Annotated in this window: 52 protein-coding genes, 2 pseudogenes and 1 riboswitch (1 of these 55 running past the window's edge); of the genes and pseudogenes, 26 read left to right on the top strand and 28 right to left on the bottom strand. The window is 71.1% G+C overall.

The genetic code is table 11. The annotated features are described in order from the left end of the window. Positions 1 to 518, top strand: the 3' portion of a protein-coding gene (locus tag AB0L95_RS29240) for a glycosyltransferase 87 family protein (RefSeq protein WP_365166455.1). 715 nt of this gene lie to the left of the window's left edge; the window shows 518 of its 1,233 coding nt (coding positions 716-1,233); its start codon lies off the left edge, out of view; the stop codon is at positions 516 to 518. Here AB0L95_RS29240 and AB0L95_RS29235 read toward each other — a convergent pair. After that, positions 479 to 1,786, bottom strand: a complete 1,308-nt coding sequence (locus AB0L95_RS29235) for an MATE family efflux transporter (protein WP_365166453.1) — start codon at positions 1,784 to 1,786, stop codon at positions 479 to 481. The two genes, AB0L95_RS29240 and AB0L95_RS29235, sit on opposite strands and share 40 nt — an antisense overlap. Positions 1,787 to 1,795: 9 nt before the next feature. Between AB0L95_RS29235 and AB0L95_RS29230 the strand changes: the two genes are divergently transcribed. Next, positions 1,796 to 2,263, top strand: coding sequence for a PadR family transcriptional regulator (locus tag AB0L95_RS29230; RefSeq protein ID WP_365166451.1), 468 nt, complete (start codon positions 1,796 to 1,798; stop codon positions 2,261 to 2,263). Between the two features lie 4 nt (positions 2,264 to 2,267). Here the strand turns inward: AB0L95_RS29230 and AB0L95_RS29225 are convergent, their stop codons facing one another. From AB0L95_RS29225 to AB0L95_RS29205, 5 genes are all read right to left on the bottom strand, one after another. Further along, entirely contained in the window at positions 2,268 to 3,464 is a 1,197-nt protein-coding gene (locus AB0L95_RS29225; protein ID WP_365166449.1) for a hypothetical protein, read from the bottom strand. Positions 3,465 to 3,508: 44 nt separating this feature from the next. Beyond that, positions 3,509 to 4,546, bottom strand: a complete 1,038-nt coding sequence (locus AB0L95_RS29220; protein WP_365166446.1) for an NlpC/P60 family protein — start codon at positions 4,544 to 4,546, stop codon at positions 3,509 to 3,511. A gap of 285 nt (positions 4,547 to 4,831) precedes the next feature. Beyond that, positions 4,832 to 5,872: an NlpC/P60 family protein gene (locus AB0L95_RS29215; RefSeq protein ID WP_365166444.1), complete on the bottom strand. Its 1,041-nt coding sequence runs from the start codon at positions 5,870 to 5,872 to the stop codon at positions 4,832 to 4,834. Between the two features lie 328 nt (positions 5,873 to 6,200). Next, entirely contained in the window at positions 6,201 to 7,550 is a 1,350-nt protein-coding gene (locus AB0L95_RS29210) for an NYN domain-containing protein (protein ID WP_365166442.1), read from the bottom strand. A 34-nt stretch (positions 7,551 to 7,584) separates the two neighbouring features. After that, positions 7,585 to 7,824, bottom strand: a complete 240-nt coding sequence (locus tag AB0L95_RS29205) for a hypothetical protein (protein ID WP_365166440.1) — start codon at positions 7,822 to 7,824, stop codon at positions 7,585 to 7,587. Positions 7,825 to 7,980: 156 nt separating this feature from the next. Here AB0L95_RS29205 and AB0L95_RS29200 point away from each other — a divergent pair, with 156 nt between their 5' ends. Beyond that, on the top strand, positions 7,981 to 8,676 hold the full coding sequence (locus AB0L95_RS29200) for a rhomboid family intramembrane serine protease (protein ID WP_365166438.1): 696 nt from the start codon (positions 7,981 to 7,983) through the stop codon (positions 8,674 to 8,676). A 173-nt stretch (positions 8,677 to 8,849) separates the two neighbouring features. Here the strand turns inward: AB0L95_RS29200 and AB0L95_RS29195 are convergent. Continuing rightward, a pseudogene (locus AB0L95_RS29195) lies at positions 8,850 to 10,002 on the bottom strand (acyl-CoA dehydrogenase family protein). A gap of 424 nt (positions 10,003 to 10,426) precedes the next feature. On the opposite strand from AB0L95_RS29195, the gene AB0L95_RS29190 reads away from it, so the two are divergent. Next, positions 10,427 to 10,678: a hypothetical protein gene (locus AB0L95_RS29190; protein ID WP_365166436.1), complete on the top strand. Its 252-nt coding sequence runs from the start codon at positions 10,427 to 10,429 to the stop codon at positions 10,676 to 10,678. Positions 10,679 to 10,685: 7 nt separating this feature from the next. Further along, complete coding sequence (locus AB0L95_RS29185; RefSeq protein WP_365166555.1) at positions 10,686 to 10,952, top strand: hypothetical protein; 267 nt, start codon at positions 10,686 to 10,688, stop codon at positions 10,950 to 10,952. Between the two features lie 324 nt (positions 10,953 to 11,276). Here AB0L95_RS29185 and AB0L95_RS29180 read toward each other — a convergent pair. Then, a pseudogene (locus tag AB0L95_RS29180) lies at positions 11,277 to 11,645 on the bottom strand (cytochrome P450); the annotation flags it as partial. 740 nt (positions 11,646 to 12,385) lie between these two features. On the opposite strand from AB0L95_RS29180, the gene AB0L95_RS29175 reads away from it, so the two are divergent. From AB0L95_RS29175 to AB0L95_RS29160, 4 genes are all read left to right on the top strand, one after another. Then, complete coding sequence (locus AB0L95_RS29175) at positions 12,386 to 13,093, top strand: helix-turn-helix domain-containing protein (RefSeq protein ID WP_365166434.1); 708 nt, start codon at positions 12,386 to 12,388, stop codon at positions 13,091 to 13,093. Continuing rightward, the gene (locus AB0L95_RS29170; protein ID WP_365166432.1) at positions 13,090 to 13,809 is read left to right on the top strand and encodes a hypothetical protein; all 720 of its coding nucleotides are present in this window, start codon (positions 13,090 to 13,092) and stop codon (positions 13,807 to 13,809) included. Before AB0L95_RS29175 ends, AB0L95_RS29170 begins: the two co-directional genes overlap by 4 nt. Next, a complete protein-coding gene (locus tag AB0L95_RS29165) occupies positions 13,806 to 14,372 on the top strand; it encodes a hypothetical protein (RefSeq protein ID WP_365166429.1) in 567 nt (188 codons plus the stop codon). Before AB0L95_RS29170 ends, AB0L95_RS29165 begins: the two co-directional genes overlap by 4 nt. A 120-nt stretch (positions 14,373 to 14,492) precedes the next feature. Continuing rightward, on the top strand, positions 14,493 to 14,774 hold the full coding sequence (locus AB0L95_RS29160; RefSeq protein ID WP_365166427.1) for an Lrp/AsnC ligand binding domain-containing protein: 282 nt from the start codon (positions 14,493 to 14,495) through the stop codon (positions 14,772 to 14,774). A gap of 47 nt (positions 14,775 to 14,821) precedes the next feature. Here the strand turns inward: AB0L95_RS29160 and AB0L95_RS29155 are convergent, their stop codons facing one another. From AB0L95_RS29155 to AB0L95_RS29130, 6 genes are all read right to left on the bottom strand, one after another. Continuing rightward, the gene (locus AB0L95_RS29155; RefSeq protein ID WP_365166425.1) at positions 14,822 to 16,183 is read right to left on the bottom strand and encodes an aminotransferase class V-fold PLP-dependent enzyme; all 1,362 of its coding nucleotides are present in this window, start codon (positions 16,181 to 16,183) and stop codon (positions 14,822 to 14,824) included. A gap of 204 nt (positions 16,184 to 16,387) precedes the next feature. After that, a riboswitch (SAM riboswitch) is annotated at positions 16,388 to 16,504 on the bottom strand. A 142-nt stretch (positions 16,505 to 16,646) separates the two neighbouring features. Next, on the bottom strand, positions 16,647 to 17,711 hold the full coding sequence (gene trpD / locus AB0L95_RS29150) for an anthranilate phosphoribosyltransferase (protein ID WP_365166423.1): 1,065 nt from the start codon (positions 17,709 to 17,711) through the stop codon (positions 16,647 to 16,649). A 135-nt stretch (positions 17,712 to 17,846) separates the two neighbouring features. Then, the gene (locus tag AB0L95_RS29145) at positions 17,847 to 19,484 is read right to left on the bottom strand and encodes a ubiquinol-cytochrome c reductase cytochrome b subunit (protein ID WP_365166421.1); all 1,638 of its coding nucleotides are present in this window, start codon (positions 19,482 to 19,484) and stop codon (positions 17,847 to 17,849) included. Beyond that, a complete protein-coding gene (locus AB0L95_RS29140) occupies positions 19,481 to 20,539 on the bottom strand; it encodes a Rieske 2Fe-2S domain-containing protein (RefSeq protein ID WP_365166419.1) in 1,059 nt (352 codons plus the stop codon). The genes AB0L95_RS29145 and AB0L95_RS29140 overlap by 4 nt, the downstream gene beginning before the upstream one ends. Beyond that, positions 20,536 to 21,348 (bottom strand): c-type cytochrome, encoded by an 813-nt coding sequence (locus AB0L95_RS29135; RefSeq protein ID WP_365166418.1) that lies wholly within the window; start codon positions 21,346 to 21,348, stop codon positions 20,536 to 20,538. Before AB0L95_RS29135 ends, AB0L95_RS29140 begins: the two co-directional genes overlap by 4 nt. Positions 21,349 to 21,462: 114 nt before the next feature. Then, positions 21,463 to 22,083 (bottom strand): heme-copper oxidase subunit III, encoded by a 621-nt coding sequence (locus AB0L95_RS29130; RefSeq protein ID WP_365166417.1) that lies wholly within the window; start codon positions 22,081 to 22,083, stop codon positions 21,463 to 21,465. 178 nt (positions 22,084 to 22,261) lie between these two features. Here AB0L95_RS29130 and AB0L95_RS29125 point away from each other — a divergent pair, with 178 nt between their 5' ends. Then, positions 22,262 to 22,663: a hypothetical protein gene (locus AB0L95_RS29125; protein ID WP_365166416.1), complete on the top strand. Its 402-nt coding sequence runs from the start codon at positions 22,262 to 22,264 to the stop codon at positions 22,661 to 22,663. Between the two features lie 148 nt (positions 22,664 to 22,811). Here AB0L95_RS29125 and AB0L95_RS29120 read toward each other — a convergent pair whose 3' ends face one another. From AB0L95_RS29120 to coxB, 4 genes are all read right to left on the bottom strand, one after another. After that, the gene (locus tag AB0L95_RS29120) at positions 22,812 to 24,086 is read right to left on the bottom strand and encodes an Ig-like domain-containing protein (RefSeq protein WP_365166414.1); all 1,275 of its coding nucleotides are present in this window, start codon (positions 24,084 to 24,086) and stop codon (positions 22,812 to 22,814) included. A 128-nt stretch (positions 24,087 to 24,214) separates the two neighbouring features. After that, positions 24,215 to 24,613 (bottom strand): cytochrome c oxidase subunit 4, encoded by a 399-nt coding sequence (locus AB0L95_RS29115; RefSeq protein WP_365166412.1) that lies wholly within the window; start codon positions 24,611 to 24,613, stop codon positions 24,215 to 24,217. Then, positions 24,610 to 26,346 carry a cytochrome c oxidase subunit I gene (ctaD, locus tag AB0L95_RS29110; protein ID WP_365166410.1) on the bottom strand — a complete coding sequence of 579 codons (1,737 nt, stop codon included), beginning with the start codon at positions 26,344 to 26,346 and terminating at the stop codon, positions 24,610 to 24,612. The genes AB0L95_RS29115 and ctaD overlap by 4 nt, the downstream gene beginning before the upstream one ends. Next, positions 26,343 to 27,302 (bottom strand): cytochrome c oxidase subunit II, encoded by a 960-nt coding sequence (gene coxB, locus AB0L95_RS29105; protein ID WP_365166408.1) that lies wholly within the window; start codon positions 27,300 to 27,302, stop codon positions 26,343 to 26,345. Before coxB ends, ctaD begins: the two co-directional genes overlap by 4 nt. 258 nt (positions 27,303 to 27,560) lie before the next feature. Here coxB and AB0L95_RS29100 point away from each other — a divergent pair, with 258 nt between their 5' ends. After that, positions 27,561 to 28,937, top strand: a complete 1,377-nt coding sequence (locus AB0L95_RS29100) for an aminotransferase class V-fold PLP-dependent enzyme (RefSeq protein WP_365166406.1) — start codon at positions 27,561 to 27,563, stop codon at positions 28,935 to 28,937. Between the two features lie 67 nt (positions 28,938 to 29,004). On the opposite strand, the gene AB0L95_RS29095 is transcribed toward AB0L95_RS29100, so the two are convergent. Next, positions 29,005 to 29,979, bottom strand: coding sequence for a carbohydrate kinase family protein (locus AB0L95_RS29095; protein ID WP_365166404.1), 975 nt, complete (start codon positions 29,977 to 29,979; stop codon positions 29,005 to 29,007). A gap of 133 nt (positions 29,980 to 30,112) precedes the next feature. Here AB0L95_RS29095 and AB0L95_RS29090 point away from each other — a divergent pair, with 133 nt between their 5' ends. Next, a complete protein-coding gene (locus AB0L95_RS29090) occupies positions 30,113 to 30,322 on the top strand; it encodes a hypothetical protein (RefSeq protein WP_365166402.1) in 210 nt (69 codons plus the stop codon). A gap of 214 nt (positions 30,323 to 30,536) precedes the next feature. Beyond that, positions 30,537 to 32,096, top strand: coding sequence for a hypothetical protein (locus AB0L95_RS29085; protein WP_365166400.1), 1,560 nt, complete (start codon positions 30,537 to 30,539; stop codon positions 32,094 to 32,096). Positions 32,097 to 32,175: 79 nt separating this feature from the next. Here AB0L95_RS29085 and AB0L95_RS29080 read toward each other — a convergent pair whose 3' ends face one another. Next, positions 32,176 to 32,532 carry an iron-sulfur cluster assembly accessory protein gene (locus tag AB0L95_RS29080; RefSeq protein ID WP_365166398.1) on the bottom strand — a complete coding sequence of 119 codons (357 nt, stop codon included), beginning with the start codon at positions 32,530 to 32,532 and terminating at the stop codon, positions 32,176 to 32,178. Positions 32,533 to 32,646: 114 nt separating this feature from the next. On the opposite strand from AB0L95_RS29080, the gene AB0L95_RS29075 reads away from it, so the two are divergent. Continuing rightward, the gene (locus tag AB0L95_RS29075) at positions 32,647 to 32,865 is read left to right on the top strand and encodes a hypothetical protein (protein WP_365166394.1); all 219 of its coding nucleotides are present in this window, start codon (positions 32,647 to 32,649) and stop codon (positions 32,863 to 32,865) included. Positions 32,866 to 32,968: 103 nt separating this feature from the next. Beyond that, on the top strand, positions 32,969 to 34,153 hold the full coding sequence (gene nadA / locus AB0L95_RS29070) for a quinolinate synthase NadA (RefSeq protein WP_365166391.1): 1,185 nt from the start codon (positions 32,969 to 32,971) through the stop codon (positions 34,151 to 34,153). A 97-nt stretch (positions 34,154 to 34,250) separates the two neighbouring features. Here the strand turns inward: nadA and AB0L95_RS29065 are convergent, their stop codons facing one another. The 5 genes from AB0L95_RS29065 to AB0L95_RS29045 form a co-directional block, all read right to left on the bottom strand. Further along, a complete protein-coding gene (locus AB0L95_RS29065; protein ID WP_365166388.1) occupies positions 34,251 to 37,376 on the bottom strand; it encodes an efflux RND transporter permease subunit in 3,126 nt (1,041 codons plus the stop codon). Between the two features lie 190 nt (positions 37,377 to 37,566). Continuing rightward, on the bottom strand, positions 37,567 to 38,244 hold the full coding sequence (locus AB0L95_RS29060) for a response regulator transcription factor (RefSeq protein ID WP_365166385.1): 678 nt from the start codon (positions 38,242 to 38,244) through the stop codon (positions 37,567 to 37,569). A 45-nt stretch (positions 38,245 to 38,289) separates the two neighbouring features. After that, a complete protein-coding gene (locus AB0L95_RS29055) occupies positions 38,290 to 39,558 on the bottom strand; it encodes a histidine kinase (protein ID WP_365166383.1) in 1,269 nt (422 codons plus the stop codon). A 115-nt stretch (positions 39,559 to 39,673) separates the two neighbouring features. Next, on the bottom strand, positions 39,674 to 39,952 hold the full coding sequence (locus tag AB0L95_RS29050; protein ID WP_365166380.1) for a hypothetical protein: 279 nt from the start codon (positions 39,950 to 39,952) through the stop codon (positions 39,674 to 39,676). Positions 39,953 to 40,020: 68 nt separating this feature from the next. Next, the gene (locus AB0L95_RS29045; RefSeq protein WP_365166378.1) at positions 40,021 to 40,818 is read right to left on the bottom strand and encodes a PspA/IM30 family protein; all 798 of its coding nucleotides are present in this window, start codon (positions 40,816 to 40,818) and stop codon (positions 40,021 to 40,023) included. Positions 40,819 to 41,116: 298 nt separating this feature from the next. On the opposite strand from AB0L95_RS29045, the gene AB0L95_RS29040 reads away from it, so the two are divergent. From AB0L95_RS29040 to AB0L95_RS29030, 3 genes are all read left to right on the top strand, one after another. Then, positions 41,117 to 41,743 (top strand): DUF3043 domain-containing protein, encoded by a 627-nt coding sequence (locus AB0L95_RS29040; RefSeq protein ID WP_365166376.1) that lies wholly within the window; start codon positions 41,117 to 41,119, stop codon positions 41,741 to 41,743. 83 nt (positions 41,744 to 41,826) lie between these two features. Beyond that, a complete protein-coding gene (locus AB0L95_RS29035) occupies positions 41,827 to 42,528 on the top strand; it encodes a methyltransferase domain-containing protein (RefSeq protein WP_365166374.1) in 702 nt (233 codons plus the stop codon). A 68-nt stretch (positions 42,529 to 42,596) separates the two neighbouring features. After that, a complete protein-coding gene (locus tag AB0L95_RS29030; RefSeq protein ID WP_365166372.1) occupies positions 42,597 to 43,661 on the top strand; it encodes a trypsin-like peptidase domain-containing protein in 1,065 nt (354 codons plus the stop codon). 115 nt (positions 43,662 to 43,776) lie between these two features. Here AB0L95_RS29030 and AB0L95_RS29025 read toward each other — a convergent pair whose 3' ends face one another. Beyond that, on the bottom strand, positions 43,777 to 43,989 hold the full coding sequence (locus AB0L95_RS29025; protein WP_365166370.1) for a hypothetical protein: 213 nt from the start codon (positions 43,987 to 43,989) through the stop codon (positions 43,777 to 43,779). A 113-nt stretch (positions 43,990 to 44,102) separates the two neighbouring features. Between AB0L95_RS29025 and AB0L95_RS29020 the strand changes: the two genes are divergently transcribed. Next, entirely contained in the window at positions 44,103 to 45,302 is a 1,200-nt protein-coding gene (locus AB0L95_RS29020; protein ID WP_365166368.1) for a bifunctional adenosylcobinamide kinase/adenosylcobinamide-phosphate guanylyltransferase, read from the top strand. Here AB0L95_RS29020 and AB0L95_RS29015 read toward each other — a convergent pair. Continuing rightward, the gene (locus AB0L95_RS29015; RefSeq protein ID WP_365166366.1) at positions 45,291 to 46,355 is read right to left on the bottom strand and encodes a class I SAM-dependent methyltransferase; all 1,065 of its coding nucleotides are present in this window, start codon (positions 46,353 to 46,355) and stop codon (positions 45,291 to 45,293) included. The genes AB0L95_RS29020 and AB0L95_RS29015 overlap by 12 nt on opposite strands. Before the next feature lie 212 nt (positions 46,356 to 46,567). Between AB0L95_RS29015 and cobT the strand changes: the two genes are divergently transcribed. The 3 genes from cobT to AB0L95_RS29000 all read left to right on the top strand — a co-directional run bounded on the left by cobT (position 46,568) and on the right by AB0L95_RS29000 (position 50,338). Then, entirely contained in the window at positions 46,568 to 47,635 is a 1,068-nt protein-coding gene (gene cobT, locus AB0L95_RS29010; RefSeq protein ID WP_365166363.1) for a nicotinate-nucleotide--dimethylbenzimidazole phosphoribosyltransferase, read from the top strand. 184 nt (positions 47,636 to 47,819) lie between these two features. Beyond that, positions 47,820 to 49,592 carry a phosphatidylglycerol lysyltransferase domain-containing protein gene (locus tag AB0L95_RS29005; protein ID WP_365166553.1) on the top strand — a complete coding sequence of 591 codons (1,773 nt, stop codon included), beginning with the start codon at positions 47,820 to 47,822 and terminating at the stop codon, positions 49,590 to 49,592. A 44-nt stretch (positions 49,593 to 49,636) separates the two neighbouring features. Further along, positions 49,637 to 50,338, top strand: coding sequence for a hypothetical protein (locus AB0L95_RS29000; RefSeq protein ID WP_365166551.1), 702 nt, complete (start codon positions 49,637 to 49,639; stop codon positions 50,336 to 50,338). Here the strand turns inward: AB0L95_RS29000 and AB0L95_RS28995 are convergent. After that, positions 50,278 to 51,039, bottom strand: a complete 762-nt coding sequence (locus tag AB0L95_RS28995; RefSeq protein ID WP_365166361.1) for a hypothetical protein — start codon at positions 51,037 to 51,039, stop codon at positions 50,278 to 50,280. The genes AB0L95_RS29000 and AB0L95_RS28995 overlap by 61 nt on opposite strands. A gap of 89 nt (positions 51,040 to 51,128) precedes the next feature. On the opposite strand from AB0L95_RS28995, the gene AB0L95_RS28990 reads away from it, so the two are divergent. From AB0L95_RS28990 to AB0L95_RS28975, 4 genes are all read left to right on the top strand, one after another. Continuing rightward, positions 51,129 to 51,911, top strand: a complete 783-nt coding sequence (locus AB0L95_RS28990) for an adenosylcobinamide-GDP ribazoletransferase (RefSeq protein WP_365166359.1) — start codon at positions 51,129 to 51,131, stop codon at positions 51,909 to 51,911. Positions 51,912 to 52,203: 292 nt separating this feature from the next. Further along, positions 52,204 to 53,733, top strand: a complete 1,530-nt coding sequence (locus AB0L95_RS28985; RefSeq protein ID WP_365166357.1) for a leucyl aminopeptidase — start codon at positions 52,204 to 52,206, stop codon at positions 53,731 to 53,733. Between the two features lie 416 nt (positions 53,734 to 54,149). Further along, the gene (lpdA, locus tag AB0L95_RS28980) at positions 54,150 to 55,538 is read left to right on the top strand and encodes a dihydrolipoyl dehydrogenase (RefSeq protein WP_365166356.1); all 1,389 of its coding nucleotides are present in this window, start codon (positions 54,150 to 54,152) and stop codon (positions 55,536 to 55,538) included. A gap of 60 nt (positions 55,539 to 55,598) precedes the next feature. Continuing rightward, on the top strand, positions 55,599 to 56,312 hold a 714-nt coding region (locus AB0L95_RS28975), incomplete at its 3' end, for a biotin/lipoyl-containing protein (RefSeq protein ID WP_365166353.1).

The raw sequence follows: 56,312 nt of genomic DNA, 5'->3' as shown, positions 1-56,312 counted from the left end.
GGGGGCAGGTGCTGCTCAACTACGGCTCGGTGGAGTTCCTCGGCCCGTACGTGGACTGGGTGAGCGCGGCGGCCATGGCCCTGTCCGTGATCGCCTTCGGCTGGCTGCTGCTGTGGCGGCTGCGCGTCCGCCGTCTGCCGCCGCACGCGCTCGCGGACGCGGCCTTCGTCGCGGTCCTGCTGTTCACGGTCACCAGCCGGGTGATCAGCCCCCAGTACCTGGTGTGGCTGGTCGGGCTGGCGGCGGTGTGCCTGTCCCGGCGCGGCAGCCGGATGACCCTGCCCGCCGGACTGATCCTGGCCGCCTGCCTGGCCACCGTCCTGGAGTTCCCGGTCTACTTCGGGAACGTCGTCGCCAGTGACCGACTGGGCGTCACCCTCCTCCTCGCCCGCAACGGTCTGCTGCTCCTCGCCACCCTGACGGCCGCGCGCACCCTGTGGCGCACCACGGTCTCCGTCCCCCCGCCGGCCGTCCCCCCTCAGACCCCCCGCACCCAGGAGACCCTGGCGCCTTCCTGACGGGGTACCAGCAGGACCAGCGCGCCGTACTGCGACGCCATCGAGAGCGCGCACGCCAGGGCGATCCCGGGCAGCCCGGCGGGTTCCGACAGGACGTAGGCGAGCGGCAGTTGCACCGCCGTGCCGAGCAACGTCACACGCAGCAGCAGGGGTGCGCCACCGCCGCCCTCGAAGACCCCGCCGAGGGCGATGCAGCACGCCATCAGCAGCAGATAGGGGCCGATGCAGCGCAGGAAGAGCACGCCGTCGTGCGCGACCCCGGGCCCGGCGCCGAAGGCGCGCATGATCCACGGCGCGAGGGCGCCCAGCAGCACCGCGGACGCCAGCCCCACCGCCCCCGACACGAGCACGGCCTGCCGTCCGATCTCCCGTCCCTCGTCCTGGCCGGCTCCCCGGGTGTGCGCGGTGTGGATGGAGGCGGCCTGGCGGACCGCGTAGAAGGCCATGGTGGCGAGATACATGACCTTGTAGGCGATCGCATAGGCGGCCACCCCCGTCACCCCGAGCCGGGCCACGAGCGCCACCAGGACAAGGGCCCCGGTCTGCCGCACGGTGAAGTCGGCCGACATCGGCAGGCCGGTGGTGAACGTGCGGCGCAGAGCGGCTCCGGTCCGCCGCGCCGGTCCGGAGTCCGCCGCCGCGTCCGGCAGCGGAGTGCGCCGTAGGACGCGCAGACCGACGGCAAGGGCGGCGCAGCGGCACAGCACGGTGGAGACGGCGGCGCCCCGGACCCCGTAGACATGGATCAGCAGGGGGTCGCACACCAGGATCAGCCCGTTGGCCAGGAGGGCGAGGCGCATCGGGGTGCGGGTGTCGCCGGCGCCCTTGAGGATGCCGTCGACGAGCTGCTGGACGAAGAAGACGGCGATGCCGGGCAGCGAGATCGCGAAGTAGGCGGTGGCCAGGGGCAGCCCGGGTCCCCCGCCGCCCAGGACCAGCCGGGTCAGGGGCTCCCGCAGCAGGAAGCCGCCCGACACGACGGCCGGGGTGGTCACCGTGCACAGCGCCCAGCCGCCGCGCACGGCGTCCCGGACCGCCCCGGGGTCCTCGGCGCCCCGGGCATGGGCGACCAGCACGGTCGTCCCGGAGGCGAACACCAGGGCGATGCCGAGCAGCACGTTCTCGGTGTTGGTCGCCACGGCGACCGCCGCCACTGCCGGGCCCCCGAGCCGGGAGACCCAGACGGTGTTGATGATCCCGGCGGCCACGGAGGCCAGCAGGGAGAGGTAGACGGAGTCCTGGGCTTCCTGGCGGAGGAACCGCTGCACGGCTACGAGTTGAAGGCACGGATCGCGGCGCTGAACGGCCATGTCCACCGGGTCAGCGACGGCGCCCTGTACCCCGCGATCAGTCGCCTGGTGGCGGCCGGAAAGCTGGACCAGCGCACCGAAGCGGGCACGAGCGCGGCTCCGCGGCGCATCCTGTCCCTCACCGACGAGGGCCGCGCGGACCTCCTGGAGCGGCTGCGGCATCCCAAGCAGGCCGAGATCACCGACCATGCCCGCTTCAACACCGTGCTGGCGTTCCTGCGGTGGCTCCCGGACCCCGGCGAACAGGCCGCGGTGCTGCGCCGCCGGCTGGACTTCCTGGAGACCCCGGCAAGCTTCTTCTACCGTGACGGCAGGCCCGTACGGGCCGAGGAGGCGGAGGATCCGTTCCGGGCCGGCATGCTGCGGGTCGCACGGGCGAGGGGGGAGGCCGAGAGGGCCTGGCTGCGCGAGGCGATCGACCGGCTGGCGGGGTGAACCATCAGGCCAGTTGCGCCCGCAGATACGCCCGCCACTTCCGGGTGAACGTCTCCAGGTTCGTGCCGAGGGTGTGCTTCAGGACGGACTCGACCGCGCCGGTGCGGGTCCGGTGGTCGCCCACCGCTCGGTAGAAGGCGTTCAGCCGGGCCTCGCCCCAGTGGTCGGCGATCATCCGGCAGGCCAGCCAGCCGCTCTCGTAGGCCCCCGCCAGGGTGTCCGCGTCCTCGGAGAAGGCGAAGTCCGCGTCCTCGGGCAGCGCGGCCGGGACCTGGCCCCGGGCGACCGAGCGGCCGAGTTCGGGAGCCACCTCCCTGGGGGCGCGGCCGCTGTCGCGGTAGCCGACCCAGTCGGCGTAGCCCTCGGACAGCCACAGGGGTGTGGCCGCAGTGGTGTGGGCGCGGGTGGCCACATGGGTGGTCTCGTGCCGGAGCACGACCTGTTTGCCCAGGTCACCAAGGACGCTGTACGCGTCCGGGTTGACGATGATCCGGTCCGCGGGCGCGCGGGACGTGCCCCCCGCCTCCCCGGTGGTGACCGCGGCGATCCCCCGGTAACCGGAGGCCGGCGCGCCGAGCAGCCCCGCCATCCCCCCCAGCGACCGCGGTACGAGCACCACGACATGCTGGACCCAGTCCGTGCCCCAGGCCCGCGTGACGGCGGGGACCGACCGGTCCGCGAGGTCCGCGTAGGTCCGCAGGACGTCCCGGGGCTGCCCCACACCGAGGACGAGGCTGTGCGTTCCGCGGACGGTCTCGACCGCGCCCTGCTCCCACAGTTGCTCGCCCGCCTTCTTCGCGGGCTGGTCGGCGCTGACGTACCAGCGGCCGTCGGTGCGGGTCAGCCGCAGCACCCGGGCGGCGGTGACCGGCGCCCGGTCGTAGTCCTTGACGCGGTAGCGCAGTTCGGCGTCGGCACTCGCCCGGTCGCCGGTGCGGTGCAGGGCCGTGACACGGTACGACAGGGCGGCCAGCGGAACGGCGCGCAGATTGTCGAACTCGGCCGCGTCGGCGGTGTGCGCCTCGGTCGCGAGGAACGCGGGCCGGTTCCCGGCGAGCACGGCGGCCGCCCGCCGGTCGAGGACCTGCTGCACGGCGGCCGTCTGGGAGTCGGGCGCGGGCTGCCCGCCGCAGCCGACGAGCCCGGCGAGAAGCAGCACACAGGACGCAACGACCCCCGACGCACGCCCATGACCAGCCACTGTCCGATGGTACGCGTCGGCCGAGCCGGGTACGGGCGCCGTGGTCAGGGCCGGGTGACCGAGGAGATCGGCATCATCCCGACCGGGTCGTAGCGGACCGCGGCCCCCGGATGCGGTGCATGGATGACCTGGCCGCCGCCGACGTACATGGCCACATGGCTCGCGTCGGAGCGGTAGACGATCAGGTCGCCCGGGCGCATCTGGGAGAGCGGCACCTGGTGGCCGGCATACCGCTGCTCCTGCGACGTGCGCGGCAGTCCGATGCCCGCTCGCCCGTACGCCCACTGCATCAGGCCCGAACAGTCGAAGCCGACCGGTCCGCTGGCACCCCACACATACGGGCGGCCGAGCGCGGTGCGGGCCGCGGCGACCGCGGCGGCGGCGCGCGCGTCGGGCGCCTCGGCACCGGTGAGGACGGGCACGTCGACACCGGAGCGGGACGCCCGGTCGTAGGCGGCGCGTGTGGTGGACGGCAGGGAGTCGAGCAGCCGGCGCGCGGTGGCGAGTTTGTGTTCCACGGTCCGCTTGTGCCGGGCTACGGCCGCACGGTTGCGCTCCAGCTCGGCCAGCCGGCCGGTGGCGTCCGCGCGTTCCTGGGCCAGCTCACGCAGGGCCGTCTGGAGTTCCCTGAGCCGGCCGGCCTGGCGGGAGCCGACCCGCTCGAGCACAGCCGCCCGGTCCAGATACTCGCCCGGGTTGCGGGACAACAGCAGTCCGAGGGAGGAGTCGAGGCCGCCGGAGCGGTACTGGGCCCCGGCGAGGGAACCGAGCGTGTCCCGCAGGGCGTTGACGCGGTCCTGCTGCCGGGCGATCCGGTCCTGCGCCTGGCCGACCTGCCGGCGCAGCGAACCGGCCTCCTCGGTGGCCTTGTTGTAGGCCTCGGTGGCCTGCTCGGCCTCCTGGTACAGCCGGTCCACCGTGATCCGGGAATCACGCGCCGGGGCGGCGTCCGCGGGTGCGGCGCCGAACGCCGTGGCGGCTGCCGCCGCGGCGGCGGCCGACAGCACGGCGGCTGCCTTCCTCAGTGCCTGGTGCGCCTCCGGGGCGCCCTCCCCGGTGTCCCTTCGGCTCACCGGACGCATGGCGGCGCCTCGGCCCCGGCCGAGGCCGGCTGGTGCAAGGCGGCGATGGGACCCCACGACCGGTCGCACTCCCTTCCGCTGACAGACCCCGCCGCACGGCGAGGGAAGTGCGGCAGACAGTAGCCGGGTGATCACGCGGGGTCCAAAGGGACCACAGTGGGCGCACAACGCGGCACCCCGCCGCTGACGCAGGTCATCGGCGGGGCGTGGGGTCAGCGGGCGTCGCTGGAATTCGCCCGTTCGGGCGGTGTGGCGGCCCGGTCCGCGAGGGATCCGGTCATCCGGTCAGACTCTGACGCCGAACATGAAGGGTCCGCCGATCGTGCTCATCGACTCGTAACGGACGACGGTGCCGGTGCGCGGGGCGTGCAGGATCTGGCCGTTGCCCGCGTAGAGGCCCACGTGGTGGATGTCATTGAAGAAGAAGACCAGGTCGCCGACCTTGAGGTCGTTGACCGAGTAGATCCGGGTGCCTATGTTGGCCTGCTCCTGCGAGGTACGCGGGATGGAGACACCCGCCTGGCCGTACGCCCAGGAGGTCAGGCCCGAGCAGTCGAAGGTGGCCGTGCCGGTGGCGCCGTACTGGTAGGGCCTGCCGATCATGGACTGGGCGGCGGAGAACGCCGCGGCCGCCCGGCCGGAGGCGGAGCCGGTGTCGCCGCTGAGGACGCTGCGCTCGCTGGCCCGGCTGGCCCGGTTCTGCTCGGCGGCGAGCTCCTGCTTCTCCTGCGCGGTCAGGGAGTTGAGCAGCTTCTGCGCCGCGGCGAGCTTGCCCTGGACTTCCTGCTTGTTCTTGCCCAGCTCGGTCCGGGTGGCCGCGAGGTCCTTGAGCTTGTCGGCGGCCTCCTGGCGCTCCTGGGCCAGCTCGCGCTGCTTCTCCTGGATCTTCTTGAGCGCCTCGACCTGCTGGCTGCTCAACTGGTCCAGCGTGGACGCCTTGTCGAGGTAGTCGTCCGGGTTCGAGGAGAGGAACAGCTGCACGGAGGGGTCGATGCTGCCGGTGCGGTACTGGGCGCTCGCCATGGTGCCGATGCCGTCACGCAACTGGTTCAGCTCGTCCTGACCCCGGGCGACCTTGTCCTGCAGGCCGGAGATCTGCTTCTCCAGCTTGTCCTGCTTCTCCTTGGCGCCGTCGAAGGCCTCGGTGGCCTGCTCGGCTTCCCCGTAGAGCTTGTCGACCCGGGACTTGACCTCGTCCTTGCTCGGCTTCTCGCTGGGGGCTGCGTTGGCGGCCTGGGCACTGAAGGCCACGGCGGCGGCAGCGGCGGTGGTGAGCACGGTCACACGGGTGCGGCTCGGCTGCTTGGGTCGACGGTGGGACGCCACGGGGGCGAGCTCCTTCTTCCTTCAGCCGCCTACCGACACGCCGGCGGGCGGTGCCCTCCGCCGCCACTCACCCCTTGTGAGTGATCACCCGTGCGGAGGTTCGAGGCCCGACCCTAGTGACCTCGCTGTGATCAGTTCAAATCCTGAGCGCGAAAATTCCCGCCACGCAATGCATTCTTTGCACGGAACTCACGTGCGGTGATGCGGCCTTGACGCTACGTTGCGCCACGACCGCCTCAATTCGGGCATGCCCGACGGATGTTGCGCTTGGTGCGTACGCGACCCATGGGGTGTACGGCGCAATGGACGGGCCGGGTAAGGAAGTCCGTTATGCCCTGGAAAATCGCCTGAGCAGAACCACCGACGCGACGGGGCGGGCGCCCGCCCTGGCGACCCCGTCGGCCACCTCGCGGTCGGTGGAGACCACGATGACGGGCCGGCCCGGCGGCTCCGCGCGCACCAGCTGACGGATCAACTCGTCGGCGGTGACGCCCGGTTTGGAGAACAGCACCCGCACTCCGCGCGGCGGCGCGAGCAGCACGGGAGCGGCCAGTTCGGCCCCGTCGAAGACGCAGGTGACCTCCGCGCCGGTCTGCGCGGCGAGCTGCGAGAGCTGCCCGAGGAGCCTGAGCCGCTGCTTCTCCAGCGGCATCTGCGGATAGCCGGTCTTGGTGACGTTGTAACCGTCCACGACCAGATGCACCTGCGGCAGCGCGAGCAGCTGGTCGAGGATGGCGGGGTCGTTCTCGGACAGCGCCCGGGCGGCGATGTCCTTCGGTGTCATCCGTCCCGGTTCGACCGCGTCCACGGTCTCCGCGGGCCGCACCGAGACCGGTGGCAGCGCCAGCTCCCGCCGCAGCCCCTGGGCCGCGTCCAGCACGGTGTCGAGCAGCAGCCGTACCCGCATGTCCTCGACGCTGCGCCCCTCGCGCGCCGCCCGGCGCGTGGCCTCCAGTGCGGCCTCCGCCTCGCCGAGACGCGCCTTGAGCCGCCGGGTCTCGCTCTCGGCGGCGGACACCTGCGTCTGGCTCTCGGCGCGGACCGTCTCGATCTCGCCCTGGACCTTGCGCAGGGCGGCCTCGCCGCGCTTGACGTCGCTGAGTGCGGCGCGCAGCTTCCGGTGAAGCGATTCGGCTTCCTTGCGGGCCGACTCCAGCTCCCCGCGCAGCCGTTCGGTCTCGGCACGCGTCTGCTCGCGGGCGGCGCCCAGCTCCTCGCGCAGCCGTTCCAGTTCGGCCCGGTTCTCCTCGTCGGCGCGCTCGGCGTCCGCCCGATGGGCCTCCTCGCCCGCGGCGGTCACCAGCTTCACCCAGCCCGCCGGGCGCAGCACATAGGCCGCGGCCGCCACGTCGAGCGGGTCCGCGGCCGGGGGCGGCGAGCCGGAGTCGAGGGCACCGGCGAGTTCCGGCTGGGCCTCTCTGAGCTTCTCCGCGATCCGCTGCCGGAACACCGCGTCGGTCTCCAGGGCCGCCGCCATGGCGTTGCCAGCGAACTTGGCCCGACGGTTCGGGGCGAATCGGGCGTACTGCCGCAGCTGTGCGGGCAGTTCGGCCAGGGTCAGCCCGCCGAAGCCGTCCGAGACGATCTGCACGACCCGACGGCGCACCCCGTCGGGCAGCGGACGGTCGAGCACCTCAGCGGTGCCGTCGACCGGCTCCCCGCCCGAAGTCTCCACCATCCGTCACCCCAATGCCTGTGCGGGGCCGCCTCCGTCAGGAGCCGGCGCCCGGCCTGTCCACGAGTTCCACCTGATCCAGGGCGTTGCACCAGCGGCAACGCACCGACTCGATGGTCTCACTGACCACCTCACGCTCCTCGACCGTCGGCTCCCCGGCCAGATCGAGATGCATGTACTCGATCACCTTCGATGAACGGGTCACGTCGAACCGGGTCAGGTTGCCGCAGAGCGTGCAGCGCCAGCGGGTCGTCTCGGTCGGCAAGGGAACCGTCATCGTGGCCGCTCTTCCTTCTTCCAGTCTCCGTGATGCGCCAGTTTCCCTGGAGCGTGTGGCTCGTAACCCTACGGCCTGGCGGGCAGGCGCCGCCCGCCCGTATCACGCGGCGAGGCACTCTGTGCCGATCGGTTCGGTTACGCCATGCTCTGTCCCATGATCAGCACCTGGGGCAGGACGGCCGGGAGGGCGTTGCGGGGACAGCCGGCACCCGTGACGTACGGACTGATCGCGCTGTGCTGTCTGATCTTCGTGCTGGGGCCGGCGTCGGGCCTGAATCCCGCCTACGGCCGGGGCGAGGCACTGCTCGCCGCCCAGCGGGTCTACTTCGCCCGCTGGGGCGTGGTGCCCGCGGAGATGTTCAGCGGTGCGCCGCGGGCAGCGCTCACCCCCGCGACGGCGCTCTTCGTGCACGGCAGCTGGGTGCATCTGCTCGGCAACATACTGTTCCTCTACGTCTTCGGGGCGATGACCGAGGAGCGGATGGGTCATCTGCAGTTCGCCCTGTTCTACGGGGGCTGCGGCTATCTGGCGCTCCTCGGATACGCGGCCGCCCACGCACAGTCGACCCAGACACTGGTCGGGGCCTCGGGGTCGATCTCCGCGGTGCTCGGCGCGTTTCTGTTCCTGTTCCCCGGGGCCAGGGTGACCAGTCTCTTCCCGTTCCTCTTCTTCCTGCCGCTGCGCTTTCCCGCCTGGGTGGTGCTGCCCTTCTGGGCGACGCTGCAGTGGATCGCGGCGGGCCGTGCCGCCCAGGGGCCGGGCGTCGCCTATCTGGCCCATGTGGTGGGGTTCGCGCTGGGCTTCCTCTACGCATGGGTGCGCAGACCCGTGCTGGTGGCGCGCCCGTGAAGCCGGGCGGCGGGCGAGAGGGTGCGCCGCGGGGTGCCCGGCGGCGCCACGCGAACGCCCCAGCGGGCGAAAGGGCCCGCTGGGGCGTGGGGTGGGCCGGCCGGCGGCCGCAGACATCGGGCGGGCGGCCGTACGGGGAGCGCGCCGCCGCCGTGACGCGGCGGCGCGGCGTCTCACAGACCCATGGACTTGGCGACGATGCTGCGCATGATCTCGCTCGTGCCGCCGAAGATCCGGTTCGCACGGTTGTCGGCGTATATACGGGCGATCGGGGACCGCATGGTGAAGCCGTATCCGCCGTGCAGCTGAAGGCAGCGGTCGATGACCCGGGCCGCGGCCTCGGTGCAGTACAGCTTGACCGACGCGGCCTCGTCGGCCGTCAGCTCCCCGGCGTCGAACCCGTCCAGGGCCTGGTCGACGACCGCCCGCAGGGCGTCCACCTCGGCCTTGCAGTCGGCCAGCACGAACTTGGTGTTCTGGAAGGCGGCGACGGGCTTGCCGAACGCGATGCGTTCCCGGACGTACTCGGCGGCCAGCCGGACCGCGGCGGCCGCGTGCGCGTACGCCCCCACGGCGATCCCCAGGCGTTCCTGCGGGAAGACGTCGGCCAGACAGGGGGAGGCGTCCCCGGGCTCCCCCACCACGTTCTCGGCGGGGACGTGCACGTCGGTGAGCGTCATGTCGACGATGTCCGAGGAGCGCAGGCCCAGCGTGGGCGGCTCGCCGCTGATCTCGACGCCGGGCCGGTCGGTCTCGACGGCCAGCAGCGACATGCCCCCGCGCCGGTCGTTCCCGTCGGCGCCGGAGGTGCGGCAGGCGACCAGGACGATGTCCGCCTGGGCGCCGCCGGAGACGAACGCCTTGGCGCCGTTGAGCACGTAGTGCGTGCCGTCCTCGGAGGCCTCCGCGACGGACCGTATGCCCGCGACGTCGGAACCCGCGTCCGGTTCGGTGATCGCGATGGCGGTCATCAGGTCCCCGGTGACGAAGCCGGGCAGCCAGCGGCGCTTCTGCTCGTCCGTCGTGTACTTCACGAAGGTCGCCGGAAGGGCCAGCTGGGCGCTCGCCCCGCCGAAGGTCACACCGGCCCTGGCGCACTCCTCCGCGATGACGGCGTTGAACTTGAGGCCTGTCGCCCCGGCCCCGCCGTACTCCTTCGGTAGCCGAACCCGAAGACGCCGAGCTTACCCAGTTTTTGATAGAAATCCCGCGGAACGCGTCCCGCTTCCTCCTACTCCGAATACACCGGCAAACTTCGGTCGCAATGAAGTCCCGCACCCTCGCGCGGAACGCCTCGTGCTCGTCATGGAAAACTGTGCGCCGCACGGCGGCTCCCCCTGTAGTGACGATAGAAACTTCCCCGGCCCGCCGAAGCTAATCCATGATCGACAGGACTGTCCAGGGTGCCGCCGGAGCCCCGTTCCTTATGTCGGCATTACGCTCGCCGCTACGCAGCTTAAGGTTCTTGCCCTTTCCTGCTGTCGTGTGTCTAGAATTCGATCACGGGGTTGGAGCCGCTGCTGCGGACATCTCGCCCATCCTGCCGCTTTCAGGGGGAGACAGGCATGGACACCTTAGGACACGACGTGTTGTTCAATGCGCGAGATCCGCGCATGCGTGACGACCCGTACCCCCTCTACAAACGTCTTCGGGACGTGGCGCCGGTCCATCGGACGCCCTATGGCCATTGAGTCGTCTCGGGATGCACAGCCATACGAGCATTCGGACGATATCTCCCGACGCACTCGACGTGAATCTGGTGAGAAAAGAAGTCGACACCGCGCTCGAAGATTTCCTGGCAGAACACCGGGAGAGAACAGAGCAATCACAGATGGCGCGCGTGGTGACGCTCATCACCGAATTCATGGAGGGCGGCAAGAGAATCCGCCCGATATTGACCGTCATGGAATGGAAGGCAGTCGGCGCGGGGAAACCGGCACGGAATCCGTCATTCGCGTCGCGGCATCGTTGGAGATGTTTCACGCGTTCGCCCCATTCATGACGACATCATGGACGACAGCGACACCAGACGAGGGCGCCCCACTATTCACCGGGTACTCGCGGGAAATCGGGGCGACGGGCGCACGGAGCGTTTCGGGCTCGGGGCCGCCGTTCTGGCGGGCGACCTGGCCTTCACCTGTCATGACCCGACGCTGGCGCTCGCCGCGCTCGCGTCCCGCTGGCGGCTGCGCCCGGTGCCCGGCGCCGTGGTGAAGCCCCGCGCCGAGATGAGTCGGACCCCGGGACCGCTCCCGATGGTGCCCGAACCGCGCTGACGCGGCCCGATCCGGCGCGACCCGGCCCGGCCTGGTCCGGCCTGGTCCGGCGCGATCCGACCTCGTCCGGGTTGATCCGGCCGACGGTGCTGCTGCCCGTCGGCCGGACGCGTCAGCCGCGTCGGCCGGAAGGGTCAGCCGAAGGTGACGGGCAGCCGGTGCAGTCCGCGCAGCATCAGGCTGGGGCGCCAGACGAGGTCGTCGGGCTCGGTGTCCAGCGCCAGGCCGGGCACCGTTCCAGCAGCGTACGGAAGGCCACGCGGCCTGCATACGAGCCAGGGGGGCGCCGAGACAGTGGTGGATGCCGTAGCCGAACGCCATGTGCCCGCGGGCGTCCCGGCGGATGTCGAAACGGTCGGCCGCCGCGAACCGCGCGGGGTCGCGCGATGCCGAGGCCGGCACCACGGCCACCGACTCGCCCCGGCCGACGACCGTCCCGCCGATCTCCACCGGCTCCTTGGCGTAGCGGAAGGCCGTGGTCTCCACCGGCCCCTCATAGCGCAGCATCTCCTCCACCGCGTTCTCCAGCAGCGACCAGTCGGCGCGCAGCGCGGCCAGTTGCTCGGGGTGGCGCAGCAGGGCGAGGGTCCCGCTGGAGAGGAGGTTGGCCGCGGTCTCGTAGCCGGCCACCAGCAGCAGGAACGCCATACCGAGCATCTCCTCGGTGGAGAGGCGGTCCTCCTCGTCGCCCATCGTCCCGGCCAGCGCGCTCAGCAGGTCCTCGCCGGGATGCTGCCCCTTGGCGGCGATCAGCTCGGCGAGGTAGCCGGTCATCGTCTGTGCCGCGGCGGCCGCGGCCTCGGGCCGGGTGAAGTCGGTGCTCTCCAGATACCAGTCGTGGAACGTCTTGCGGTCGGTTTCCGGGACGCCCAGCAGTTCGCAGATCACCGCCAGGGGCAGCGGCAGCGCGAACGCCTCGACGAGATCCGCCTTCCCCTGCGGCAGCATGGTGTCCACCAGCTCGTCCGCGATGCGCTGGACACGGGGCCGCAGGGACTCCACCCGCCGGGGGGTGAAGTCCTTGGCGACCAGCCTGCGCAGCCGGGTGTGCTGCGGCGGATCGGTCTGCACCATGTTCAGACCGATGGAGTTGCCGCCGTCGTCCGCCCACTCCGCGGAGTGCCGGATGTCGTTGGAGAGACGGGGATCGGCCAGCACCGCCCGTGCCTCCTCGTACCCCTCGACGATCCAGAACTCACCCGAAGCCGCGGTGCGCACCCGGTGCACCGGGCGCCCTGGGCGCGCATCCGCTCGTAGACCGGATGGGGGTTGTTGACGAAGGCCTGGCCGAGGGCCGACAGATCCTCGAAATCCGTTGCGGACAAGGGTCTCCTCGCTTCGCGAACAGTAACCGGGTAAGCCCCCGGTTATCTGCCGGCGACCCCAGCAACGAAACCGGGGAGTGGTCCACGGTTGGTGTTAGGGTCCCGCCCATGGCCAGCACGGACGACCGGAGAACACCGCTGCGCAGAGATGCCCGGCGCAATCGCGAGACGCTCATCGCCGCCGCCCGGGACATCTACGCCGAGCACGGGGTGGACGCTCCTCTGGACGTCATCGCCCGCCGGGCCGGCGTCGGCAACGCCACGCTCTACCGCCACTTCGCCGACCGCGCCGCACTCGTCGAAGCCGTCTTCCACGACTCCCTCAAGCCGGTCCTGGACGCCGCCCGGGAGGCCCGCGACCGGGAGGGGGACGCCTGGAGCATCCTCATCGCCTACCTGGAGCAGGTCTTCGAGCTGCTGGCCGCCGACCGCGGCGCGGGTGACCTGATGACCGCGGCCGTACAGGGCGTGCCCACCCTCGACGTCCTCCACGCCGAGAACCGGGAGACACTGCAGGCCCTGGTGCGCCGCGGCCAGGACCAGGGCACGATCCGCGCCGACATCACCGTCGAGGACCTGCTGTTCCTGCTCGCCGTACTCGGTCGGGCCGCGCCCGCCGTACCCGACGCGTGGCGCCGCTGTCTGGCCCTGGTGCTGGACTCCCTCCGCCCCGCTGCCGCCCGCCCCCTTCCGGCTCCGCCGCTCGGGCCGGAACAGTTCGCCGCCGCCCTGAGCCGTCTGGGCGGGAGGCCCACGACGGCACCGGGCCGCGCACACCACCCTCGTCCACCAGCATCGGAGGCCACCACGCCATGACCCGTCAGCGCCCCATATCGCCCTTCGAGAGCGTGTATTTCCTCGATCTGGGACCGGCAGGCCTGCCGCTGTACGACATGCCGGCCTATGTCGAGTCCCTGGTGCGGGGCCGGGTGGAGCCCGTCCTGATGCAGCGGGCCCTGGGCCTGCTGACCCTCCGGCACCCGATCCTCCGGTCCGAGGTGGTGGCCGGTGACACCGGACCGGTGCTGCGGGTGCGCGACCGGGTCCAGCCGCCGCTGACCGTGCTGGAGGGCATCGACGAACGGTTCGCCGCGCTGATCAACCTCCGCCCGGACTGGACGCAGAGCATGATCCACGGCTGGCTGCTCACCGACGGCGAGCACAGCCAGGTGGTGCTCGGTGTGCACCACGGTGTCGCCGACGGCCGGTCCGCCTTCGCCCTGCTGAACGAGTTCTGGCAGTACTACACCGCTCTCGCCGGCGGCGCGGACCCTGCCCCGGAGCAGCGCGACGCGCTGCCCGAGGCCATCGACACCCGGCTGGCCGGGGCCATCCCCGACAGCGAGATCGACGCCCTGGTCGACGCGCTCGCACAGGGCGGTGCGGACGACGCCGAGCCCGCCACTCTGCCCACGGAGGGGGTGGGACGGCCCGGCCGCCCGTCCGCGTCGCGCCGTTTCGTCGTCGACCGGCTGGAGTTCGACCCCGAGGTCACCGAGTCGGTGGTCGCCGCCGCCCGCACCCGGGCGTGACCGTCAACAGCCTCGTCACCGGTCTGGTGCTGACCGCGGTACGCTCCCAACTGGCGCCCGAGAACGGCCCGTTGCCCATGGTCTGCGGCCACGGAGTGGACCTGCACACCCGGCTGACGCCCGAGCTGCCGCTCAGCACCGTGCTCAACTGCATCACAGGCCTGCAGACCCCCGTGACCGTCTCGCACGACGACCGCCCGGACACCGTCGGCCAGGACGTGGCCGACCAGATCGCCGCCGCCCTGGCCCGCCAGGACCCCGAGCGTTTCCTGCTCACCGCGCTGCGGGCGGGCGCCCGGGGCATCCCGCTGCCGGTTCCGGTCGTCAGCTACGGCATCTCCAACGTGGGCCGCATCCCCGCGCACCCCGTTCCGGACGGCGTACGCCTGCTCCGCTTCGGCGGCACGGCGAACGCGCCCGGCATGCCGCCGAAGATGGGGGTCGCGAGCTTCGGCGGGCGGCTGCTGGTGCAGAACGAGTACGACAGCTGGACCTACGGCGAGGAGCAGATGGCGCGCCTGCGCGAGACGCTGCACACCTCCTTGAAGGAACTGGCCGGCTGACGCGGCGCCGGACGTGTCCCGGCGGTGCGGGAGACCGCACCGCCGGGACAGTCTGTTGGTGAGCGGTGGAGCAGGTCTTAGAGTGACAGTCCGAGCGTGCACCTAGGGAGACAGCCAGCCGTGATCACTGCGATCGTGCTCATCAAGACCAGCGTGGACCGGATCCCCGAGATCGCCGAGTCGATCGCCGCGCTGGACTCCGTCAGCGAGGTCTTCTCCGTCACCGGCACGTACGACCTCATCGCCATGGTCCGGGTTCACGCCCACGACGACCTCGCGGACGTCATCCCCGGCCGGATCAGCAAGATCCCGGGTGTGCTGGCCACGGACACCCACGTCGCCTTCCGCACGTACTCCCAGCACGACCTGGAGGCGGCATTCGCGATCGGGCTCGACAACTGATCGGGCTCGACAACTAGAGGAGTCCGCCGGCCGACCGGTCAGGGGCGTCAGACCGCCGGGACGCAACGCCCGTCCTGCGTACGGTACGTCCACCGCGCGCCCTCCCGGACCAGTTCCCCGACCGCCCGGACGAAACGCTCCACATGCTCGTCGGGCGTGCCCGCGCCGAAGCTGACGCGGATCGCGTTCAGGGAGCGCTCGCCGGGCGCGGCCTCGGGGGCGCCGCACTCGCCCTGGGTACCCGGGTCGCCGCCCAGCAGGGTGCGCACCAGCGGATGGGCGCAGAACAGGCCGTCGCGCACGCCGATGCCGTACTCGGCGGAGAGCGCGGCGGCGAAGTGGGAGCTGTTCCAGCCCTCGACGACGAACGAGAGGACGCCGACACGGGGCGCGTCGTCGCCGAAGAGGGAGAGCACCTTGACCTCCGGGATCCCCGCGAGTCCTTCCCGGACCCTGCGGACGAGGTACTGCTCACGGGCGACGAGCGCGTCGAAGCCCGCTTCCGTGAGGGCCTTGCAGGCCGAGGCGATGGAGTAGGCCCCGATCACATTGGGCGAGCCGGCCTCGTGCCGCGCGGCGCTCTCGTGCCAGTCGACGTCCACTCCCCCGTCCGCCCGCCGGGTCACCCTGCGGCTGGCGCCGCCGCCCGCGAGGTAGGGCTCGGCCGCGCGCAGCCAGTCGGCGCGGCCCGCCAGCACGCCGGAGCCGAAGGGGGCGTAGAGCTTGTGGCCGGAGAACGCGACCCAGTCCACCCCGAGGTCCCTGACCGACACCGGGTGGTGCGGGGCCAGCTGGGCGGCGTCCAGGACGACCCGGGCGCCGTGCGCATGGGCGGCCTCCGCCAGCTCGTGTACGGGCCACAGCTCGCCGGTGACGTTGGAGGCACCGGTGACGCAGACGAGGGCCGGTCCGTGGGGGTCGCGGTCCGCGAGGGCGCCCTCCAGGGTCCGCACCGCCTGCTGCGGGGTGCGCGGGGCGTCGAGGACCGTGACCCGGGCGTCCCGCCAGGGCAGCAGCGAGGCATGGTGCTCGGTCTCGAAGACGAAGACCTGGCAGTCGGCCGGCAGGGCGGCGGCGAGGAGGTTGAGCGAGTCGGTGGTGGACCGGGTGAAGATCACCTGGTCGTCCTCGCGGCAGTCCAGGAAGGCGGCGACGGTCCTGCGGGCGTTCTCGAAGAGGTCGGTGGACAGCTGCGACAGATACCCGGCGCCGCGGTGGACGCTGCCGTAGTACGGCGCGTACGCCGCCACGTCGTCCCAGACCCGCTGCAACGCCGGGGCGCTGGCCGCGTAGTCGAGCGCGGCGTAGGTGACGGTGCCGCCCGTGACGAGCGGGACGCTGACATCCCTGCCCAGAACGGGCAGCGGGGCACAAACGGACTGGTCGGCGGCAAAGGTGGAGACAGACATGGGTGCACTCCCGTGAAGGCAGAGGGGATCACCGCACCGGAGGACTCGCGCAAGGGCGCGCGGCTGCCTCGACGGCACGGGAAAAGGGTGAAAAGGGGATGCGGAGGCGGGGCTCTGCGGCCCTAGCGCATTCGCTTGCTCACGGAGAAGGCTCCCTCGAACGACCAGGACCCCCGGCCCCACGCTCATCCACGGCGTGTGAGGGGTCCGCGCTTGCCGTAGACCTCGCTGCCTACGGCCTGGTCTTCACCCGGGGCACCCCGCCACGGACGGAGGGTTGCCGGACAGCCGGCCGGGGCCGAGTGGCTGTCGCTCATGACCTGGGCAGGACGCTACGTGACATGATCGGCCGCCCGCAACATCTGTCCGGATGCCGGGACATACGTCGTCCGTCCCGGCGGCGACGGCATGGGCGAGGGGGGGAGCCCGGCCGTGCCGCGCTCCCCCCCCCTCGCCCCGGGGCTCACCGGTGGCTCGCGGCCACCCAACGCTCCAGGGACCGCTTCGCGGCGCCCGAGTCGATCGACTCCCTCGCCTTCTCCATCCCGGCCCGCAGCTGCTCGGCCAGAGGCGCACCGGTGGGCTCCAGGGCCACCAGCGCCGCCGCCGAGTTCAGCAGCACCGCGTCCCGCACCGGCCCGGTCTCCCCGTCCAGCAGGCGCCGCGCCACATCGGCGTTGTAGGAGGCGTCAGCCCCGCGCAGCGCCTCCACCGGCACCAGCTCGATGCCGACGTCCCGGGGGTCGAAGGTCTCCTCGGTGACCTTGCCGTCGCGGACCACCCAGACCCGGGACGTCGAGGTCGTGGTCAGCTCGTCCAGTCCGTCGTCGCCGCGGAAGACCAGGGACGAGTTCCCGCGTTCGGCGAGGACCCCCGCCACGATCGGCGCCATCCGCGGGTCCGCGACACCCACCGCCTGGGCCTTCACCCGCGCGGGGTTGGTCAGCGGGCCCAGCACGTTGAACGTCGTACGGATCCCGAGCTGGCCGCGCGCCGCGGCCACATGCCGCAGCGCGGGGTGGAACTTCACCGCGAAGCAGATGGTGATCCCGGCCTCCTCGGCCACCTCGGCCGTCCGCCGCGGGGTGAGGTCCAGATTGATGCCGAGCTTCTCCAGCACGTCCGAGGAGCCGGACGCGGACGACGCGGCCCGGTTGCCGTGCTTGACGACCTTCGCCCCCGTGCCGGCCACCACGATCGACGACATCGTGGAGATGTTGACCGTCTTCGCGCCGTCACCGCCCGTACCGACGATGTCGACCGACGGACCCGGTACCTCGATCACGTTCGCGTGCGCGTACATCGCTCGCACGAGCCCCGTGATCTCGTCGACCGTCTCGCCCTTCGCCCGCAGCGCGACGACGAAGGCGGCGATCTGCGCGTCCGTCGCCTCGCCGCGCATGATCCGGTCCATCGCCCAGGCCGTGTCGTCCACGCTCTGGTCACGGCCGTCCAGCAGGGCGTTCAGCACCCGGGGCCAGGAACGGCCCGCCGCGGTGTCGCCTCCAGCGGGGTTCACAGCGCTCATAAGCCGCTCCTGGGTCGGTGTCCCGGCCGGGACACATTTCTCGAACAGGTCCACCCTATCCAGCCCCGGGCACGGCAAAGGGCCCCGTCCGGATCTGGACGGGGCCCTTCGACCGTGGCGTGGCGCGCGCAGCGATCAGTGGTGGCCGTGGCCGCTCGTGATCTCCTTGTACTCCTCGACCGTGGGCTTGGGGATCTGGTTGTCGTCCCCGTAGTAGGCGTTGCTCAACCGGGCACGCAGCTTCTCCGAGCCCTTGACCTTCCGCTCGACGCCGTTCTCGTCGACCGTCGGGCCGATCTCGACCGGCTTGTACTGCTCGTGCGCCGTGAGCGTGTGCAGCTGCTCCTGGCTGAGCGGCTCGTGGACCTCGATGAACTCACCGTGCGGCAGCCGCTTGATGATGCCCGACTCGCGGCCGTGCAGCACCTTGTCGTGGTCGCGGCGCTGGAGGCCGAGGCAGATCCGCTTGGTGACGATGAACACGAGCACCGGCAACACGAAGAAGGCGATGCGGACGAACCAGGTGATCGAGTTGATCGACAGGTGGAAGTGCGTGGCCCAGATGTCGTTGCCGCCACCCAGCAGCATCACGAAGTACCAGGAGATCCACGCGGCACCGAAGGCCGTACGCGTCGGCGCGTTGCGCGGGCGGTCCAGGATGTGGTGCTCGCGCTTGTCGCCGGTGATCCAGGACTCGATGAAGGGGTAGGCACCGATGGCGGCGAGGGTCAGCGGGAAGAGCAGCAGCGGGATGAACACACCCAGGACGAGCGTGTGGCCCCAGATGTTGATCTCCCAGCCGGGCATGGCACGGATGAGACCCTCGGCCTGGCCCATGTACCAGTCGGGCTGGGCACCCGTGGAGACCTGGTCCGGACGGTAGGGGCCGATGGCCCAGATCGGGTTGATCTGCGCGATCGCCGCGATGGCCGCGATGGCACCGAAGACCAGGAAGAAGAAGCCTCCGGCCTTGGCCATGTACACCGGCAGCAGCGGCATGCCGACGACGTTGTTGTTCGTCTTTCCGGGACCCGCGAACTGCGTGTGCTTGTGGTAGAAGACCAGGATCAGGTGGCCGACCACCAGACCGAGCATGATGCCCGGCAGCAGCAGGATGTGGATCGAGTAGAACCGGGCCACGAAGTCGCCACCCGGGAACTCGCCGCCGAAGAGGAAGAACGACAGGTACGTGCCGATGATCGGCACGGACAGGATCGCGCCCTCCATGAAGCGGACACCGGTGCCGGAGAGCAGGTCGTCGGGGAGCGAGTAACCGGTGAAGCCGGTGAACATGCCCAGGACGAACAGCAGGAAGCCGAACAGCCAGTTGATCTCACGCGGCTTGCGGAACGCGCCGGTGAAGAACACGCGCATCATGTGCACGAACATGCCGGCGAGGAAGACCAGCGCCGCCCAGTGGTGAATCTGCCGGATCAGCAGACCGCCACGGACGTCGAAGCTGATGTGCACCGCCGAGTTGAACGCCTCGCTCATCATCTGGCCCTGCAACGGCACGTAACTGCCGTGGTACACCACCTCGTTCATCGAGGGATGGAAGAACAGGGTCAGATACACACCCGTGAGGATGATGATGATGAAGCTGTAGAGGCAGACCTCACCCAGCATGAACGACCAGTGGTCGGGGAAGATCTTGCGCATGTTCGACTTGGCCAGGGAGTAGATCCCCAGGCGGCCGTCGGCCCAGTCGGCGACGCGCTCGCCGGCCGGTGCCCGTCCGCGCGAAGCGGACTCGTTGGTCGTTGAAGTGCTCATCCGCGCTCCCAGAAGGCAGGACCGACGGGCTCTTCGAAGTCGCTGAGCGCCTCGAGGTAGCCGTCCGCGTTGACGCCGATGTGCAGCTGCGGCAGGGCGTGACCAGCCGGGCCGAAGATGACCCGGCCACCGTCGGAGAGGTCGAAGGTGGACTGGTGGCACGGGCAGAGGACGTGGTGCGTCTGCTGCTCGTACAGGGAGATCGGGCAACCGACGTGGGTGCAGATCTTCGAGTAGGCCACGATGCCCTCGTGGGACCACGAGAGTTCCTTCTTGTCCTTGATGTTCTCCGGCTGGAGCCGGACGAGCATCAGGGCGGCCTTCGCGATCTGCTGCTGGAAGTCCTCGTTGGTCTCCTCCAGGCCCTCGGGCTTGGCGAAGGTGAGCGAACCGACGACGATGTCCGAGGGACGCATCGGCTGGTTCGTGTTCATGTTGACGAGGAGCTTGCCCTTGGACCACAGCGTGTGGCGCAGCTTGGTGCCGGGCAGCGTGCCGAGGTCACGCAGCAGGAACACGCCGGAGAGCGGCACCAGGGCCAGCGCGCCGAACATCGTGTTCCGGATCAGCGAGCGACGGCCGAGCTGCGACTCCTTGGCACCCTGCTGGAAGTCGGCGAGAACCTTCGCCTTGACCTCCGGCGCCGCCTCGATCGGGTGACGCTCGTCGGCGACCTCGACGTCGGACATCAGGGTGCGGGCCCAGTGGACCGCGCCCGCGCCGATCGTGAACAGCGCCACGCCCAGCGTCAGGCCCAGCGCGAAGTTCATCGCGCTGATGTGCCCGATCGGGAAGACGTAGATCGACCTGTCGTTCGGGATCGTGACGTACGAGGCGATGAAGCCGAGGGTGGCCAGCATCGACACGGTGAACAGCAGGGCGACCATGCGCTCGGAGCGCCTGGCGGCTCGCGCGTCGATGTCCTGGATCCGGTGCTCGTGGGGCGGCAGCCCCGGGTCGGCGAACGGGTTCTCCTCGTCCGCGACCGCTACGGCACCGTGCTCGGTGTCCTGCTCAGCGGGCAGGTTCTCTTCGGGAATGTCTTGGCTACTCATGACTTCTTGGCCTTTGCGGTCCGAGCGGCGACCCAGACGGCGACCGCGATCAGCGCGCCCAGTCCGAAGATCCAGGCGAAGAGGCCCTCGGAGACCGGGCCGAGACCGCCCAGGTCGAGACCGCCGGGGTTCTCGGTCTGGTCACCGTTGACCGCCTTGACGTAGGCGATGATGTCCTTCTTGTTCTGCTGCGACAGGGTGGTGTCGGGGAAGGACGGCATGTTCTGCGGGCCGGTCTGCATGGCCTCGTAGATGTGCTTCGGGTCGACGCCCTCGAGGCTCGGCGCGAACTTGCCGTGCGACAGGGCACCGCCCTCGCCCGTGATGTTGTGGCACTGCGCGCAGTTGGTGCGGAAGATCTCGCCGCCCTTGGCGATGTCGGCACCCTCGGGGCTGTAGTCGTTCGTCGTCGGCACGGCCGGACCGGCGCCGAGCGAGGAGATGTACGCCGCGAGCTGGTCGATCTGGGCCTGCGAGTAGATGTTCTTCTTCTTCGTCACCTGGGGGCCCTGGGAGGTGGCAGCCGGCATACGGCCGGTGCCCACCTGGAAGTCCACGGCCGCGGCGCCGACACCCACCAGGCTCGGACCGTCGGAGCTGCCCTGACCGCCGGTGCCGTGGCAGCTGGCACAGCCCACCTGGTAGAGCTTCTTGCCCTCCTCGATGGCGAGGGACTGGGAGGTTTCATCGGCCTGAGCCTTGCTCGCGGGCGCGAACGCGGCGTACAGCCCCCCGGTGGCCGCCAGCGCGAGGAGTAGGACGACGACAGCCGCCAGCGGATGGCGTCGTCGTGCGGAGAGCTTTTTCACGGATTACCCCGGTGTCAGGATCTTCTGCGTCGATGCTTCTGGAAATGGATCGGTTCGTCGCGGGCGATCGGTTCTCCCCGATTCGGGTGACCGGTCGCCGCGGCCGACCGCCGATTACCTGATCAGGTAGATCGTGGCGAAGAGGCCGATCCAGACGACATCGACGAAGTGCCAGTAGTAGGACACGACGATGGCGGCGGTCGCCTGCTCATGGGTGAACCTCTTGGCCGCGTAGGTGCGACCGAGGACCAGCAGGAAGGCGATGAGTCCACCCGTCACGTGCAGGCCGTGGAAGCCGGTGGTCAGGTAGAACACCGAGCCGTACGGGTCCGAGGACAGCGAGAGGCCGTCCTTCTTGACCAGCTCGGTGTACTCGAAGATCTGCCCGCCGACGAAGATCGCACCCATGATGAAGGTGAGGATGAACCAGCCACGGAGCTTCTTCACGTCACCGCGCTCGGCCGCGAACACGCCGAGCTGGCAGGTCAGCGAGGAGAGCACCAGGATCGTGGTGTTGGTCGCCGAGAACGGAAGGTTGAGATGGCTCGCCATCGCCTTCCAGTGCGTCGGACCCGTCACCGATCGCAGGGTGAAGTACATCGCGAAGAGGGCCGCGAAGAACATCAGCTCGGAACTCAACCAGATGATGGTTCCGACGCTGGTGAGGTTCGGCCGGTTGACCGACGGGTGCGCGTGCCCGGTTTCTACTGTCGTTGCTGTCGCCACGACCGACATTATGTCGGGCGCTTATCCCGCCCTCACTCCGGGGGGTGCCGTTCGGAGTGTCCGCAGCGTGTGGAGGGCCCGTATGGCCCATCGAAGCCGTGTGCGGACCGCTGTTGACCGAGTGTCCGAGGGAGTAGCATCCGCCCCAACGGTCCGTTCCGTACGACGCTGACGTCCCGGAGGAAGCATGCAGCCGACCGCCACGGTGCTGGTCTACAGCGACGACTCCCGCACGCGCGAGCAGGTGCGGCTCGCGGTCGGGCGCAGGCCGGCCCCGGACGCCCCTGAAGTCCGGTTCGTGGAGTGCGCGACGCCCGCCGCGGTCATCAGCGAACTGGACAAGGGCGGCATCGACGCGTGCGTCCTGGACGGCGAGGCCGTGCCGATGGGCGGCATGGGCGTGTGCCGGCAGATCAAGGACGAGATCTTCCACTGCCCTCCGGTGCTGCTGCTCATCGCGCGCCCGCAGGACGCGTGGCTGGCGACGTGGAGCCGGGCCGACGCCGCCGTGGCGCTGCCGGTGGAGCCGGTGGAGCTGGCCTCCGCGCTGGCCTCGCTGTTGCGGCGGCGGGCCCTCGCGAGCGCCTGACGGCGCCGTGAGCGCCCAGAGGCCCGCCGGGCCCGGATTGTGCCTGACCCGGCACCCGGGGCGCCCTGGCGGCCTTTCAGGCCCGCGTAGGCGCCCTCCCGTCCGACCTCACCGGCCCCGCGCGTCTCGCCGGGGCCGGGCACCCCTGTCACACCGCCTGCGGGCGCAGTCTCGCGATGTCCGTCGGGCTCGGGCCGGGCTCGTCCGGGACCAGGGCGCTGCCCTTGCTCCACTTGGCCCAGTCGAGGTTCCAGTCGCCGTAGCCGTTGCCGAAGGGGTCCATCTGCCGGCCCCGGGAGTTGACGACCTGGACGATGTCGCCCAGCCGCACGGTGTCGAAGAACCAGTGGGCGTTGCCGGTGGTCATGCCGGTGCAGCCGTGGCTGACGTTGGCATACCCCTGGTAGTCGACGGACCAGGGCGCCGCGTGGACGTATTCGCCACTCCAGGTCACCTGGGCGGCCCAATAGACCATCAGATCGAAGGAGTCGCTGGAGTTCGTGGAGATGCCGATGGTCGTCCCGCGCATCCGTACGGCGGGCTGCTTGGCGATGATGACCTTGATCCCGTTGCGCGTGTCGTAGCCGGGTCTGCCGGTGGTGACGGGGATCCGCCGGAGCACCTGGTCGTTCTTGTAGACCGTCATGTGGTGCGCAGCGGCGTCCGTGACGGCGACAAGACGGTCGCCCATGGTCAGTTGCACGGGTTTGCTGTCGGCGCCCCACAGGCGGTCCGAGACCTTCACGCCCGCAAGGTTGCTGTGCACCGTGACGGAGGCGTGCGCGGGCCAGTAGTCCTTGGGACGGTAGTGCAGCGTCTTGTCGTCCACCCAGTACCAGGAGCCGTCGATCGCGGGCACCGTGTCCACCTTGAGGGCGCGCTCGACGATCGCCCGGGACGCCTTGTCCTTGACGGGCTCGCTGAGTGCGGCCGTGACGGGCTGGCCGACGCCGTAGGTGCCGGTGTCGGGCCCGAGGGCGACGTTCAGCATCTTCTTGGTCTTCGGGACGGCGGTGTCGAACTCCAGGACCTTGCGGCCGGGTGCGCCGTCCTCGTCCTCCGTGCTCACCCGCACCGTGTAGTGGGTGCCGGCGGCCAGCGGTGAGGTGCTGTGCCAACGGCTGCCGTCGGCATTGAGTTCACCGGCCAGATAGCGTCCTCGGGCGTCCACGGCCGTGACGTCCGTGATGCGCCCGTCCGAGTCCGAGGCGGTGATCTCCAGAGGCTTGTCGGGATCGGCCTTCTTGTCGTTGTCGTCAGGGCCGTTGTACGCGATCTGGTCCGCCGCGTCGAACGGATGCGCGGCGAGCGGGTCGCCGTCGACGCCGCAGGCGACAGGGCCCACGGCAAGGGATATCAGCAGCAGGGTGCAGCCGACGACCGTGCGGTGTCGTGGCCCCCGGAAGAAGACTGAGTGGCTCATGACCTCACGCTATGAACCCCGCTGGGCCACGGCGCGCCGGGAGAGCCGTGCGGGGGACGCGAAACGCGGCAAAAGAGGGAGCCCGGACACTTCGGAGAGTGTCCGGGCTCCCGTGCGTTCAACGCGTGTTACTGGGTGCGGTTCTCACCGCGGTAGTACTCGAAGACCCAGCCCCACAGGCCCACCAGGATCAGCGGGGCGGAGAAGTACATCAGCCACCATCCGATCGCGATGGACAGGAAGGCCAGCGCGCCACCGACACCGAGGGCGAGCGGCTGCCAGCTGTGCGGGCTGAAGAAGCCGACCTCACCGGCGTCGTCCGCGACGTCGGCCTCCTTGTTGTCCTGGGCGCCCGCGTCGACCCGCCGGGCCGTGAAGGCCAGGTAGTAGCCGATCATCACGCTCAGGCCGAAGGCCAGGAAGAGCGCGGTGGTACCGGCCGGTTCCTTCGACCACAGGCCGTACACGATGGCCATGATCAGGAGGAAGACGGCCAGCCAGAGGAACATCTTGCCCTGGATCTTCACTTGCCGGCCTCCTTGCCACCAGCGACGGCCTTGCTGCCGGCACCCGCGTGCTCGAGCTGCTCGAGCGCGGTGATCTCCGGGTGGTGCAGGTCGAAGGCGGGGGATTCGGAGCGGATCCGCGGCAGCGTGAGGAAGTTGTGCCGCGGCGGCGGGCAGGAGGTCGCCCACTCCAGCGAACGGCCGTAGCCCCACGGGTCGTCCACGCCGACCGGCTTGCCGTACTTCGCCGTCTTCCACACGTTGTAGAAGAACGGCAGGACCGACAGGCCGAGCAGGAAGGAGCAGATCGTCGAGATCGTGTTCAGGGCGGTGAAGCCGTCGGCCGCGAGGTAGTCCGCGTAGCGTCGCGGCATACCCTCGGCGCCCAGCCAGTGCTGCACCAGGAAGGTGCCGTGGAAGCCGACGAACAGCGTCCAGAAGGTGATCTTGCCGAGGCGCTCGTCGAGCATCTTGCCCGTGAACTTCGGCCACCAGAAGTGGAAGCCGGCGAACATGGCGAACACGACCGTACCGAAGACCACGTAGTGGAAGTGCGCCACCACGAAGTACGAGTCGGAGACGTGGAAGTCCATCGGCGGCGAGGCCAGGATGACACCGGTCAGACCACCGAACGTGAAGGTGATCAGGAAGCCGGTCGCCCAGAGCATCGGTGTCTCGAAGGACAACGAGCCCTTCCACATCGTGCCGATCCAGTTGAAGAACTTCACACCGGTCGGAACGGCGATGAGGAACGTCATGAAGGAGAAGAACGGGAGCAGCACGCCACCAGTGACGTACATGTGGTGGGCCCACACCGTCACGGACAGACCGGCGATCGCGATGGTCGCGCCGACCAGGCCCATGTAACCGAACATCGGCTTACGGCTGAAGACCGGGATGATCTCGGAAATGATGCCGAAGAATGGTAGCGCGATGATGTACACCTCTGGATGGCCGAAGAACCAGAAGAGGTGTTGCCATAGTAGGGCGCCGCCATTGGTCGCATCGAACACATGCGCACCGAACTTGCGGTCCGCCTCCAGGGCGAACAGCGCGGCCGCGAGGACCGGGAAGGCCAGCAGGACCAGGACGGCGGTCAGCAGCACGTTCCACACGAAGATCGGCATGCGGAACATGGTCATACCAGGTGCGCGCATGCAGATGATGGTGGTGATGAAGTTGACCGCACCGAGGATCGTGCCGAAGCCGGAGAAGGCCAGACCCATGATCCACATGTCGGAGCCGATGCCCGGCGAACGGACCGCGTCCGACAGCGGGCTGTAGGCGAACCAGCCGAAGTCGGCGGCGCCCTGCGGGGTGAGGAAGCCACCGACCGCGATGAGCGAGCCGAACAGGTAGAGCCAGTAGGCGAACATGTTCAGCCGCGGGAACGCCACATCGGGCGCGCCGATCTGCAGCGGCATGATCCAGTTCGTGAAGCCGGCGAACAGCGGCGTCGCGAACATCAGCAGCATGATCGTGCCGTGCATCGTGAACGCCTGGTTGAACTGCTCATTCGACATGATCTGCAGACCCGGCCGGGCGAGCTCGGCGCGCATGAGGAGCGCCATGACGCCGCCGATGCAGAAGAACGCGAACGACGTGGCCAGATACAGCGTGCCGATCGTCTTGTGGTCAGTGGTGGTCAGCCACTTGACGACGACATTGCCGGGATTCTTGCGCCTGACCGGCAGCTCGTTCTCGTATGAGCCTACGGCTGCGGCGGCACCCTGGGGTTCGTTGAGGATGCTCACAGGTTGTTCGTCTCCCGGTTCTTCTCGTGGCTCGTCTGCGCGATGCCCGCGGGGATGTAACCGGTCTGCCCCTTCTTCGCCAGGTCCTTGAGGTGCTGCTCGTAACGCTCGGGCGAGACGACCTTCACGTTGAACAGCATCCGGGAGTGGTCGACGCCGCAGAGCTCGGCGCACTTGCCGCGGAAGGTGCCCTCCATGTTGGGGGTCACCTGGAAGGCATTGGTGTGGCCCGGAATGACGTCCTGCTTCATCAGGAACGGCAGCACCCAGAAGGAGTGGATGACGTCGCGCGAGGTCAGGACGAAGCGGACCGTCTTGCCCTTGGGGAGCCAGAGGGTCGGACCGGGGTTGTTGGTCTGCGGGTTCCGCGTGGCCGGCGTACCGAAGTCGTAGACACCGCCGGCGTTCACCGGGAAGTCCTTCTTGAACCGGTCCGGGATCGCGTTCAGGTTCGGATCGGTCTTGGCGTCACCGGTCACCCCGCTGACGGGGGTGACGTAGTTGAAGCCCCAGCTCCACTGGTAGCCGACGACGTTGATGGTGACGTCGGGCTTCTTGTCGAGGCTGAGGAGCTTCGACTCGTCGCGGGCGGTGAAGTAGAAGAGCACCGAGACGATGATCAGCGGGACCACGGTGTACAGCGCCTCGATGGGCATGTTGTACCGGGTCTGCGCAGGAACTTCGACCTTGGTGCGGCTGCGCCGGTGGAACATGGCGCTCCACAGGATCAGGCCCCAGACCAGCACGCCGGTGGCGAGCGCGGCAGCCCAGGAGCCCTGCCACAGAGAGAGGATCCGCGGAGCCTCTTCCGTGGCCGGGGTGGGCAAACCAAGGCGGGGGAAGTCCTTGTATGTGCAACCGGTGGCGGTCGCCAGGACCAGGCCCGCGGTCAGTGCCTGCAGCAGCTTCCGCCGCATCGGGCGCCGCGGCGAGCGGTCGGAGCCGTTGGGACTCACGTAGCGCCTTCCCGAGAGTCTCGCCCGCGCGGTCGGCTGCGGCCTTCTCGCTGGTCGGTCGCCGCCCTGCGGCGGGCAGGGGTTTGGATGTTTATGCGGACCAAACCCTACTGGACGCCATTTGGGGTCGCGCGGGGAGGGTGCCCAACGCGCCGCCGGACACCCCGAAGGGAGGGAATGCCCGGTTGTGGCCCCTTCCTGACGGGTGCTTCGGCCGCTGCGGGAGGCCTCGCGGTTCGCAGGAGTTAGCGTTGCGGTGTGTCCTACTTCGACGCCGCATCCGCCGCTCCTCTGCACCCTGTCGCACGTCAGGCTCTGCTGGCCTCCGTGGACGAGGGATGGGCCGACCCCGCCCGGCTGTACCGCGAGGGACGGCGGGCCCGCATGCTGCTGGACGCGGCGCGCGAGGCGGCCGCCGAGGCCGTGGGCTGCCGCCCGGACGAGTTGGTGTTCACCGCCTCGGGCACCCGGGCGGTGCACTCCGGGATCGAGGGCGCCCTGGCGGGCCGCCGCCGGATCGGACGTCACCTGATCGTGTCCGCCGTCGAACACTCCTCTGTCCTCCATTCGGCGGAGGCGTTCGAGGCCGCGGGGGGAACGGTGACGCGGGTCCCGGTCACCCGGGCGGGCAGGGCCGACACCGCGGCGTACCGGGCGGCGCTGCGCCCGGACACCGCGCTGGCCTGTCTTCAGTCGGCCAACCACGAGGTGGGCACGGTGCAGCCGGTGGCCGAGGTGGCCGAGGTGTGCCGGACGGCCGGGGTGCCGCTGCTGGTGGACGCGGCGCAGTCGCTGGGCTGGGGCCCGGTGGAGGGCGACTGGTCGCTGCTGACGGCGAGTGCGCACAAATGGGGCGGACCGTCGGGCGTCGGGCTGCTCGTCGTACGCAAAGGGGTGCGGTTCGCGCCGCAAGGGCCCCTGGACGAGCGGGAGTCGGGGCGGGCGGCCGGATTCCAGAACATCCCGGCGATCGTGGCGGCCGCGGCGTCGCTGCGCGCGGTGCGGACCGAGGCGGTCCAGGAGGCGGCCCGGTTGCGGGAGCTGACCGAGCGGATCCGGACGCGGGTGCCGAACCTGGTCCCCGATGTGGAGGTGGTGGGCGATCCGGTCCGGCGGCTGCCCGGGATCGTCACCTTCTCCTGTCTCTATGTCGACGGGGAGACGGTGCTGCACGAGCTGGACCGTGCGGGCTTCTCCGTCTCGTCGGGCTCGTCCTGTACGAGCAGCACGCTGACCCCGAGCCATGTGCTCAAGGCGATGGGGGTGCTGAGCGAGGGCAACGTCCGGGTGTCGCTGCCGCCGGGAGCCGAGGCCGACGAGGTCGACCGATTTCTTTCGGTGCTGCCGGACGTGGTGGCGACGGTGCGCGAGAAGCTCGGCGCGCCGGCTCCGCGGACGGCCGTGCACGAGGACGCCCTCGTCGTGGACGCCCTCGGCAAGGTGTGCCCGATCCCGGTGATCGAGCTGGCGAAGGTCATCGGGGACGTCCCGGTGGGCGGCAGCGTGCGCGTCCTCGCGGACGACGAGGCGGCCCGCCTGGACATCCCCGCGTGGTGCGAGATGCGCGGGCAGCAGTACCTGGGCGAGGAGCCGGCGGAGCGGGGCTCCGCCTACCTGGTCCGCCGGCTCTCCTGAACCGCCCCGGGCGTTCCTGACCGCCCTCGTGCGTTGCCGGCCGCCCGTATGTCCGCGGGTGCGGCGGTCAGACCAGGTGGTCCTGGACCTCCACCGCGGCCTCGTCGCCGTAGGCCTTGGTGAAGCGGTCCATGAAGTGGGCCCGGCGCAGCTGGTACTCCTGGGTGCCCAGCGTCTCGATGACCAGGGTCGCGAGCATGCAGCCGACCTGGGCCGCGCGCTCCAGCGGGACGCCCCAGGCGAGGCCCGACAGGAAGCCCGCGCGGAAGGCGTCGCCGACGCCCGTCGGGTCGACCTTGGCCGTCTCCTCGGGCACGCCGACCTCGATCGGGTCGTCGCCGGACCGTTCGATGCGCACGCCCCGCGAGCCGAGCGTGGTCACCCGGTGGCCCACCCGGGCCAGGATCTCGGTGTCGCTCCAGCCGGTCTTGTTCTCGATGAGCCCCTTCTCGTACTCGTTGGAGAAGAGGTAGGTCGCCCCTTCCAGCAGTATCCGGATCTCGTCGCCGTTCATCCGGGCGATCTGCTGCGAGAAGTCCGCGGCGAAGGGGATGGCCCGGGAGCGGCACTCCTCCGTGTGGCGCAGCATCGCCTCCGGGTCGTCCGCGCCGATCAGGACCAGGTCCAGGCCGCCCACCCGGTCGGCGACCGTCTTGAGCTCGATGAGCCGAGCCTCGCTCATCGCACCGGTGTAGAAGGAGCCGATCTGATTGTGGTCGGCGTCGGTGGTGCAGACGAAGCGGGCCGTGTGCTGGGTGTCGGAGATGCGCACGGAGGCCGTGTCCACCCCGTGCCGGTCCAGCCAGGCGCGGTACTCGTCGAAGTCCGAGCCCGCCGCGCCGACCAGGATCGGCGCGGTGCCGAGCTGGCCCATTCCGAAGGCGATGTTCGCGCCCACCCCGCCCCGGCGTACGTCGAGACGGTCGACCAGGAAGGAGAGCGAGACCGTGTGCAGCTGGTCCGCGACGAACTGATCGGCGAAACGACCGGGGAAGGTCATGAGGTGGTCGGTGGCGATGGAGCCGGTGACTGCGATACGCACGGCGAGGACACGCTCCTGTGGAGGAGGGGGATTGACAGTTCACGCTACCCGGTCGACCCGTCCCGCTGAAGCAGGCGAAACTACCCAATAGTAGATCTTTCGCCTTCGGCTTCAGCGTGCCTACGGTTCCCCTATGACGAAGCCCGAGTTCCCCGGCACCGGCCCGCTCGACCCCGACGGAGACCTGACGGCGCTGCGCGGCGACTGCGCCCGGATGGTCCCGCACTGGGCCCCGCCCGAGAAGAGCGCCTCCCGGCCGGTCTCCCCCTCCCTGATCCACGGTGTGAGCGTGCCGCCCGCCTCGGCGCATCTGCTGGACGCGATGTCCGACTACGGGGACTGACCGGTCCCCGCGGGGTCTGCGGGCTCGGGCCCCGAACCCAGGGCGCGGCGCCCTCGGGCCCGGAACCCCGGGCGCAGGGCTCGGGAACCGTGCGCTCCCCCTGTGCGTCCCATCGCCGTCCTCCTTGATGGGGAGGCGGGATACGACCCCTGGGTGCTCCTTTCGGGTACGGCGGGGTCTTCCGGGACAGCAGCGGAGCCGAAGGAGCGATGCGGTGAGCACCGAGCGACCCGACGACACGAACGGCGCACCCGACGTCACCGAGGACACGGACGGTGTCGCGCCGCGGCGGCGCTCCCCCGTGGCGGTCGCCTCGGTCGCGGCCGCGGTTCTGCTCGTCGGTGGCGGCGGGGCCTTCCTCGCCGCGAGCGCGTCCGGCGGGCCCGGCGGTTCCCCCGCGCCGGGCGGCGACGGCACTCCCCCGGCGCTGGCTCTCGACGGCGCCGGCGAGGGTGTCCCCCCGGGCATCGCGGTGGGCGAGCCCAACCCCTACGGCACCACGTACACCGTCCGGGGCTCGCTCCCCGACGGGCCGAGGTCGGCGCCGGTGTACTGGGCGAAGGGCCGGGTGACCCAGGAGGAGGTGGCCCGGCTCGCCGGGGCCCTGGACCTCAGCGGTACGCCGAAGCTGGTCGGCGACACCTGGCAGGTGGGGGCGGTGAAGGACAGCGCGGAGCCGAGTCTGCGGGTCAACCGGGACGCACCGGGCACCTGGACGTTCAGCTCCTCTGTGCCGGGCACCGACAACTGCCCGCGGGGCAAGACGTGCCGGCCCGCCGGGTCCGGGGCGGCCGGGGCGCGGCCGGGCCCGGTGAGCGAGGAGGCGGCGCGGCAGGCCGCCGCTCCCGTGCTCAAGGCGGTCGGCCAGGACGACGCGAAGCTGGACGCGTCCCAGCTCATGGACCGGGTGCGGGTGGTGAACGCCGAACCTGTGGTGGGCGGGCTGCCCACGCACGGCTGGACGACCGGACTGCGGATCAGCTCCGAGGGCAAGGTCATCGGCGGCAGCGGCAATCTCGCGGCACCGGCGAAGGGCGCCGTCTATCCCGTGCTCGGCGCGCGGAAGACGCTGGACCTGATGAACGGTGCGCCGTCGTCGTACGGCCGTATGGGCATCGGCGGCTGCCCCGGACCCGTACCGGTCAAGGACCGGGACGAGAAGCCGTGCACGACGGGCCCGGCCGCGTCGCAGCGGGCGTCGGCGTCCGTGGAGGGCGCGGAGTTCGGACTGGCCGCGCACGCGGTGGGCGGGAAGGCGTTGCTGGTGCCGTCGTGGCTGTTCGAGGTGCGGTCGGCAGGGACCTCGGGCGGCGACCCCTTCACGGTGACGTACCCCGCGGTCGAGCCGCGGTATCTGGTCGCCCACCGGCCGCCGGGCGAGCCGAGCGGGACGCCGGCCCCGCAGCCGAGCCCCTCGACGAGCGGACCGGGGAACCGGCCCTCGCCCGCGCCGACGCACCACGACGTGAAGGTGCTGGGCTACACCGCCGACGGCCGGGACCTCATCGTCGCCTACGAGGGCGGGGTGTGCGCCGACTACGCGGCATCCGTGCGCGAGGACTCCGAGCGGGTGACGGTGACCGTGACCGCGACGCCCTGGCAGGGCCGGGTCTGCGCCATGATCGCCAAGGTCTACCACGCCACGCTGCACCTGAAGGCGCCGCTCGGCGACCGCCAGGTGGTGGGCTCGGACGGCAGGCCGATCCCCAAGGACACGACGGACACGCTGCCGAAGGCGTCCTCGGGCGGGACGGGCTCGACGCTCTCCCGGTGACGGCGGTCCGTGGCAGCACGAAGGCGGCGTCCCCCGTGGAGGGGAACGCCGCCTTCGTGACGACCGGTGGGGTGCCGGCTCAGCTGAAGGAGTCGCCGCAGGCGCAGGAGCCCGTCGCGTTCGGGTTGTCGATGGTGAAGCCCTGCTTCTCGATCGTGTCGACGAAGTCGATGGTGGCACCACCCAGGTACGGGGCGCTCATGCGGTCGGTGACGACCTTGACCCCGCCGAAGTCCTTCTTCACGTCGCCGTCGAGCGAGCGCTCGTCGAAGAAGAGCTGGTAGCGCAGGCCGGAGCAGCCGCCGGGCTGGACGGCGACGCGCAGCGCCAGGTCGTCCCGGCCTTCCTGGTCGAGCAGGGCCTTGACCTTGGCCGCGGCGGCGTCGGTCAGGATGATGCCGTCGGTGACGGTGGTGGTCTCGTCCTGTACGGACATCTACATCTCTCCCGGTTTGTACGGAGACTGCTTGCCGACGAGTGCAACCGGCGTGGCCGCGGATTCATTCCGGGCCGAGCTCGTTTCTTTTCGCTTCCCTCTTCATGCTCGCACATGCGCCGGAACACGGACACCGGCCTGTGGACGACCCGGGTGACACCGCCGCGCCATGTGCCGGACGACCCCCGTACGACGCCCGGACAGCCGCTGTTCGAGGGCCGGGCCGACGTCGTACGGCATCGGGAGCGCCCGGGGCCCTCTCCGGGGGCGGGCGGCGGACCGTGCCGGGATTCACGTCACATCGACACTATGGCCGTCGTCAAACTGACATGAAGCGGTTATGATAGATAGCGTCAATTCGACGAAAAGGCTTGTCCCGCATGTCCCGCCGACCCCCTTCGGGCCGGCGAGCCGCAGAACAGAAAGGGTGCGTGAGGTGACCACCGCCCAGACCCAGGAGCTCGACGTACAGCCGACGCCCCTCGCCCTCCTGCTGCTCGGCCGTGAGGCCGACCCGAAGAGCGAACGGGGCGTCGAGTGTCCCGGCGACCTGCCCTCCCCGTCCGACCCGGACCTGGTCGCGCGTGCCCGCGCCGCCAAGGAGAAGCTCGGCGACAAGGTCTTCGTGCTGGGCCACCACTACCAGCGCGACGAGGTCATCCAGTTCGCCGACGTCACGGGCGACTCCTTCAAGCTGGCCCGGGACGCGGCGGCCCGCCCGGAGGCCGAGTACATCGTCTTCTGCGGTGTGCACTTCATGGCGGAGTCGGCGGACATCCTGACCTCCGACGACCAGAAGGTCGTCCTGCCCGACCTCGCGGCCGGCTGCTCCATGGCCGACATGGCCACCGCCGAGCAGGTCGCCGAGTGCTGGGACGTGCTGACCGAGGCGGGCGTCGCCGAGCAGGTCGTCCCCGTCTCGTACATGAACTCGTCCGCGGACATCAAGGCGTTCACGGGCAAGCACGGCGGCACCATCTGCACGTCGTCGAACGCGCAGCGGGCCCTGGAGTGGGCGTTCCAGCAGGGGGAGAAGGTCCTCTTCCTGCCGGACCAGCACCTGGGCCGCAACACGGCGGTGCGCGACATGGGCATGTCGCTGGACGACTGCGTGGTCTACAACCCGCACAAGCCGAACGGCGGGCTGACCGTCGAGGAGCTGCGCGCCGCGAAGATGATCCTGTGGCGCGGTCACTGCTCGGTGCACGGCCGCTTCAGCCTGGACTCGGTGAACGACGTCCGGGAGCGGATCCCCGGGGTGAACGTGCTGGTGCACCCCGAGTGCCGGCACGAGGTCGTGGCCGCCGCCGACTACGTCGGTTCGACGGAGTACATCATCAAGGCGCTGGAGGCCGCCCCGGCTGGCTCCAAGTGGGCCATAGGCACGGAGCTGAACCTGGTCCGGCGCCTGGCGAACCGTTTCGCTCCGGAGGGCAAGGAGATCGTCTTCCTCGACCGGACGGTCTGCTTCTGCTCGACGATGAACCGCATCGACCTGCCCCACCTGGTGTGGGCGCTGGAGTCGCTGGCCGAGGGCAACCTGGTCAACCGCATCGAGGTGGACAAGGAGACCGAGGCGTTCGCGAAGCTCGCGCTGGAGCGGATGCTCGCGCTGCCGTAGCCGCCCGCCCGGCCGACCGGCTTCCCGCCCGGCCCGCACACGACGAGGCCCGGCCCGCACCTTGGTGCGGACCGGGCCTTTGGCCATACCCGGGGGACTACACCCCCGCGGGCTCCGGCTCCCCGGACTCCGCCGGCTCGACCGGCGTCCCCGCCTTCTTCGCCCGCTTCGCCGCCCTCTTCTTCGCGCGGCGCTCCTTGCGGAGCTCCAGCATCGCGTAGAGGGTCGGGACCAGCAGAAGGGTCAGCAGGGTCGAGGTGACGAGACCGCCGATCACCACCACCGCGAGCGGCTGGGCGATGAAACCGCCCTCGCCCGTGACACCCAGGGCCATCGGCAGCAGCGCGAAGATGGTGGCCAGGGCCGTCATCAGGATCGGGCGCAGACGGTGGCGGCCACCCTCGACCACGGCCTCCACCACGCCGTAACCCTGCTTGCGGTACTGGTTGATCAGGTCGATCAGCACGATCGCGTTCGTCACCACGATGCCGATCAGCATCAGCATGCCGATCATCGCCGGAACGCCCATCGGGGTGCCCGTGGCGATCAGCAGACCGATCGCGCCGGTCGCCGCGAACGGGATGGAGACCAGCAGGATCAGCGGCTGGGCCAGGCTGCGGAACGTCGCGACCAGCAGCATGAACACGATCGCCACCGCGGCCAGCATCGCCAGGCCCAGGTTCTTGAACGCGTCGCTCTGGTCCTGCGAGACACCGCCGATCTCGGCCTTCGCGCCCGCCGGGAGCTTCAGCGCCTTGATCTTCGCCTGGAGGTCCGTGCTCACCGCGCCCGTGTTGTCACCGGTCGGACGCGCCGTGATCGTAGCCGCGCGCTGGCCGTCGATCCGGGTCATCGACACCGGACCGTCCACCAGCTTCACCGTCGCGATGTCACCGAGCTTCACCGGGCCGAGCCGAAGCTGCTTCAGCTGGTCCAGGGTCTGCGCCGGCTTCGCCGCCTTGATGACGATGTCCCGCTCGGTGTCGTCCAGGATCGCCTTGCCCGTCGTGGTGCCCTGCACGGCCTGGGCGACCGCGGCGCCGAGCGTCTGGTCGTTGAAACCGGCCGCCGCCGCACGGGAGTTGGCCGTGACCGAGATACGCGGCACGCTCTGCGCCAGGTCGCTCGACACGTCCGTGACGTCCTTGAGCCCGGCGACCTCGGCACGCACCTGCTCCGACGCCGTGCGCAGCACGTTCGCGTCGGCCGCCTTCACGACCACGCTCAGGTCCTGGCTGCCGAATCCGTCACCGGCCGACACCGTGGTCGTACCGATCCCGGAGAGCTTGGCCAGGCCGTCCTCGACGCGGGTCTGGACGTCCTTGTACTTGGCGGAGTCGTCCAGCATGACCGTGTACGACGCCTGGTTGCTGCCGGTGCCGCCGCCGAAGGCGGCCATGAAGCCGGACGAACCGATGGTGACCTGGTAGTCCTTGACGCCCTTCACCCCGGAGAGCATCTTCTCGATCTTCTTGGCCTGGGCGTCCGTCGCCGCCAGGCTCGTGCCCGGCTTCAGCTTCTGCTTGACGGAGAGCACCTGCTGCTCGCCCTGGTCGAAGAAGTTCGTCTTCAGCAGCGGCGCCATGCCGAAGGTGCCGATCAGGACGACCACCGCGATGGCCACGCTGGTGAGACGGCGACGGGTCGCGAAGCGCAGCACCGGCACGTAGAAGCGCTGGAGCCGGCTCTTCGCCTCCTTCTCCTCGGCGGCCCGGCGTGCCTCGTCCGCGTCCTCGGGCATGGTCTTCGGGGCGCGCAGGAACCAGTACGACAGAACCGGCACGACCGTCAGCGACACCACCAGCGAGGCCAGCAGCGCCGCCGTCACGGTGAGGGAGAACGAGCCGAACAGCTCGCCCACCATGCCGCCGACCAGACCGATCGGCAGGAAAACCGCCACCGTCGTCAGGGTGGACGAGGTCACCGCGCCGGCCACCTCACGGACCGCGGTGAGGATCGCCGACTGCCGCTCCTCGCCGTAGCCGAGGTGCCGCTTGATGTTCTCCAGGACCACGATCGAGTCGTCGACGACCCGGCCGATGGCGATGGTCAGCGCGCCGAGCGTGAGCACGTTCAGCGACACGTCGCGCGTCCACAGCACGATCAGGGCCAGGACCACCGACAGCGGAATAGAGACCGCCGTGACGAGGGTCGAGCGCACCGACGCCAGGAAGACCAGGATCACCAGGACCGCGAAGAGCAGACCCAGCGCGCCCTCCGTGGTCAGACCGTCGATGGACTTGGAGACCGCCGGGCCCTGGTCGCTGACCACGGTGATCGTGGAGCCGGAGCCGAGGTCCTTGCGCAGGTCCGTCAACTTGTCCTTGACGGCCTTGGAGATGGCGACCGCGCTGCCGTCGTGGTCCATGGTGACGGCCACAGCGAGGCTCGGCCTGCCGTCGGTGCGGGTGATCGAGTCGGCCTTGGCCTCCTGCTGGCGGACCGTGGCGACGTCACCGAGGCGTACGGGCTTCTTGCCGGGCTCGCCGGTGACCATCAGGTCCTCGATCTGCTGCAGCGAGGTGAACCCGCCGCCGACCTGGACCGTGCGGTTGCTGCCGTCCTCGTCGAAGGAGCCCGCGGGGACGGTCGCTCCGCCCGCCTGCAGGGCCTGGCCCAGCGCGGCCGGGGTCAGCCCCGCCTGTGCGAGCTTCGCGTTGTCGGGCGTGACCGTGACCTGGAGGTCCCGGACGCCGTTGACGGTGACCTGGCCGACGCCGGAGATGTCCTTCAGCGTGGGCACGACGGTCTTGTCGAGCTGGTCGGACAGGGCCTGCTGGTCCTTGTCCGAGGTGACGGCGAGGACGACGGTCGGGATGTCGTCCGTCGAACCCGCGATGACCTGCGGGTCGACCGAGTCCGGCAGCTTGACGCGGGCCCGGTTGACGGCCTGCTGGACATCGGCGACGAGCTGCTTGGTGTCGTTGCCGTAGTCGAAGGACGCCATGATGACGGCGTTGCCCTCGCTCGCCGTGGAGGTGACGCCCTTGATACCGGAGACGGCCTGAAGGGTGTCCTCGAGGGGCTCGACGACCTGCTTCTCGACCACGTCGGGGGACGCCCCCTGGTACGGCGCCAGGACGGACACGACGGGCAGGTTGATGGTGGGCAGGAGCTGTTGCTTGAGCTGTGGGATCGCGATCGCACCGAAGACGAGCGCGACGATGGACATCAGCGCTATCAGGGCCCGTTGCGCGAGGCTGAATCGTGACAGCCAGGACATGGGTCGGCGTCTCTCTCTGTGGCTGAGCGGAAGGTTCGAGGCGCACAGGGGCGCCCCTCTACACACTGAGGCATCCGAGACAGCGGTTCCGTCGCCCCGAGGTCCCGTTCCTCGTGCGTACGCCTACTGCGGGCGCAGTACGGCCCGATGGAGCCCGCTCCACCCATGGACGGAGCGGGCCCCGACCCACTCACTCCACCCTCGGGCGCACCAGCCCCGACTCGTAGGCGATGACGACGAGTTGCGCGCGGTCGCGTGCACCCAGCTTGGCCATGGCCCGGTTGACATGTGTCTTGACCGTAAGCGGGCTGACCTCAAGACGTTCGGCGATCTCGTCGTTGGAGTGGCCGCCGGCGACCTGGACGAGCACCTCGCGTTCCCGGCCGGTCAGGGTGCCGAGCCGGTCGGAGCGGGCCGGGTCGCGTCCGTCGTCGTCGCCCTGGGCGAGGAAACGAGCGATCAGGCCCTTGGTGGCGGCGGGTGACAGCAGCGCCTCGCCGCCCGCCGCGACCCGGATGGCGTTCAGCAGCTCCTCCGGCTCGGCCCCCTTGCCGAGGAACCCGGACGCCCCGGCGCGCAGCGACTGCACGACATAGTCGTCGACCTCGAAGGTCGTCAGTATGACCACATGGACCTGGGCGAGGGCGGGGTCGGCGCTGATCAGCCGGGTCGCGGCGAGGCCGTCCGTGCCGGGCATCCGAATGTCCATGAGGACCACGTCGGCGCGCCGCTCCCCGGCCAGCCGGACCGCCTCCGCGCCGTCGGACGCCTCGCCCACCACCTCCATGTCCGGCTCCGAGTCGACAAGCACCCGGAAGGCGCTGCGGAGCAGCGCCTGGTCGTCGGCGAGCAGGACACGGATGGTCATACGGGCCCTCCCTGGGCGGCGGTCACACGCTCTCCCCGGCCACGGTCACACGCTCTCCCCGGCCGCGGTCGTCGTGCGCGTCTCGACCGGCAGGATCGCATGGACCCGGAACCCGCCGCCGTAGCGGGGACCGGTGGTGAGGGCCCCGCTGAGGGCGGTGACACGCTCCCGCATGCCCAGCAGTCCGTGCCCGCCGTGTCCGTCGTGCTCGTCGCGCCCGTCAGGTCCGTCGCGTCCGCCCTCGTGCTCGGGCCCGGTGTCCTCGCCCCTGCCGTCGTCGAGGACCGTGATCTCCACATGGGGCCCCACCCGGACCACGCTGACCTCGGCTTTCGCCGTCCGGCCCGCGTGCTTCCGCACATTGGTGAGGGCTTCCTGGATCACCCGGTACGCGGCCAGGTCGACGGCCGCGGGCAGGACGGTGCCGTAGTCGGCGCGGGCGACCTCCACGGGGAGCCCGGCGTTGCGGAACGTGTCCGCGAGTTCGTCGAGACGGGCGAGACCGGGGGCGGGCTCGGTGGGTGCCTCGGGGTCCCCGGACTGCCGCAGCAGACCGACGGTGGCGCGCAGTTCGTTGAGCGCGCTGCGGCTGGCCTCACGGACATGGGCGAGGGCTTCCTTCGCCTGGTCGGGGCGCTTGTCCATGATGTGCGCGGCCACCCCGGCCTGCACATTGACCAGGGCGATGTGGTGGGCGACCACATCGTGCAGATCCCTCGCGATGCGCAGCCGCTCCTCGGCGACCCGGCGGCGGGCCTCCTCCTCGCGGGTGCGTTCCGCGCGTTCGGCGCGCTCCCTGATGGCGTGCACGAAGGCGCGACGGCTGCGGACGGCGTCGCCCGCGGCGGCGGCCATGCCTGTCCAGGCGAAAAGGCCGAGGTTCTCCTGGTCGTACCACGGCAGGGGACCGACGAGCATCGCCGCGCCGGTGAGCACCGTCATGGTGAGCAGGCCGACACGCCAGGTGGTGGGGCGGTCGGTGGTGGCGGCGACGGTGTAGAGGGCGACGACCGCGGACATCGCGACGGGGGCGCGCGGGTCGGCGGCGACCAGTTCCACGAGGGAGAGGGCGACCGTGACCGCGAGGACCACCAGCGGACGCCGGCGACGCAGGACGAGCGCCGCCGCCCCGAGCACCATCAGGGCGAGGCTGAGCACACCCGGGCTGCGCGCGCCCCAGGCGGCGCCGTGCTCGCCATGGGGGTCCACGAAGGAACTGGCCACCATGGAGACGAGGACGCCGAAGGCGAGGGCGGCGTCCAGCGCGAGGGGATGGGCGCTGATCCGGCACCAGGTGCGTTCTAGGGTGCTCACGGATTCACGGTACGGGGGATTCACGGTACGGGGGCCCGCGGCGGACGGAACCAGGGTGGTGGGGGCACCCCGGTGACGCGGGGCCCGGGTGCCGCCCCCTTGCGCATCCCGCGGGTCAGCCAGGGATCAGGCCGTCGTCGTCCAGCATCTCGCGGACCTCCGCGAGGGTCGCCTCCGGCGACGGCAGGATCAGCTCCGAGGGCTGGAGGGACTCGTCCGGCAGCGGCGTGCCCAGACGCCGGACCGCGTCCAGGAGGGCGTTCAGCGTGCGCCGGAAGCCCTCCTCGTCGTCCCTCTGCATCTCCCGGAGCAGCTCGTCGTCCAGCTTGTTGAGTTCGGTGAAGTGGGCGTCGTCCAGCTTCACCTGCCCCTCCCCCATGATCCGCACGATCATGTGGCCCTCCTGTAGGCGTGGGACCCGGTTGGATGACAGCGTTACGTGAGGTTACGGCCTGCCGCGCGTCACTGCTTGTCGAAGCGCGGGGTGTCCTGCGGCTGGGACTGGGACTGCCCCTGGCCCGTGCCGCCCTCCAGTGCCTGCCGCTGGTCGGAGGTACCTCCCGCCAGCTCCGCCTTCATGCGCTGCAGCTCCAGCTCGACGTCCGTGCCGCCGGAGAGCCGGTCCAGCTCCGCCTGGATGTCGTCCTTGGCCATGCCGGAGGGGTCGTCCAGGGCGCCGGAGGCCAGCAGCTCGTCGATCGCTCCGGCGCGAGCTTGGAGCTGGGCCGTCTTGTCCTCGGCGCGCTGGATCGCCAGGCCGACGTCGCCCATCTCCTCGGAGATGCCGGAGAAGGCCTCGCCGATCCGGGTCTGTGCCTGGGCCGCCGTGTACGTCGCCTTGATGGTCTCCTTCTTGGTGCGGAAGGCGTCCACCTTGGCCTGGAGGCGCTGGGCCGCCAGGGTCAGCTTCTCCTCCTCGCCCTGCAGGGTCTGGTGCTGGGTCTCCAGGTCCGTCACCTGCTGCTGGAGCGCGGCGCGCCGGGACAGCGCCTCGCGGGCCAGGTCCTCCCGGCCGAGCGCCAGCGCCTTGCGGCCCTGGTCCTCCAGCTTGGTGGACTGCTGCTGCAACTGGTTGAGCTGGAGCTCCAGGCGCTTGCGGCTGGTCGCCACGTCCGCGACTCCGCGGCGCACCTTCTGCAGCAGCTCCAGCTGCTTCTGGTACGAGTAATCGAGGGTCTCGCGCGGGTCCTCGGCCCGGTCAAGGGCCTTGTTCGCCTTCGCGCGGAAGATCATCCCCATACGCTTCATGACACCGCTCATGGGCTTCGCGCGCCCCCTTCTGACGGACTCCAGCTCACAGGTCTGCGACAGGACCCACAGTACGGGCCCTGCATCCATTACCGCACTGTTCGGGGACGGATGCGGTCATCCCCAAGGACGACTGCGCACGGTCCCGCTCCGGCGTAGGGAGTAGGTGTCCCCCGAGGTTACGTACGGGGTGACTGCCGGATTCCCTCAGTCGGCCTGCGGAAGAACGCCGGTGGTCCTCCTTTTGAGGCCCTCTGTCCCACTACAGACGAGCGGTGTTGCCGGATCGTTCCCCACTCGGCTGGGGTCCATGCGGGGGAACCCCGTACCCTTGGGTTTTGTGTTCCGTAGCCGTGCCAAGGAAGAGAAGGCCCCCGCCGACAAGGCGCCGGTGACCGACTCCAAGCAGACCCGTGACCCGCAGGCCAAGAAGGGCCGGCCCACACCCAAGCGCAGTGAGGCCCAGTCCCAACGGCGCAGCGTCGCCAACACGCCGCTGACGCGCAAGGACGCCGCCAAGCGGCAGCGCGAGGAGCGTCGCGTCCAGCTGGAGCGGCAGCGCCAGGCGCTGGCGGGCGGTGACGAGCGGTATCTGCCGGCGCGAGACAGGGGCCCCATCCGCAAGTTCGCCCGTGACTACGTCGACGCGCGCGTCAACGTCGCGGAGTTCTTCCTGCCGATGGCCGTGATCATCCTGGCGCTGAGCCTGGTGAAGGTGGCCTCGCTGCAGAACATCGCGCTGCTGCTGTGGCTCGTCGTCATCGTGCTGATCGTGGTCGACTCGATCCTCTCCGGGTTCCGGCTGCGCAAGCGGCTGAACGAGCGCTTCCCCGACCAGAACAAGAAGGGCGCGGTCGCCTACGCGCTGATGCGCTCCCTGCAGATCCGCCGCTTTCGGCTGCCGAAGCCGCAGGGCAAGCGCGGAGGGCGGTCCTGAGCGCGGATCCCTTCTCCGAGGATGCCGCCAGTGCCTGGCTGGACAAGCTGGGGCGGCTGCGTGATGTCGTACGGCAGGAGCTGGTGGCCCGGCAGCTCGAGGAGCAGATAGCCGGGCGGTTCCCGGTCGGGCAGCGGCTGCGGGTGCTCGACGTGGGGATGGGCCAGGGCACCCAGGCGCTGCGCCTGGCCCGGGCCGGGCACCGGGTCACCGGGCTCGAACAGAACCCGACGATGATCGAGGTGGCCCGCCGGGCCCTGTCCGGGGAGCCCGAGGGCATCCGGGAGCGGATGCGGATCATCGAGGGCGACGGCCGCGACACCGGGGTGCACTTCCTGCCGGGCAGCTTCGACGTGGTGCTGTGCCACGGGGTGCTGATGTACGTGGACGAGCCCGATCCGCTGCTGGCGGGACTGGCGCGGATGCTGGCGCCCGGGGGGCTGCTGTCGCTGCTCGTCCGGAACGGGGACGCGCTGGCACTGCGGCCGGGACTGTCCGGGGACTGGGACGCGGCGCTCGCCTCCTTCGACACGACCGCCTACACCAACCGTCTCGGCCTGGAGGTGCGCGCCGACCGGCTGGAGACGCTGACCGCGACGCTCTCCGGGATCGGGGCGCCGCTGCACGCCTGGTACGGGGTGCGGATCTTCACGGACACGGCGCCCGACGACGCTCCGGTCCCGGAGGACGTGGAGCGGCTGCTGGCCGCGGAGGAACGGGCGGGGCGTGCGGATCCGTACCGGGGTGTGGCCGCGCTGCTGCATCTGTGCGGAGTGCGCGGCTGAGCCGGGACGGCCCCTCGTTCGGACGCGCAGGAAGCGCCGGGAGGCCCTCCCGAGGAGAGACTCGGGGCATGGACGCTACCCGTGCCCGTACCGTTCGGCGGTGCGTTCCGTTTCTCCTGTGGTGTCTGGTTCTGCCCGGATGTACCGGCTCCGGGCAGCCGGCCCGGGCCAAGAGCCCGACCAGCACCCAGGCCCCCTCCCCCACGACGGCCAACGATCTGCAGAGCGACTACCAGCGAGTCATCAAGAACGTGCTGCCGTCGGTGGTGCAGATCCAGACCGGTGAGGCCCTCGGGTCCGGAGTGGTCTACGACGGCAGGGGCCACATCGTCACCAACGCGCATGTGGTCGGCAGCGGCAGGAAGTTCAGGGTGACCACCGCCAACAGCCAGGAGGTGCTCACCGCGAGCCTCGTCTTCTCGTACCCGCAGCAGGACCTCGCCGTCATCCGGCTGGACCGGACGCCGCAGGGTCTGCGGCCGGCCGTCTTCGGCGACTCGGCCAAGGTCGAGGTGGGGCAGATCGTCCTCGCCATGGGCTCGCCGCTCGGGCTGTCGTCGAGCGTGACCGAGGGGATCGTCTCGGCGACCGGGCGGACCGTCAGCGAGGGGAACAGCGAGGGCGGTACGGGCGCCACCATCGCGAACATGGTGCAGACCTCGGCGGACATCAACCCCGGCAACAGCGGGGGCGCGCTCGTCGATCTGAACGGCCAGGTCATCGGCATCCCCACGCTCGCCGCCGTCGACCCGGAACTCGGCAACGGCGCGGCGCCCGGCATCGGGTTCGCCATCCCGGCGTCCCTGGTGAAGACGATCGCCGACCAGATCATCAAGAGCGGCCGGGTCACCGACTCGGGACGGGCCGCGCTCGGCATCACCGGCCGCACGGTGGTGAACGGCACCTACCAGCCGGCCGGGGTCGCGGTGGTCGAGGTCGTGCGGGGCGGCGCGGCCGACCGGGCGGGCCTGCGGGCCGGAGACGTCATCACCAGGCTGGCCGGCCAGGACATCACCACGATCACCTCGCTCGCCGAGGCGCTCGCCGACGACAAGCCGGGACAGCGGACGACCGTCACCTACACCCGCAACGGCAGCCGGCGGACGGTCGACGTCACCCTGGGCGAGCAGTAGCCGGGCGGGAGCGGACGAGGGGGCGGGGCGGGCGAGGACCGGTACGTCCCTCGCCCACCCCCCTCACACGTGAGCGCGTGTGCGCGTGTGCGGGTGTGCGGGTGTGCCTCTACGGCTACGACTCGTCGGCGCGCAGGCTCATGGGCCCGTAGATCTCCGTCGAGTCCTCGTACAGCCGCACCTGGTCGGCGCCGCCGTCGAGCAGGTCCCTCCAGTGCTCCCCGACCCAGGACTCGGCGTCCCCCTGCGTGGTGAACTCCTCGGGCACGACCGCGGGCTGGACCTCCGCCCCGTCGGCCTTCTCGAACCGCCACGTCCATGCCGCCATGTACGCCTCCCAGATGTGAGCACATGCAGAGCATCGGCCGGATCTTGGTCCGGCCACTGTTCCGAGCCTAGCCGGACGCGCAAGACCTGCGGCGACCCGGGAAAATCAGGTCCGTGGAACTGACTCTGCTCGGCACCGGTGCCCCCGCGGGACTTCCCCGCCCCGACTGTCCCTGTGCGGCCTGCGCGCGTGCGCTGGGCCCCGAGGCGCGCGCGGCGACCTCGCTGCTGGTGGACGGCACGCTGCTGCTGGATCTGACGCCGGGTGCGGCGTTCGCGGCGGCGCGCGCCGGGCACTCGCTGGCCGGGGTGCGCCAGGTGCTTCTCACCCACCCGCACGAGGGTCCCCCGGTGGAGGTCCCGGCGGGCCTGCCGCAGCCCGCGCGGGTGCCGGACAGGCGGGAGCTGGCGCTGCTGACCGGGCACCGGGTGCGGGCCCTGGCGATGGACGCGCCGGGCACGGGCTACGCGGTGACCGGCCCGGACGGGACGCGGCTGCTGTATCTGCCGCCGGGCGGGGCGCCCGCGGGCCTTGGGGTGCCGGTGGAGCCGTACGACATGGTGGTCGCCGATGTGGTGGGGCGGCCGGACGCGGTCGCGAGGCTGCGGGCGGTGGGGGCGCTCGGGCCGGCCACCGATGTCATCGCCGTGCACCTCGACCACGAGGTGCCGCCGGGCGCCGAGTTGCGGCGGCGGCTCGCGGCCGCGGGGGCGCGGGCGGTGCCGGACGGGACGACGCTGGCCGTGGGCGCGTACGACGAGGTGCCGGACGTGCCGCGGCGCACGCTGGTGCTGGGCGGGGCGCGCTCGGGCAAGTCGGTGGAGGCCGAGCGGCGGCTGGAGGCTTTCCCGGACGTGCTGTACGTCGCGACGGGCGGCACGCGGAGCGGGGACACGGAGTGGGCGGCGCGGGTGGCCGCGCACCGGGAGCGACGGCCCGGGTCCTGGCACACCACGGAGACCTGTGACCTCGTACCGCTGTTGAAGGAGGAGGGGCCGCCGCTGCTGATCGACTGTCTGTCGCTGTGGCTGACCGACGCGATGGACGCGGTGGACGCATGGGACGACGCGGAGTGGGCGAGCGGCGGCGAACGGGCCCTGCGGACACGGGTGGAGGAACTGGCGGCGGCGGTGCGGGAGACCCGCCGGACGGTCGTCGCCGTCTCGAACGAGGTGGGCTCCGGGATCGTCCCGGCGACGGCGTCGGGGCGCCGCTACCGCGACGAACTCGGCCGTCTGAACGCGGCGTTCGCGGCGCAGTGCGAGCATGTGCTGCTGGTGGTGGCCGGGCAGGCGCTGACGCTACGCGGATGACGGGGGCGTGCGCGCGATGACCCGGTAGGCGTTGGCGAAGCGGGTGCGTCGCAGCAGCGGTGCCAGCGCGTGGTCCGCCGCCGTGGCCGTGGCCGCGAGGGGGGCGGTGGCCCCGGCCAGGACCGTGCGCAGGGGCGCCGTGCGCCCCGGGGCGTCGGGTGCCGGCAGGGCACGGGCCAGGGTCAGGGCGAGAGCGCCCGCCAGGTCGTACGGCAGATGCGGCTCGCGGTGGTCCGTGGCGACGATCGCGCAGCCCAGGGCCTTGAGTTCGGCCAGCAGGTTGGCCGGCGGCACGAGGTGGAGGTGGTGCGGGCTCCCGTAGGCGATCCACCGCCTGCCCAGCAGCCGGCCGAACGCGCAGCCGGGGTCGGCGGCCTCGATGAGCAGATGACCGCCGGGGCGCAGCACGGTCAGGGCGGCGCGCAGTTCCGCGCGCGGGTCGGGGGTGCGCTCCAGATGGTGGACCATGCTCAGGACGTCGTAACGGGAGCGCAGACGCGCGAGGACCGCCGGGTCGGTGAGGTGGCCGCGGTGAGCCTCCTCGATCCGGCCCGCGGCCCCCGCCTGATGGACACGCCGGGTGGGGTCCAGTCCGTCGAAGGAGGTGTACGGGTGGATCTCCTTGGCCGCTTCGGGGAAGTGGCCGCGCCCGGTGCCGACGTCGAGCCAGCTCTCCGGCTCCTGGTGGGGCCCGAGGGCGCGGGCCGCGGCCCGGTGGCGACGGGCGCTCGTGCGGGCGCCGAGGAGGCGTTCGGTGAGCCGGTCGGGTCCCGGGCGGCCGTCGGGGGCGTCGTGGTCGTGGCGGGCGCTCTCCTCGGCGGGGCGGGGGTTGCGGAAGACATGGGCGCAGTCGCGGCACTCGTCGACACCGGCGGCGTCCGGCCGCACCGGGTCCGGGGCGCTCGGTCTGGCCCGGACCCGGGTGCGCAGCCGCGTGGAGCCGCACCACGGGCAGTCCTCGCGGCGCGGGTGCTGCGGCCGGACGGTGTCCGGGGCGGCGTCGCCGCGGCGCTCGGCGCGGCGCGCGGCGGCCGTCCGTGGGGTACGGCGCATGGGCGGCTCCTGTGGCGACGGGGGTGGCGGACGTGGCGGCTGGGGGTGGGCGGGACGTCGGACGACCGCGGCGACAGGGAGGTACGGCCGTGAGCACGGGGTGCGCGACCATACATGCCCAAAAGGTATGTACGGGACACCGCTCAGGGGTGCAATGACGTGCCGTCGACGTGGCGCCTCGACGTTCGATCAGGGCCGGTACTGTTCGGCGAATGAGCTCGCTTAATCTCGACGACTTCACCGATCTGATCGAGCGCCCCGACGGCGGGGTGCGCCGCGACGCCGAGGCGCGCAGGGAGCGTCAGATCGTGCCGCCCGGGGCACTGGGCCGCCTGGACGACCTGGGTGAGTGGCTGGCGGCCGCGCAGTCCGCCGTGCCGGTGCGGCCGATCGAGCGCCCACGCGTGGTGCTGTTCGCGGGCGACCACGGCATCGCCTCGCTGGAGGTCTCCGCGCGACCGGCGGGCAGCGCGGACCGGCTGGTGCGGGCGGTGCTGGAGGGCGCGAGCCCGGCGTCGATCCTGGCGCGACAGCTCAACGTGCCCGTACGCGTGGTCGACATGGCCCTCGACTGCGATCCGGACGAACTGCCCGGGGACGTCGTACGGCACCGGGTGCGGCGCGGCAGCGGACGGATCGACGTCGAGGACGCGCTGACGCCCGAAGAGGCGGAGGCGGCGTTCCGGGCGGGGGTCGCGGTCGCGAACGAGGAGGCCGACGCCGGGACCGACCTGGTGGTGCTCGGCGATGTGAGCGTCGGCGGGACCACGCCGGCGGCCGTGCTGATCGCCGCGCTGTGCGGCACGGACGCGTCCGTGGTGACCGGGCGCGGGGGTCTCGCGATCGACGACCTGGCGTGGATGCGCAAGTGCGCGGCCGTACGGGACGCGCTGCGGCGGGCCCGGCCGGTGCTGGGCGACCAGTTGCAGCTGCTCGCCACGGTCGGCGGGGCCGATCTGGCTGCGATGACGGGCTTCCTGTTGCAGTGCGCGGTGCGCAAGACTCCGGTGATCCTGGACGGGGTCGTGTCGGCGGCGTGCGCGCTGGTCGGCCAGCGGATCGCGTTCCGCGCGCCGGACTGGTGGCTGGCCGGGCAGAACAGCGGGGAGCCCGCGCAGGCCAAGGCGCTGGACCGGATGGCACTGGAGCCGCTCCTCGACCACGGGGTGACCGTCGGCGAGGGGGCCGGGGCCCTGCTGGCGCTGCCGCTGGTCCAGGCCGCGGCCGCGCTGGCGGCGGAGCTTCCTCTGGCGCCCGCGAAGGCCGAGGACGACGCGTAGCCGAGGACGGCTGCGGCCCGGGCGACGTCCGCTCGGGCAACCGGAGTTGACGCTCGGTCAGGCACTTTGCGAACGACCGTATGTGACGTGTGATCGATTCGGCTCGATTCCTTCTTGCATCGCTCCCCCGCACACCCCCGGACGCCCCATATCATCGCCCTTCATGGGAGATGCCCGTTTCACCATGGAACAGGAGCGCACGGTTCGGCCGGGAGGCCAGACGCGGCCGTCCGGTCGGGCCGCCCGGCGGGCCGCCGCGGGCGCCGTCTGGTACCTGCGCGCCGTCACCTTCATCAACTTCCTCTCCGCCGCGTGGGTCTCGCTGGGGCAGGACGTACGGCGGCACAACCAGGAGAACCTCTTCACCCCGTACCTGCTGACGGCGGGCTTCGCCTCGGGCGTCTTCACGATGTTCCTCGCCGTCACCATGCGGCGGCGCAAACGGGCCGCGTGGATCCTCAACCTCGCGCTCAGCGGGCCGTTCCTGCTGCTGTTCGCCTTCGCCATGAGCTTCCCGGAGATCCGGCAGTACGCGCAGAACTGGGTCTCCCTGGTGCTCACCGCGGGCTTCGTCGGTGCCCTCCTCGTCGGGCGGCGCGAGTTCTACGCCAAGGGCGACCGCTCCAACCCGCGGCTCGCCGCCGTGGTCGCCGTCGGCGGCCTGCTCGCCTCCTCGCTGCTCGCGGCACTCCTGGTGACCGTCACCAACACCGCGCACGACCCGCATCGCTCGACCTTCCTGGACCGTTGGCGCTACGGCACCCTGCGACTGGTCTCGGTCGCCGCCGACGAGTCGCACTACCCCGGCATCTCCACGCCGAACTGGGTCAACGTCGCCATCAACGTGTTCAGCACACTGCTGGTGCTCGCGGTGCTGTACGCCGCCTTCCGCTCCCGGCGCGCCGTCGACCCCCTCACCGAGGACGACGAGAAGCGGCTGCGGACGCTGCTCGCCCGGCACGGCGAGCGGGACTCGCTCGGGTACTTCGCACTGCGCCGGGAGAAGAGCGTGATCTGGTCGCCCACGGGCAAGGCCGCGGTCGCCTATCGGGTCGTCGGCGGTGTCTCGCTCGCCTCCGGCGACCCGCTCGGCGACCCCGAGGCCTGGCCCGGCGCCATCGAGCCCTGGCTCGCCGAGGCCCGGGCGCACGGCTGGATCCCGGCCGTGATGGGCGCGAGCGAGGAGGCCGGCACCGTGTACGCGCGGCACGGGATGGACGCGCTCGAACTCGGCGACGAAGCCATCGTGGAGATAAGCGAGTTCACCCTTGAGGGGCGGGCCATGCGCACCGTCCGCCAGGCCCACAACCGGGTGCGGCGCGCCGGGTACACGGTGCGCATCCGGCGCCACGAGGACATCCCCGAGGGCGAGCTGGCGCAGCTGCTGGAGAAGGCCGACGACTGGCGGGACGGGGCCACCGAGCGCGGGTTCAGCATGGCGCTGGGGCGGCTCGGCGACCCGCAGGACGGGCAGTGCGTGATGCTGGAGTGCGTGGACGCCGAGGGCCGGCTGCGGGCGCTCTTGTCCTTCGTGCCGTGGGGACCGCACGGGCTCTCGCTCGATCTGATGCGACGTGACCGCGACTCGGACAACGGGCTGATGGAGTTCATGGTCATCGAACTCCTGCGCCGCGCCCGGGAGATCGAGATCACCCAGGTTTCACTCAACTTCGCCATGTTCCGTTCCGTCTTCGAACGTGGTGCGCGCCTCGGTGCCGGACCGGTGCTCAGGCTGTGGCGTTCGCTGCTCAGCTTCTTCTCGCGCTGGTGGCAGATCGAGTCGCTGTACCGGGCCAACGCGAAGTACCGGCCCATCTGGGAGCCCCGGTTCCTGCTCTTCGAGAAGAGCGCGGACCTGCTGCGCATCGGCGTCGCCTCGGCGCGCGCCGAGGGGTTCCTGGAGGCTCCGGGACTGCCGAAGTGGCTGCACCGCAAGCACCTGGAGTCGCACCGATGAGATGCGCCGGACGATGAGGAACGGTGGACGATGAGGAACACTGGATGAACGCGCTCGCCCGCCTGGCCCGCGCCGAATGGGAACTGCTGTACGTCACCGTGCGTCAGGACCTCGCGCGAGGGAGCCGGCGGGCGATCCCGATGACGCTGACGGCCGTGTCCCTGACGTCGGTCCTGCAGTTCGTGCAGAACAAGTCGTGGGGCTTCGGGTTCGTGCAGCACATCGGGTCCGTACGGGCCGAGGAGCCGCTCTCGCCGGCCCTGCTGCGCACCCCGCTCTCCCTCTTCGTACCGGCGCTCGACCTGCCGGTGTGGGGGGCGCTGCTGCAACTCCTGTTCGTGTTCGGCATCGCCGAGATCTGTCTCGGCTGGTGGCGCACGCTCGGCATCGCGTACGTCGCCACCCTGGCCGGCACGCTCTACGCGCGCGTGGGGATCCAGTTGGGGGCGCACCATCCGCTGGGGCTGCCCGCTACGGACGCGCAGGTCGTCGACACCGGCCCGTCGGCGGCGGTGATCGGGCTGGCCCTGTTCCTGTGCTGGCGCTACCAGGCCTACTTCACCGGAGGGGTGGTGATCGCGGCGATGGTCGGCGAACTCCTGGTCAAGCAGAACCTCGCGGGCAAGGAGCACATCGCCGCGATCGCCGCGGTGCTGGTGCTGTGTGGAATGTCGGCGCTGGGCCGCTACTGGCGCTGGGGCACCCGGGTGTCCTGTGAGTCGGGCCTGCCGCCGATCCAGTCCTGAAGTCTGCGGCTGGGGACCGCCCAGCGGCGGTCGTGGCGGTAGGCGCGCAGGCCCGCCCTGGCCCGGGCGCGCGGCCGGCGGCGGTAGAACCGTCTGGCCCACGGGGAGCCGGGGCGGGCCAGCCGTACGGCGCCGATCACGGCGACCAGCGGGACGATCACCCCGAAGAGCGCGGTGCGCGCCTTGCCCTTGCTCAGGGCGAACAGCGAGAAGAGGAAGTTCGCGGCGACGCTCACAGCGGCGGCGGCGCGGTCGTGCAGCTCCTCCGTGGAGACGTCGTTGACGCCGAACGGCGCGAAGCCCGCGAGGACCAGGCCGACCAGGGCCGCCGTGACCACGACGACCTCGACGCTCTTGCGGCCCTCCTCCGTCCAGTAGACGTCGGCGAGATGCAGGATCAGGGCGAACTCGTCCAGGACCAGCCCCGCCCCGACGCCGAAGAGGACCGCGCACACGCCCGAGCCCGGACCGTGGCGGCTGGCGAGCGCGCCGAAGCCGCCCGTCAGGACGAGGACGACACCGGGGACGACGTGATGGATGTGCACGCCCCCGGCGCTCACATTGCCGAACGGGCCCTTGCCCGCGCGGATGAGACGGGTGACGACCCGGGTGACCGCGAACGTCAGCACGAACGAGGCCAGCGCGAGCAGCAGCGGGAGCTTGCCCGGCTCGACGATGTTGCGCTCCAGCCAGTGGCCCATGGGCAAAAGTGTGCCCGCGGCGACCCCGGACCGCCTGCCCACGGCCGCCCCGCGGAAGGACGGCCACGCCGCTCACGTAGCCTTCGCCCGTGTCCAGGACCCCGCATCTGCACGGCCTCCGCTTCGCCTTCGGCACCCTCACCGTCCTGCCGGTCAGGGTGACCCGCTGGGACCGGCGGGCCGCACGCGGCGGCATGCTGTGCGCGCCGCTCGCCGGAGTGGTGGTCGGAGTCCTCGCCGGGCTGCTCGGCGCGGCCCTGCTCCTGCTGGGCTCGGGCCCGCTGACGGCCGCCGTCGCCGCCGCCGCCGTACCGGCCGTGCTGACCCGGGGCCTGCACCTGGACGGGCTCGCCGACACCGCCGACGGACTCGGCAGCGGGAAGCCCGCCGAGGACGCGCTGCGGATCATGAAGCAGTCGGACATCGGACCGTTCGGCGTGATCACTCTGGTCCTTGTGCTGCTGGCCCAGGTGGCGGCCCTCGCGCAGGCCTACGACGCCTCCTGGACGCGGGGTCTGCTGGCCGCCGTCGTCTCGGCGGCCACCGCACGGTTCGTTCTCACCCTGGCCGCGCGCGCGGGGGTGCCGGCCGCGCGGCCCGAAGGACTGGGGGCCGCGGTCGCGGGGGTGGTCCCGGTGAGCGGCGCCCTCGTCGTAGGACTCGCCGTGACCGCGGCGGCGGCGGGCGGTGGCGCACTGTCCGGTCCCTACGGCGCCGTCCGCGCGGCGGCCTCGGTGGTGCTCGCGGTGGCCGCCGCGGAACTGCTGCTGCGCCACTGCGTCCGGCGGTTCGGCGGGGTGACGGGTGATGTCTTCGGCGCTCTCGCGGAAACGGCCGCGACGACCGCGCTCGTCGTGCTGTCCCTGGGCTGACCGCCCGCGGGCCGTGCCCGCCGCCCGTGGCCTCGGCGGGCCGGGCCGCTCGCCGCACCCTCGGATGTGACCCGGGTCACCGGGACAGGTGGGCCGGAGACGGCCGGGGCACCACGAAGAGGTGAACACCCACCGGACTCAGCGAGTCGGCCACCGAGCGTAGGCTCATGCCGGGTGTTTCCCTGCCCAGGTGAAGACCGAACGATCGGAGCAATCTAGGGTCGGGTCCCGGGCCGGTCGACCCCATCCTGTTCGGCCACCGAAACTCAATCGGAAGCGAGATTTCACCACCGTGACTGCTCTCACTCTCAGCACCGCTGCGGCGGCCGGCCTGCGCGCCGACGCGATCGTGGTCGGTGTCGCGAAGGGCGCCGAGGGCCCGGTCGTCGCACCGGGCGCCGAGGCCGTGGACCAGGCGTACGACGGCAGGCTCGCCGTCGTCCTGGAGACCCTGGGCGCTTCGGGTGCCGAGGGCGAGGTGACAAAGCTGCCCGCACCCTCCGGCTTCAAGGCTCCCGTCGTCGTGGCCGTGGGCCTCGGTGCCGCCCCTGACAAGGACGAGCCCTACGCCGCCGAGTCGCTGCGCCGGGCCGCCGGCGCCGCAGCCCGTGCGCTCGCCGGTTCCAAGAAGGCCGTCTACGCGCTGCCGCTCGCGGACGCCGCCGACGCCGGCGTCGTCGCCGAGGGCGCCCTGCTCGGCGCGTACTCCTTCGACACGTACAAGGAGAACGGCAAGAACTCCAAGAACGCCAAGAACGGCAAGGCTCCCCTCGCCGAGGTCGTCCTGCTCGGCGGCAAGCCCCGCGACAAGGCCTTCAAGGCGGCCGTCGAGCGCGCCGTCGCGGTCACCGAGGAGCTCAACCGCGCCCGCGACCTGATCAACATGCCGCCCAACGACCTGAACCCGGCGGCCTTCGCGGCCATCGCGCAGACCGCGGGCAAGGAGCACGGCCTCAAGGTGCAGGTGCTCGACGAGAAGGCGCTGGCCAAGGGCGGCTACGGCGGCATCCTCGGCGTCGGCGCGGGCTCGGCCGCCGGACCCCGCCTGGTGAAGGTGTCGTACACGCACCCCGAGGCGAGCAAGCACCTGGCGCTGGTCGGCAAGGGCATCACCTACGACTCGGGCGGCATCTCGCTCAAGCCGGCCGGCCACAACGAGACCATGAAGTGCGACATGAGCGGCGCGGCGGCGGTCTTCGCCGCGGTCGTGGCCGCCGCCCGGCTGGGCCTTGAGATCAACGTGACCGCCTGGCTCGCCCTGGCCGAGAACATGCCGTCCGGTTCGGCCACCCGCCCGGGCGATGTGCTGCGCATGTACAGCGGCAAGACCGTCGAGGTCCTCAACACGGACGCCGAGGGCCGTCTGGTGCTCGCCGACGCGCTGTGGGCGGCCTCGGAGGAGAACCCGGACGCGATCGTGGACGTCGCGACCCTGACCGGCGCGATGATGCTGGCGCTCGGCAGCCGCACCTTCGGGATCATGGCGAACGACGACGCGTTCCGCGGCGCGATCCACGAGGCAGCCGAGGAGGTCGGCGAGGAGTCCTGGCCGATGCCGCTGCCCGAGCACCTGCGCAAGGGCATGGACTCGCCGACGGCCGACATCGCCAACATGGGCGAGCGGATGGGCGGCGGCCTGGTCGCCGGTCTGTTCCTGAAGGAGTTCGTCGGCGAGGGCATCACCTGGGCCCACCTCGACATCGCCGGCCCGGCCTTCAACGAGCAGGCCGCCTTCGGCTACACCCCCAAGGGCGGCACCGGTTCGGCGGTCCGCACCCTGGTGCGGCTCGCGGAGCTGACCGCCGCGGGCGACCTCGGCTGACGTCTGCGCGTACCCGAGGCGCCACCCGGCGCACCACACGAGGGCGGCCCCGGATGCCATGGCATCCGGGGCCGCCCTCGTCGGCGCACACCGGGGGCACCCCGCCGCCCCGCACCCGGCACCCGGCACCGCCGCTCCCGTGCCTCGTCCACGACCCCCTCGGACCACCCTCCGGCCGCAAGGGCGTTACGCCCTCGACGAAATCCGTACGGGCGGGGCGGCCACGACCTCCCGACGTGATGGATCAGACGTCCTAGACGGCGGCCCGGCGTCTCCTCCGCCGCCGACAAGTGCAAAGATGGGGTCTCGGCAGGACAGGGCCCCCACCGAAGGGCCGAAGCAACAAGCGGCCGGACACCAGCCGCCTGCCGGTCATCGGAGACCGGCGCACGGCGCACATGCATGGAGGACGTGACGTGGCGAACGACGCCAGCACCGTTTTCGACCTAGTGATCCTCGGCGGTGGTAGCGGTGGTTACGCCGCGGCCCTGCGCGGGGCGCAGCTGGGTCTGGACGTCGCCCTGATCGAGAAGGACAAGGTCGGCGGCACCTGCCTGCACAAGGGTTGCATCCCCACCAAGGCTCTGCTTCACGCGGGCGAGATCGCCGACCAGGCCCGCGAGAGCGAGCAGTTCGGTGTCAAGACCAGCTTCGAGGGCATCGACGTCCCGGCCGTCCACAAGTACAAGGACGAGGTCATCTCGGGCCTGTACAAGGGCCTGCAGGGCCTGATCGCCTCCCGCAAGGTGACCTACATCGAGGGCGAGGGCCGGCTGTCCTCCCCCACCTCCGTCGATGTGAACGGTCAGCGGATCCAGGGCCGCCACGTCCTCCTGGCGACCGGTTCCGTGCCGAAGTCGCTGCCCGGCCTCCAGATCGACGGCAACCGCATCATCTCCTCGGACCACGCCCTCGTCCTGGACCGCGTGCCGAAGTCCGCGATCATCCTCGGCGGCGGCGTCATCGGTGTCGAGTTCGCCTCCGCCTGGAAGTCCTTCGGTGCCGACGTCACCGTCATCGAGGGCCTGAAGCACCTCGTCCCGGTCGAGGACGAGAACTCCTCCAAGCTTCTCGAGCGCGCCTTCCGCAAGCGCGGCATCAAGTTCAACCTGGGCACCTTCTTCCAGAAGGCCGAGTACACCCAGGACGGTGTCAAGGTCACCCTCGCCGACGGCAAGGAGTTCGAGGCCGAGCTCCTCCTCGTCGCCGTCGGCCGCGGCCCGGTCTCCCAGAACCTCGGCTACGAGGAGGCCGGCGTCGCCATGGACCGCGGCTACGTCCTCGTCGACGAGTACATGCGCACCAACGTCCCGACCATCTCCGCCGTCGGCGACCTGGTCCCCACGCTCCAGCTCGCGCACGTCGGTTTCGCCGAGGGCATCCTGGTGGCGGAGCGCCTGGCCGGCCTGAAGGTCGTCCCGATCGACTACGACGGCGTGCCCCGGGTCACCTACTGCCACCCGGAGGTCGCCTCCGTGGGCATCACCGAGGCCAAGGCCAAGGAGATGTACGGCGCGGACAAGGTCGTCTCCATCAAGTTCCCCCTCGGCGGCAACGGCAAGAGCCGGATCCTGAAGACCGCGGGCGAGATCAAGCTCGTCCAGGTCAAGGACGGTGCCGTGGTCGGCGTCCACATGGTCGGCGACCGCATGGGCGAGCAGGTGGGCGAGGCCCAGCTGATCTACAACTGGGAGGCCCTGCCGTCCGAGGTGGCCCAGCTGATCCACGCCCACCCGACGCAGAACGAGGCGCTCGGCGAGGCCCACCTGGCCCTGGCCGGCAAGCCTCTCCACATGCACGACTGACCCTCGGTCGACGAACGCGACGACACAGACTTCCGCACTTCGTAAGGAGCAACCGAAACCATGCCGGTTTCCGTAACCCTTCCGGCGCTCGGTGAGAGCGTCACCGAGGGCACCGTCACCCGCTGGCTGAAGGCCGAGGGCGAACGCGTCGAGGCCGACGAGCCGCTGCTCGAGGTCTCCACCGACAAGGTCGACACCGAGATCCCCGCCCCCGCCTCGGGCGTCCTGACCTCCATCAAGGTCGCCGAGGACGAGACCGTCGAGGTCGGCGCCGAGCTGGCCGTCATCGACGACGGCACGGGCGCCCCCGCCGCGGCTCCGGCCCCGGCCGCCGCCGAGGCCGCCGCCCCGGCCGCCGCGCCCGCCCCGGCCCCGGTCGCCGAGGCCCCGGTCGCTCCGGCTCCGGCCGCCGCGCCCGCCGCTCCGGCCGGTGGCGCCCAGGGCACGGACGTGGTCCTGCCCGCGCTCGGTGAGTCGGTCACCGAGGGCACCGTCACCCGCTGGCTGAAGGCGGTCGGCGACTCCGTCGACGCCGACGAGCCGCTGCTCGAGGTCTCCACCGACAAGGTCGACACCGAGATCCCCGCGCCCGCCTCCGGCGTGCTCCTGGAGATCGTGGTCGGCGAGGACGAGACCGCCGAGGTCGGCGCCAAGCTCGCCGTCATCGGCCAGCCGGGCGCCGCGCCCGCCGCCGCTCCGGCCCCGGCCGCCCCGGCTCCGGCGGCCGCCCCGGCCCCCGCCGCCCCCGCGGCTCCGGTCGCGCCCCCGGCCCCG

Source organism: Streptomyces sp. NPDC052036 (assembly GCF_040680495.1).
Taxonomy (GTDB): Bacteria; Actinomycetota; Actinomycetes; order Streptomycetales; family Streptomycetaceae; genus Streptomyces.
The sequence above is the reverse complement of the archived record's forward strand: the minus strand, read 5'-3'. Positions and strand labels throughout refer to the sequence as shown.

Excerpts from the sequence above, each read along its gene's own strand:
- AB0L95_RS29220 (WP_365166446.1), bottom strand. The coding sequence starts at position 4,546 with ATGCGTCCGGTGAGCCGAAGGGACACCGGGGAGGGCGCCCCGGAGGCG.
- AB0L95_RS29210 (WP_365166442.1), bottom strand. The coding sequence starts at position 7,550 with ATGGTGGAGACTTCGGGCGGGGAGCCGGTCGACGGCACCGCTGAGGTG.
- AB0L95_RS29205 (WP_365166440.1), bottom strand. The coding sequence starts at position 7,824 with ATGACGGTTCCCTTGCCGACCGAGACGACCCGCTGGCGCTGCACGCTC.
- AB0L95_RS29200 (WP_365166438.1), top strand. The coding sequence starts at position 7,981 with ATGATCAGCACCTGGGGCAGGACGGCCGGGAGGGCGTTGCGGGGACAG.
- AB0L95_RS29185 (WP_365166555.1), top strand. The coding sequence starts at position 10,686 with ATGGACGACAGCGACACCAGACGAGGGCGCCCCACTATTCACCGGGTA.
- AB0L95_RS29175 (WP_365166434.1), top strand. The coding sequence starts at position 12,386 with ATGGCCAGCACGGACGACCGGAGAACACCGCTGCGCAGAGATGCCCGG.
- AB0L95_RS29170 (WP_365166432.1), top strand. The coding sequence starts at position 13,090 with ATGACCCGTCAGCGCCCCATATCGCCCTTCGAGAGCGTGTATTTCCTC.
- AB0L95_RS29155 (WP_365166425.1), bottom strand. The coding sequence starts at position 16,183 with ATGTCTGTCTCCACCTTTGCCGCCGACCAGTCCGTTTGTGCCCCGCTG.
- trpD (WP_365166423.1), bottom strand. The coding sequence starts at position 17,711 with ATGAGCGCTGTGAACCCCGCTGGAGGCGACACCGCGGCGGGCCGTTCC.
- AB0L95_RS29145 (WP_365166421.1), bottom strand. The coding sequence starts at position 19,484 with ATGAGCACTTCAACGACCAACGAGTCCGCTTCGCGCGGACGGGCACCG.
- AB0L95_RS29140 (WP_365166419.1), bottom strand. The coding sequence starts at position 20,539 with ATGAGTAGCCAAGACATTCCCGAAGAGAACCTGCCCGCTGAGCAGGAC.
- AB0L95_RS29130 (WP_365166417.1), bottom strand. The coding sequence starts at position 22,083 with ATGTCGGTCGTGGCGACAGCAACGACAGTAGAAACCGGGCACGCGCAC.
- AB0L95_RS29125 (WP_365166416.1), top strand. The coding sequence starts at position 22,262 with ATGCAGCCGACCGCCACGGTGCTGGTCTACAGCGACGACTCCCGCACG.
- AB0L95_RS29120 (WP_365166414.1), bottom strand. The coding sequence starts at position 24,086 with ATGAGCCACTCAGTCTTCTTCCGGGGGCCACGACACCGCACGGTCGTC.
- AB0L95_RS29090 (WP_365166402.1), top strand. The coding sequence starts at position 30,113 with ATGACGAAGCCCGAGTTCCCCGGCACCGGCCCGCTCGACCCCGACGGA.
- AB0L95_RS29080 (WP_365166398.1), bottom strand. The coding sequence starts at position 32,532 with ATGTCCGTACAGGACGAGACCACCACCGTCACCGACGGCATCATCCTG.
- AB0L95_RS29075 (WP_365166394.1), top strand. The coding sequence starts at position 32,647 with ATGCGCCGGAACACGGACACCGGCCTGTGGACGACCCGGGTGACACCG.
- AB0L95_RS29065 (WP_365166388.1), bottom strand. The coding sequence starts at position 37,376 with ATGTCCTGGCTGTCACGATTCAGCCTCGCGCAACGGGCCCTGATAGCG.
- AB0L95_RS29060 (WP_365166385.1), bottom strand. The coding sequence starts at position 38,244 with ATGACCATCCGTGTCCTGCTCGCCGACGACCAGGCGCTGCTCCGCAGC.
- AB0L95_RS29050 (WP_365166380.1), bottom strand. The coding sequence starts at position 39,952 with ATGATCGTGCGGATCATGGGGGAGGGGCAGGTGAAGCTGGACGACGCC.
- AB0L95_RS29045 (WP_365166378.1), bottom strand. The coding sequence starts at position 40,818 with ATGAGCGGTGTCATGAAGCGTATGGGGATGATCTTCCGCGCGAAGGCG.
- AB0L95_RS29040 (WP_365166376.1), top strand. The coding sequence starts at position 41,117 with ATGCGGGGGAACCCCGTACCCTTGGGTTTTGTGTTCCGTAGCCGTGCC.
- AB0L95_RS29030 (WP_365166372.1), top strand. The coding sequence starts at position 42,597 with ATGGACGCTACCCGTGCCCGTACCGTTCGGCGGTGCGTTCCGTTTCTC.
- AB0L95_RS29025 (WP_365166370.1), bottom strand. The coding sequence starts at position 43,989 with ATGGCGGCATGGACGTGGCGGTTCGAGAAGGCCGACGGGGCGGAGGTC.
- AB0L95_RS29015 (WP_365166366.1), bottom strand. The coding sequence starts at position 46,355 with ATGCGCCGTACCCCACGGACGGCCGCCGCGCGCCGCGCCGAGCGCCGC.
- cobT (WP_365166363.1), top strand. The coding sequence starts at position 46,568 with ATGAGCTCGCTTAATCTCGACGACTTCACCGATCTGATCGAGCGCCCC.
- AB0L95_RS29005 (WP_365166553.1), top strand. The coding sequence starts at position 47,820 with ATGGAACAGGAGCGCACGGTTCGGCCGGGAGGCCAGACGCGGCCGTCC.
- AB0L95_RS29000 (WP_365166551.1), top strand. The coding sequence starts at position 49,637 with ATGAACGCGCTCGCCCGCCTGGCCCGCGCCGAATGGGAACTGCTGTAC.
- AB0L95_RS28995 (WP_365166361.1), bottom strand. The coding sequence starts at position 51,039 with ATGGGCCACTGGCTGGAGCGCAACATCGTCGAGCCGGGCAAGCTCCCG.